Annotated in this window: 52 protein-coding genes (1 of these 52 only partly in view); 29 read left to right on the forward strand and 23 right to left on the reverse strand. The window is 63.3% G+C overall.

The window, feature by feature from the left end; all coding sequences use genetic code 11:
• Positions 1-203: 203 nt before the first annotated feature.
• The 15 genes from aceA to nuoN all read left to right on the forward strand — a co-directional run bounded on the left by aceA (position 204) and on the right by nuoN (position 17,819).
• A complete protein-coding gene (gene aceA, locus C4Q27_RS02075; RefSeq protein ID WP_010954897.1) occupies positions 204-1,529 on the forward strand; it encodes an isocitrate lyase in 1,326 nt (441 codons plus the stop codon).
• A gap of 290 nt (positions 1,530-1,819) precedes the next feature.
• Complete coding sequence (locus tag C4Q27_RS02085; RefSeq protein ID WP_177409987.1) at positions 1,820-2,482, forward strand: lysoplasmalogenase; 663 nt, start codon at positions 1,820-1,822, stop codon at positions 2,480-2,482.
• Positions 2,483-2,865: 383 nt separating this feature from the next.
• Positions 2,866-3,279 carry an NADH-quinone oxidoreductase subunit A gene (locus tag C4Q27_RS02090; protein WP_003251427.1) on the forward strand — a complete coding sequence of 138 codons (414 nt, stop codon included), beginning with the start codon at positions 2,866-2,868 and terminating at the stop codon, positions 3,277-3,279.
• 9 nt (positions 3,280-3,288) lie between these two features.
• Positions 3,289-3,966 (forward strand): NADH-quinone oxidoreductase subunit B family protein, encoded by a 678-nt coding sequence (locus tag C4Q27_RS02095; RefSeq protein ID WP_003251429.1) that lies wholly within the window; start codon positions 3,289-3,291, stop codon positions 3,964-3,966.
• A gap of 79 nt (positions 3,967-4,045) precedes the next feature.
• A complete protein-coding gene (gene nuoC, locus C4Q27_RS02100) occupies positions 4,046-5,827 on the forward strand; it encodes an NADH-quinone oxidoreductase subunit C/D (protein ID WP_003251431.1) in 1,782 nt (593 codons plus the stop codon).
• 2 nt (positions 5,828-5,829) lie between these two features.
• Entirely contained in the window at positions 5,830-6,327 is a 498-nt protein-coding gene (nuoE, locus tag C4Q27_RS02105) for an NADH-quinone oxidoreductase subunit NuoE (protein ID WP_104886394.1), read from the forward strand.
• Complete coding sequence (gene nuoF, locus C4Q27_RS02110) at positions 6,324-7,685, forward strand: NADH-quinone oxidoreductase subunit NuoF (RefSeq protein ID WP_020192000.1); 1,362 nt, start codon at positions 6,324-6,326, stop codon at positions 7,683-7,685. Before nuoE ends, nuoF begins: the two co-directional genes overlap by 4 nt.
• A 132-nt stretch (positions 7,686-7,817) precedes the next feature.
• Positions 7,818-10,532, forward strand: a complete 2,715-nt coding sequence (gene nuoG / locus C4Q27_RS02115; protein ID WP_020192001.1) for an NADH-quinone oxidoreductase subunit NuoG — start codon at positions 7,818-7,820, stop codon at positions 10,530-10,532.
• On the forward strand, positions 10,529-11,536 hold the full coding sequence (gene nuoH, locus C4Q27_RS02120; RefSeq protein WP_003251440.1) for an NADH-quinone oxidoreductase subunit NuoH: 1,008 nt from the start codon (positions 10,529-10,531) through the stop codon (positions 11,534-11,536). Before nuoG ends, nuoH begins: the two co-directional genes overlap by 4 nt.
• A gap of 11 nt (positions 11,537-11,547) precedes the next feature.
• Entirely contained in the window at positions 11,548-12,096 is a 549-nt protein-coding gene (nuoI, locus tag C4Q27_RS02125) for an NADH-quinone oxidoreductase subunit NuoI (protein ID WP_003251442.1), read from the forward strand.
• Between the two features lie 10 nt (positions 12,097-12,106).
• Entirely contained in the window at positions 12,107-12,607 is a 501-nt protein-coding gene (gene nuoJ / locus C4Q27_RS02130; protein ID WP_019438098.1) for an NADH-quinone oxidoreductase subunit J, read from the forward strand.
• 3 nt (positions 12,608-12,610) lie between these two features.
• Entirely contained in the window at positions 12,611-12,919 is a 309-nt protein-coding gene (gene nuoK, locus C4Q27_RS02135) for an NADH-quinone oxidoreductase subunit NuoK (RefSeq protein ID WP_003251446.1), read from the forward strand.
• Entirely contained in the window at positions 12,916-14,769 is a 1,854-nt protein-coding gene (gene nuoL / locus C4Q27_RS02140) for an NADH-quinone oxidoreductase subunit L (protein WP_064493165.1), read from the forward strand. The genes nuoK and nuoL overlap by 4 nt, the downstream gene beginning before the upstream one ends.
• A gap of 40 nt (positions 14,770-14,809) precedes the next feature.
• The gene (gene nuoM / locus C4Q27_RS02145) at positions 14,810-16,342 is read left to right on the forward strand and encodes an NADH-quinone oxidoreductase subunit M (protein ID WP_010954904.1); all 1,533 of its coding nucleotides are present in this window, start codon (positions 14,810-14,812) and stop codon (positions 16,340-16,342) included.
• 7 nt (positions 16,343-16,349) lie between these two features.
• Positions 16,350-17,819 (forward strand): NADH-quinone oxidoreductase subunit NuoN, encoded by a 1,470-nt coding sequence (nuoN, locus tag C4Q27_RS02150; protein WP_010954905.1) that lies wholly within the window; start codon positions 16,350-16,352, stop codon positions 17,817-17,819.
• Positions 17,820-17,909: 90 nt separating this feature from the next.
• Here the strand turns inward: nuoN and C4Q27_RS02155 are convergent, their stop codons facing one another.
• Entirely contained in the window at positions 17,910-18,173 is a 264-nt protein-coding gene (locus C4Q27_RS02155) for an ogr/Delta-like zinc finger family protein (RefSeq protein ID WP_004576942.1), read from the reverse strand.
• A 179-nt stretch (positions 18,174-18,352) separates the two neighbouring features.
• Here C4Q27_RS02155 and C4Q27_RS02160 point away from each other — a divergent pair, with 179 nt between their 5' ends.
• Positions 18,353-18,733 carry a helix-turn-helix domain-containing protein gene (locus tag C4Q27_RS02160; protein ID WP_014861245.1) on the forward strand — a complete coding sequence of 127 codons (381 nt, stop codon included), beginning with the start codon at positions 18,353-18,355 and terminating at the stop codon, positions 18,731-18,733.
• On the opposite strand, the gene C4Q27_RS02165 is transcribed toward C4Q27_RS02160, so the two are convergent.
• Genes C4Q27_RS02165 through C4Q27_RS02175 form a run of 3 tightly spaced genes read right to left on the reverse strand, consistent with a single transcriptional unit; the run spans position 18,730 to position 19,692 of the window.
• Positions 18,730-19,092: a hypothetical protein gene (locus C4Q27_RS02165; protein WP_014590308.1), complete on the reverse strand. Its 363-nt coding sequence runs from the start codon at positions 19,090-19,092 to the stop codon at positions 18,730-18,732. The two genes, C4Q27_RS02160 and C4Q27_RS02165, sit on opposite strands and share 4 nt — an antisense overlap.
• A complete protein-coding gene (locus C4Q27_RS02170; protein ID WP_064493164.1) occupies positions 19,085-19,432 on the reverse strand; it encodes a head completion/stabilization protein in 348 nt (115 codons plus the stop codon). Before C4Q27_RS02170 ends, C4Q27_RS02165 begins: the two co-directional genes overlap by 8 nt.
• An 11-nt stretch (positions 19,433-19,443) precedes the next feature.
• Positions 19,444-19,692, reverse strand: a complete 249-nt coding sequence (locus C4Q27_RS02175) for a helix-turn-helix domain-containing protein (protein ID WP_003251454.1) — start codon at positions 19,690-19,692, stop codon at positions 19,444-19,446.
• A gap of 220 nt (positions 19,693-19,912) precedes the next feature.
• On the opposite strand from C4Q27_RS02175, the gene C4Q27_RS02180 reads away from it, so the two are divergent.
• Complete coding sequence (locus tag C4Q27_RS02180; protein WP_064493163.1) at positions 19,913-21,985, forward strand: TonB-dependent receptor domain-containing protein; 2,073 nt, start codon at positions 19,913-19,915, stop codon at positions 21,983-21,985.
• Between the two features lie 103 nt (positions 21,986-22,088).
• Here the strand turns inward: C4Q27_RS02180 and chrR are convergent, their stop codons facing one another.
• On the reverse strand, positions 22,089-22,649 hold the full coding sequence (chrR, locus tag C4Q27_RS02185; RefSeq protein WP_003251456.1) for a class I chromate reductase ChrR: 561 nt from the start codon (positions 22,647-22,649) through the stop codon (positions 22,089-22,091).
• A gap of 157 nt (positions 22,650-22,806) precedes the next feature.
• On the opposite strand from chrR, the gene C4Q27_RS02190 reads away from it, so the two are divergent.
• Positions 22,807-23,025: a hypothetical protein gene (locus tag C4Q27_RS02190; protein ID WP_010954911.1), complete on the forward strand. Its 219-nt coding sequence runs from the start codon at positions 22,807-22,809 to the stop codon at positions 23,023-23,025.
• On the opposite strand, the gene C4Q27_RS02195 is transcribed toward C4Q27_RS02190, so the two are convergent.
• The 4 genes from C4Q27_RS02195 to C4Q27_RS02210 all read right to left on the reverse strand — a co-directional run bounded on the left by C4Q27_RS02195 (position 23,009) and on the right by C4Q27_RS02210 (position 27,568).
• A complete protein-coding gene (locus tag C4Q27_RS02195; protein ID WP_104887836.1) occupies positions 23,009-25,258 on the reverse strand; it encodes an Orn/Lys/Arg decarboxylase N-terminal domain-containing protein in 2,250 nt (749 codons plus the stop codon). The two genes, C4Q27_RS02190 and C4Q27_RS02195, sit on opposite strands and share 17 nt — an antisense overlap.
• Before the next feature lie 265 nt (positions 25,259-25,523).
• Entirely contained in the window at positions 25,524-26,282 is a 759-nt protein-coding gene (gene dnaQ / locus C4Q27_RS02200; protein ID WP_020190375.1) for a DNA polymerase III subunit epsilon, read from the reverse strand.
• A gap of 50 nt (positions 26,283-26,332) precedes the next feature.
• Entirely contained in the window at positions 26,333-26,779 is a 447-nt protein-coding gene (gene rnhA, locus C4Q27_RS02205) for a ribonuclease HI (protein WP_020190374.1), read from the reverse strand.
• 15 nt (positions 26,780-26,794) lie between these two features.
• Complete coding sequence (locus C4Q27_RS02210; protein WP_003251461.1) at positions 26,795-27,568, reverse strand: class I SAM-dependent methyltransferase; 774 nt, start codon at positions 27,566-27,568, stop codon at positions 26,795-26,797.
• Positions 27,569-27,653: 85 nt separating this feature from the next.
• On the opposite strand from C4Q27_RS02210, the gene gloB reads away from it, so the two are divergent.
• The 10 genes from gloB (at position 27,654) to C4Q27_RS02260 (ending at position 41,879) form a co-directional block, all read left to right on the forward strand.
• Positions 27,654-28,433, forward strand: a complete 780-nt coding sequence (gene gloB, locus C4Q27_RS02215; RefSeq protein ID WP_104886395.1) for a hydroxyacylglutathione hydrolase — start codon at positions 27,654-27,656, stop codon at positions 28,431-28,433.
• A gap of 100 nt (positions 28,434-28,533) precedes the next feature.
• A complete protein-coding gene (locus C4Q27_RS02220; RefSeq protein WP_020190372.1) occupies positions 28,534-29,964 on the forward strand; it encodes a lytic transglycosylase domain-containing protein in 1,431 nt (476 codons plus the stop codon).
• 220 nt (positions 29,965-30,184) lie between these two features.
• Positions 30,185-32,014: an extracellular solute-binding protein gene (locus tag C4Q27_RS02225; protein ID WP_010954916.1), complete on the forward strand. Its 1,830-nt coding sequence runs from the start codon at positions 30,185-30,187 to the stop codon at positions 32,012-32,014.
• On the forward strand, positions 32,011-33,846 hold the full coding sequence (locus C4Q27_RS02230; RefSeq protein WP_104886396.1) for an extracellular solute-binding protein: 1,836 nt from the start codon (positions 32,011-32,013) through the stop codon (positions 33,844-33,846). The genes C4Q27_RS02225 and C4Q27_RS02230 overlap by 4 nt, the downstream gene beginning before the upstream one ends.
• A gap of 1 nt (position 33,847) precedes the next feature.
• Positions 33,848-34,921 carry a microcin C ABC transporter permease YejB gene (locus C4Q27_RS02235; protein WP_010954918.1) on the forward strand — a complete coding sequence of 358 codons (1,074 nt, stop codon included), beginning with the start codon at positions 33,848-33,850 and terminating at the stop codon, positions 34,919-34,921.
• Position 34,922: 1 nt separating this feature from the next.
• Complete coding sequence (locus tag C4Q27_RS02240; protein ID WP_003251467.1) at positions 34,923-35,942, forward strand: ABC transporter permease; 1,020 nt, start codon at positions 34,923-34,925, stop codon at positions 35,940-35,942.
• A gap of 1 nt (position 35,943) precedes the next feature.
• Positions 35,944-37,548, forward strand: a complete 1,605-nt coding sequence (locus C4Q27_RS02245; protein ID WP_104886397.1) for an ABC transporter ATP-binding protein — start codon at positions 35,944-35,946, stop codon at positions 37,546-37,548.
• Positions 37,549-37,695: 147 nt separating this feature from the next.
• Complete coding sequence (locus C4Q27_RS02250) at positions 37,696-38,163, forward strand: helix-turn-helix domain-containing protein (protein WP_064493160.1); 468 nt, start codon at positions 37,696-37,698, stop codon at positions 38,161-38,163.
• A complete protein-coding gene (locus tag C4Q27_RS02255) occupies positions 38,160-38,735 on the forward strand; it encodes a PIN domain-containing protein (RefSeq protein WP_104886398.1) in 576 nt (191 codons plus the stop codon). Before C4Q27_RS02250 ends, C4Q27_RS02255 begins: the two co-directional genes overlap by 4 nt.
• 213 nt (positions 38,736-38,948) lie before the next feature.
• Positions 38,949-41,879: an aminotransferase gene (locus tag C4Q27_RS02260; protein WP_064493158.1), complete on the forward strand. Its 2,931-nt coding sequence runs from the start codon at positions 38,949-38,951 to the stop codon at positions 41,877-41,879.
• Between the two features lie 3 nt (positions 41,880-41,882).
• On the opposite strand, the gene C4Q27_RS02265 is transcribed toward C4Q27_RS02260, so the two are convergent.
• Positions 41,883-43,106, reverse strand: a complete 1,224-nt coding sequence (locus tag C4Q27_RS02265) for an NAD(P)/FAD-dependent oxidoreductase (protein ID WP_104886399.1) — start codon at positions 43,104-43,106, stop codon at positions 41,883-41,885.
• Positions 43,107-43,196: 90 nt separating this feature from the next.
• Here C4Q27_RS02265 and C4Q27_RS02270 point away from each other — a divergent pair, with 90 nt between their 5' ends.
• Positions 43,197-44,102, forward strand: a complete 906-nt coding sequence (locus C4Q27_RS02270; RefSeq protein ID WP_010954926.1) for a LysR family transcriptional regulator — start codon at positions 43,197-43,199, stop codon at positions 44,100-44,102.
• Between the two features lie 60 nt (positions 44,103-44,162).
• Here C4Q27_RS02270 and C4Q27_RS02275 read toward each other — a convergent pair whose 3' ends face one another.
• From C4Q27_RS02275 to C4Q27_RS02335, 13 genes are all read right to left on the reverse strand, one after another.
• Complete coding sequence (locus tag C4Q27_RS02275; RefSeq protein ID WP_104886400.1) at positions 44,163-44,858, reverse strand: response regulator; 696 nt, start codon at positions 44,856-44,858, stop codon at positions 44,163-44,165.
• Positions 44,855-47,509 carry a sensor histidine kinase KdpD gene (locus C4Q27_RS02280; RefSeq protein ID WP_064493156.1) on the reverse strand — a complete coding sequence of 885 codons (2,655 nt, stop codon included), beginning with the start codon at positions 47,507-47,509 and terminating at the stop codon, positions 44,855-44,857. Before C4Q27_RS02280 ends, C4Q27_RS02275 begins: the two co-directional genes overlap by 4 nt.
• A gap of 149 nt (positions 47,510-47,658) precedes the next feature.
• Positions 47,659-48,216, reverse strand: coding sequence for a potassium-transporting ATPase subunit KdpC (gene kdpC, locus C4Q27_RS02285; protein ID WP_003251480.1), 558 nt, complete (start codon positions 48,214-48,216; stop codon positions 47,659-47,661).
• A 10-nt stretch (positions 48,217-48,226) separates the two neighbouring features.
• Positions 48,227-50,281: a potassium-transporting ATPase subunit KdpB gene (gene kdpB / locus C4Q27_RS02290; RefSeq protein WP_064493155.1), complete on the reverse strand. Its 2,055-nt coding sequence runs from the start codon at positions 50,279-50,281 to the stop codon at positions 48,227-48,229.
• Between the two features lie 9 nt (positions 50,282-50,290).
• Positions 50,291-51,985: a potassium-transporting ATPase subunit KdpA gene (gene kdpA, locus C4Q27_RS02295; protein ID WP_020192635.1), complete on the reverse strand. Its 1,695-nt coding sequence runs from the start codon at positions 51,983-51,985 to the stop codon at positions 50,291-50,293.
• A 9-nt stretch (positions 51,986-51,994) separates the two neighbouring features.
• Positions 51,995-52,084, reverse strand: coding sequence for a K(+)-transporting ATPase subunit F (gene kdpF / locus C4Q27_RS02300; RefSeq protein WP_003251485.1), 90 nt, complete (start codon positions 52,082-52,084; stop codon positions 51,995-51,997).
• 238 nt (positions 52,085-52,322) lie between these two features.
• On the reverse strand, positions 52,323-53,375 hold the full coding sequence (locus C4Q27_RS02305; protein WP_019750854.1) for an AI-2E family transporter: 1,053 nt from the start codon (positions 53,373-53,375) through the stop codon (positions 52,323-52,325).
• Between the two features lie 12 nt (positions 53,376-53,387).
• On the reverse strand, positions 53,388-54,182 hold the full coding sequence (locus C4Q27_RS02310) for a DUF4892 domain-containing protein (protein WP_010954931.1): 795 nt from the start codon (positions 54,180-54,182) through the stop codon (positions 53,388-53,390).
• Between the two features lie 109 nt (positions 54,183-54,291).
• The gene (locus C4Q27_RS02315; RefSeq protein ID WP_104886401.1) at positions 54,292-55,146 is read right to left on the reverse strand and encodes an alpha/beta hydrolase; all 855 of its coding nucleotides are present in this window, start codon (positions 55,144-55,146) and stop codon (positions 54,292-54,294) included.
• On the reverse strand, positions 55,143-55,931 hold the full coding sequence (locus C4Q27_RS02320; protein WP_029615572.1) for an alpha/beta fold hydrolase: 789 nt from the start codon (positions 55,929-55,931) through the stop codon (positions 55,143-55,145). The genes C4Q27_RS02315 and C4Q27_RS02320 overlap by 4 nt, the downstream gene beginning before the upstream one ends.
• A 92-nt stretch (positions 55,932-56,023) precedes the next feature.
• Positions 56,024-56,398, reverse strand: coding sequence for a hypothetical protein (locus C4Q27_RS02325; RefSeq protein ID WP_064493146.1), 375 nt, complete (start codon positions 56,396-56,398; stop codon positions 56,024-56,026).
• A gap of 162 nt (positions 56,399-56,560) precedes the next feature.
• Positions 56,561-57,019, reverse strand: a complete 459-nt coding sequence (sixA, locus tag C4Q27_RS02330; protein WP_019437943.1) for a phosphohistidine phosphatase SixA — start codon at positions 57,017-57,019, stop codon at positions 56,561-56,563.
• Positions 57,016-57,072 carry the 3' portion of a DUF4389 domain-containing protein gene (locus C4Q27_RS02335; protein WP_003251499.1) on the reverse strand. Its footprint extends 291 nt past the window's final position, so only the last 57 of its 348 coding nucleotides appear in the window; the start codon falls outside the window, past its right edge; it ends in the stop codon at positions 57,016-57,018. Before C4Q27_RS02335 ends, sixA begins: the two co-directional genes overlap by 4 nt.

A 57,072-nucleotide genomic window follows, 5' to 3' on the forward strand; every position in this document is an offset into this window, starting at 1 on the left:
AGTACTGGCAATCGCGTCGCACCGCAGCAAGGCAACCACGAGCCGACCTGCCGGAGCACACCTTCGCCTGGTCTGCCCACCCTTCCCCTTCGAGCCTTCGCGTTCGCCGCCGCATTCCTGCGAACAGGACAGCCGCCAGGCACCTGATCTGCTCCGAGCATCAGCACAATTAACCCAAGATCGATGCGACGAGGTTTATTTCCATGGCACTGACACGCGAACAGCAAATTGCAGCCCTCGAGAAAGACTGGGCCGAAAACCCGCGCTGGAAAGGCGTGACCCGTACCTACACCGCCGCTGATGTCGTTCGCCTGCGTGGCTCCGTGCAACCTGAGCACACCTTTGCCCGTCAGGGTGCAGAAAAACTGTGGAAGCTGGTCACCGAAGGTGCTCACCCGTCCTTCCGCCCCGACAAAGATTTCGTCAACTGCATGGGCGCCCTGACCGGCGGCCAGGCTGTACAACAAGTCAAGGCCGGCATCCAGGCCATCTACCTGTCCGGCTGGCAGGTTGCCGCCGACAACAACTCGGCCGAGTCGATGTACCCTGACCAGTCGCTGTACCCGGTCGACTCGGTACCGACCGTGGTCAAACGCATCAACAACGCGTTCCGCCGCGCCGACCAGATCCAGTGGAAAGCCGGCAAGAACCCGGGCGACGACGGCTACATCGACTACTTCGCGCCCATCGTGGCCGACGCCGAAGCCGGTTTCGGTGGCGTACTGAACGCCTACGAGCTGATGAAGAACATGATCGAAGCAGGCGCCGCCGGCGTGCACTTCGAAGACCAGCTGGCCTCGGTTAAAAAATGCGGCCACATGGGCGGCAAGGTGCTGGTACCGACCCAGGAAGCCGTACAGAAGCTGGTAGCCGCGCGCCTGGCCGCTGACGTGTCGGGTGTACCGACCATCATCCTGGCCCGCACCGATGCCAACGCCGCCGACCTGCTGACCAGCGACTGCGACCCGTACGACCAGCCGTTCGTGGTTGGCGAGCGCACCCGCGAAGGCTTCTACAAGGTCCGCGCCGGCCTCGACCAGGCCATTGCCCGCGGCCTGGCCTACGCCCCGTACGCCGACCTGATCTGGTGCGAAACGGCCAAGCCGGACCTGGACGAAGCCCGCCGTTTCGCCGAGGCGATCAAGAAGGAATACCCGGACCAGATCCTGTCGTACAACTGCTCGCCTTCCTTCAACTGGAAGAAAAACCTGGACGACGCCACCATCGCCAAGTTCCAGCGCGAGCTGTCGGCCATGGGTTACAAGCATCAGTTCATCACCCTGGCCGGCATCCACAACATGTGGCACGGCATGTTCAACCTGGCGCACGACTACGCCCGTAACGACATGACCGCCTACGTGAAGCTGCAGGAGCAGGAATTCGCTGACGCCAGCAAGGGCTACACCTTCGTGGCGCACCAGCAGGAAGTGGGCACCGGCTACTTCGACGACATGACCACCGTGATCCAGGGTGGCGCTTCGTCGGTGACTGCACTGACCGGCTCGACCGAAGAAGAGCAGTTCCACTGATAGTGGGTTGCCGTTGAACAAAGGCCCGGGGCTTGTGAAAGCTCCGGGCCTTTGTTTTTACCCGAGAAAGGGCCGGGCCTGCTGGCCAATTTTCACCAGCCGTTCACCGTTGCCGCCGCTACCGTATTCGCGGGTAAACCCGCTCCTACACTGATCGGGAGGAGACACACATCGGCGATTGGGCGCAGGCCGCTGCAGGAACGGGTTTACCCGCGAAAGGGCCGGCACGGGCCACAGCAAAACCCTGGATCAGGTCTATGCTTGTGGCAGCCCAGCAGCAGGGACCGCCCATGCCTCGTCCAAGCCACCTGATGATTCTCGCCCTGACCGCCGCTGCCCTCTATATATATGCACTGGCCAGCGACAACACCCTGCTCGCCCTGATGGCCAAACCCATCCCGGTGCTGGCCTTGATTGCCTGGCTGCGCAGCACCCCGGTTTCGCCTTATCGCACATGGATCTCGATCGGCCTGGGCTTCTCGGTACTCGGTGACATCCTGCTGGCCATCCCCGCCGACCTGTTCGTGTTCGGCCTGGCCGCCTTCCTTTGCGCCCACCTTGCTTACCTGCGCGGCTATTGCGGCATTACCCTGCGCCCCGCCCTGCCCGCACTGATCTTCAGCGCAATCACTGGCATCGCGCTGCTCGGCGTACTGGCCAGCAACGGACTCGGCCCGCTGCTGATCCCGGTAGCGCTCTACGCCCTGGCTATCAGCGCCATGCTCTGGCGCGCACTGGCCTGCGGGGGATTGGCCGCGCTCGGTGCCGGCCTGTTCGTGTTCTCCGACAGCCTGATCGGCATCGACCGCTTCGTCAGCCCGTTCGCCGCCGCACCGTACCTGATCATCCTCGCCTACTGGCTCGGCCAATGGGCCATCGCTTCATCAGTCGGTCATCGCTCAACCGATAAAGTATTGACCCAGAGCGGTGCGCGCAGGACCGAGAGCTGCTAGAACAAGGGTTTTTTGCAATTGCAAGTAGGGGGAATCGCCAGATGAACTTTACAAGGCGCAGAACAGCGAAATTCGAACGCAGCAGTTCAAATGATATTAATTATCATTACAGGGTTTGCAATTCGTTACCCGCTGCAAGAAACATAATTAACAAAACCGCGCGTAATGCCCGAATCTCAAGGCTCTCAGCCAGTTACGAACGGTTTTTTTACTTAATCCTACGAATAAATTTGCGACAGAAATTTTACTTGCACCAGGTTTACCCATAAAATCAGCGCGATTGATTCGGCTGCGACATTTGGTCACTGCATGTGCGACGCCAAGTCGCCGCTCTACACTTATTTCAGACTGCAGAGCTGGGTCTCTGTATAAGGATCTCTAGCATGTCCGATTCGGCAGGACTCATCGCCCACAACTGGGGCTTTGCCATCTTCCTCCTGGGTGTCGTCGGCCTGTGCGCCTTCATGCTCGGCCTGTCCAGCCTGCTCGGTAGCAAGGCTTGGGGCCGCGCCAAGAACGAACCCTTCGAATCCGGCATGCTGCCCGTCGGCAGCGCTCGCCTGCGCCTGTCCGCCAAATTCTATCTGGTCGCGATGCTGTTCGTGATCTTCGATATCGAAGCCCTCTTTCTCTTTGCATGGTCTGTGTCCGTCCGCGAAAGCGGCTGGACCGGATTCGTCGAAGCACTCGTTTTCATAGCAATTCTGTTGGCAGGTCTTGTCTACCTATGGCGCGTCGGGGCACTTGATTGGGCTCCCGAAGGTCGCCGCAAGCGGCAAGCGAAGCTGAAACAATGAGGCTTTGGCATGCAATACAATCTCACCAGAATCGATCCGGATGCGCCCAACGAGCAGTACCCGGTCGGTGAACGGGAAACCGTCACCGATCAACTGCTGGAGGACCAGGTCCACAAGAACATCTTCATGGGCAAACTTGAAGATGTGCTGCGTGGCGCGGTCAATTGGGGCCGCAAGAACTCCCTCTGGCCGTACAACTTCGGCCTGTCCTGCTGCTACGTGGAAATGACCACGGCCTTCACGGCACCCCACGACATCGCCCGCTTCGGCGCCGAAGTCATCCGGGCCTCGCCGCGTCAGGCCGACTTCATGGTCATTGCCGGTACCTGCTTCGTGAAGATGGCGCCGATCATCCAGCGCCTGTACGAGCAGATGCTCGAACCAAAATGGGTCATTTCCATGGGTTCGTGCGCCAACTCCGGTGGCATGTACGACATCTACTCGGTCGTTCAGGGGGTCGACAAGTTCCTCCCCGTGGACGTCTATGTGCCTGGCTGCCCGCCACGCCCTGAGGCTTTCCTGCAAGGCTTGATGCTGTTGCAGGAGTCGATCGGCCAAGAACGACGCCCGCTTTCCTGGGTTGTTGGTGATCAAGGTATTTACCGTGCCGAGATGCCAGCCCAGAAAGACCTGCGTCGTGAGCAGCGCATTGCAGTAACCAACCTGCGCAGCCCCGACGAAGTCTGATCCAGCGACCTGCCGCCCGCTCCCGAAGGAGCCGGCGGCCTGGCTTCATTCTTAACGTTGACCCAAAGCGACCGAGACCATGACAGCGGACAACGCTATTTTCATTCCGCCCTACAAGGCTGACGACCAGGATGTGGTCGTCGAACTGAACAACCGTTTTGGCGCCGAAGCATTCGTCGCCCAGGAGACCCGCACCGGCATGCCCGTGCTGTGGGTAAAACGCGCCCAGCTCAAAGAGGTGCTCAGCTTCCTGCGCGGCGTCGCCAAGCCTTACAGCATGCTGTACGACCTGCATGGCGTCGACGAGCGCCTGCGCACCCAGCGCCGTGGTCTGCCAGCCGCCGATTTCAGCGTGTTCTACCACCTGTTGTCGATCGAGCGTAACAGCGATGTGATGATCAAGGTGTCGCTCAGCGAAGGCGACCTGAACCTGCCGACCGTGACGGGCATCTGGCCAAACGCCAACTGGTACGAGCGCGAAGTCTGGGACATGTTCGGCATCGACTTTGCCGGCCACCCGCACCTCAGCCGCATCATGATGCCGCCGACCTGGGAAGGTCACCCGCTGCGCAAGGACTACCCTGCCCGTGCGACCGAGTTCGACCCCTACAGCCTGACCCTGGCCAAGCAGCAGCTTGAAGAGGAATCGGCACGCTTCAACCCGGAAGCCTGGGGCATGAAACGTCAGGGCGCCAACGAGGACTACATGTTCCTCAACCTCGGCCCCAACCACCCTTCGGCGCACGGTGCGTTCCGTATCGTCCTGCAGCTGGACGGTGAAGAAATCGTCGACTGCGTACCGGACATCGGCTACCACCACCGTGGCGCCGAAAAAATGGCCGAGCGCCAGTCCTGGCACAGCTTCATCCCCTATACCGACCGTATCGATTACCTCGGCGGGGTGATGAACAACCTGCCGTACGTGCTTGCGGTAGAGAAGCTGGCCGGCATCAAGGTGCCGCAGAAGGTCGACGTGATTCGCATCATGCTGGCCGAGTTCTTCCGCATCACCAGCCACCTGCTGTTCCTGGGTACCTACATCCAGGACGTCGGCGCCATGACCCCGGTGTTCTTCACCTTCACCGACCGCCAGCGCGCCTACACCGTGATCGAAGCGATCACCGGTTTCCGCCTGCACCCGGCCTGGTACCGCATCGGTGGCGTCGCCCACGACCTGCCACGTGGCTGGGACAAGCTGGTCAAGGACTTCGTCGAATGGCTGCCCAAGCGCCTCGACGAATACACCAAGGCCGCCCTGCAAAACAGCATCCTCAAGGGCCGTACCATCGGCGTTGCCGCGTACAACACCAAGGAAGCGCTGGAATGGGGCACCACCGGTGCCGGCTTGCGTGCCACCGGTTGCAACTTCGACCTGCGTAAAGCCCGCCCTTACTCCGGCTACGAGAACTTCGAGTTCGAAGTACCGCTGGCCCACAACGGCGATGCCTACGATCGCTGCATGGTCCGTGTCGAGGAGATGCGTCAGAGTATCCGCATCATCGACCAGTGCCTGCGCAACATGCCGGAAGGCCCGTACAAGGCGGATCACCCGCTGACGACGCCGCCGCCGAAAGAGCGCACCCTGCAGCACATCGAGACCCTGATCACGCACTTCCTGCAAGTCTCGTGGGGCCCGGTCATGCCGGCCAACGAGTCGTTCCAGATGATCGAAGCGACCAAGGGCATCAACAGTTACTACCTGACGAGCGATGGCGGCACCATGAGCTACCGCACCCGGATCCGCACCCCGAGCTACCCGCACCTGCAGCAGATCCCTTCGGTGATCAAAGGCAGCATGGTCGCCGACCTCATTGCGTACCTGGGCAGTATCGACTTCGTTATGGCTGACGTGGACCGCTAAGCATGAACAGCACGCTTATCCAGACAGACCGTTTCGCCCTGAGCGAAACCGAGCGCTCGGCCATCGAGCACGAAATGCATCACTACGAGGACCCGCGCGCGGCGTCCATCGAAGCCCTGAAGATCGTCCAGAAGGAGCGTGGCTGGGTGCCAGACGGCGCCATTCACGCCATCGGCGAAGTGCTGGGCATTCCGGCCAGCGACGTCGAGGGTGTCGCCACCTTCTACAGCCAGATCTTCCGCCAACCGGTCGGCCGCCACATCATCCGCGTGTGCGACAGCATGGTCTGCTACATCGGCGGCCATGAGTCGGTGGTCAGCCAGATTGAGAGCGAGCTGGGCATCGGCCTCGGCCAGACCACCGCCGACGGCCGTTTCACCCTGCTGCCCGTGTGCTGCCTGGGCAACTGCGACAAGGCCCCGGCGCTGATGATCGACGACGACACCTTCGGTGACGTGCAGCCGGCTGGCGTTTCCAAACTGCTGGAGGGTTACGTATGACCATTACTTCCTTCGGCCCGGCCAACCGCATCGCGCGCTCGGCCGAAACCCACCCGCTGACCTGGCGCCTGCGTGACGACGGCGAGCCGGTCTGGCTGGCCGAGTACGAATCGAAGAACGGCTACGCCGCAGCCCGCAAGGCGCTGGCGCAAATGTCCGCCGACGACATCGTGCAAAGCGTCAAGGACTCCGGCCTCAAGGGCCGTGGCGGTGCAGGCTTCCCCACTGGCGTGAAGTGGGGCCTGATGCCCAAAGACGAATCCATGAACATCCGCTACCTGCTGTGCAACGCGGACGAAATGGAGCCGAACACCTGGAAGGACCGCATGCTGATGGAGCAACAGCCCCATCTGCTGGTCGAGGGCATGCTGATCAGCGCCCGCGCCCTCAAGGCCTACCGCGGCTACATCTTCCTGCGTGGCGAATACACCACCGCAGCGAAGAACCTCAACCGCGCCATCGATGAAGCCAAGGCCGCCGGCCTGCTGGGCAAGAACATCCTGGGCAGCGGTTTCGATTTCGAGCTGTTCGTGCACACCGGTGCCGGCCGCTACATCTGCGGTGAAGAAACCGCGCTGATCAACTCGCTGGAAGGCCGCCGCGCCAACCCGCGCTCCAAGCCGCCCTTCCCTGCCGCCGTTGGCGTGTGGGGCAAGCCGACGTGCGTGAACAACGTCGAAACCCTGTGCAACGTCCCGGCCATCGTCGCCAACGGCAACGACTGGTACAAGTCGCTGGCCCGCGAAGGCAGCGAAGACCATGGCACCAAGCTGATGGGCTTCTCCGGCAAGGTAAAGAACCCAGGCCTGTGGGAACTGCCATTCGGCGTTACCGCGCGCGAACTGTTCGAAGACTACGCCGGTGGCATGCGCGATGGCTTCAAGCTCAAGTGCTGGCAGCCAGGCGGCGCCGGTACCGGCTTCCTGCTGCCTGAGCACCTCGATGCGCAAATGTACGCCGGTGGCATCGCCAAGGTCGGCACCCGTATGGGTACTGGCCTGGCCATGGCGGTCGACGACAGCATCAACATGGTGTCGCTGCTGCGCAACATGGAAGAGTTCTTCGCCCGCGAGTCGTGCGGCTGGTGCACGCCATGCCGTGACGGCCTGCCGTGGAGCGTGAAGATGCTGCGTGCACTGGAAAGAGGCCAGGGCCGCGCCGAAGACATCGAGACGCTGCTGGGGCTGGTCAACTTCCTCGGCCCAGGCCGTACCTTCTGTGCTCACGCACCGGGTGCCGTCGAGCCGCTGGGCAGTGCCATCAAATACTTCCGCTCGGAGTTCGAGGCCGGTGTGGCGCCAGAAAGCGCTGCCACCCTGCGCCCCGACCTGGCGAAGCCGATCGTGGTCGGCGCATAACAAGATGATTAGGCGGGTGGTCCGTGCCACTCGCCAGCTTACCGGCAGGCCCGAGCAATCGAGGCGTGTCGCAAGCTCACCGATTTCCATTAGCCACGCCCGCTCACGCGGGCCAACGAAGAACTTTGAACAATGGCCACTATCCACGTAGACGGCAAAGCGCTCGAAGTCAACGGTGCAGACAACCTGTTACAGGCGTGTCTGTCGCTCGGCCTCGACATCCCTTATTTCTGCTGGCACCCGGCGCTTGGTAGCGTTGGCGCCTGCCGGCAGTGCGCAGTCAAGCAGTACACCGACGAGAACGACACCCGTGGTCGTATCGTCATGTCCTGCATGACCCCTGCTTCCGACGGCACCTGGATCTCCATCGACGACGAAGAGTCGAAGGCGTTCCGCGCCAGCGTCGTCGAATGGCTGATGACCAACCACCCGCACGACTGCCCGGTGTGCGAGGAAGGCGGTCACTGCCACCTGCAGGACATGACGGTAATGACCGGCCACAACGAGCGCCGCTACCGTTTCACCAAGCGTACCCACCAGAACCAGGACCTCGGCCCGTTCATCGCCCATGAGATGAACCGCTGCATCGCCTGCTACCGTTGCGTGCGCTACTACAAGGACTACGCCGGTGGTACCGACCTGGGCGTATACGGCGCCCACGACAACGTGTACTTCGGCCGCGTCGAAGACGGTGTGCTGGAAAGCGAGTTCTCCGGCAACCTGACCGAGGTCTGCCCGACCGGCGTATTCACCGACAAGACCCACTCCGAGCGCTACAACCGCAAGTGGGACATGCAGTTCGCCCCAAGCATCTGCCATGGCTGCTCCAGCGGCTGCAACATCAGCCCGGGTGAGCGCTACGGCGAACTGCGCCGTATCGAAAACCGCTTCAACGGTTCGGTCAACCAGTACTTCCTGTGCGACCGCGGCCGCTTCGGCTACGGCTACGTCAACCGCAAGGACCGCCCACGCCAGCCACAACTGGCCGACGGCACCAAGCTGGGCCTGGACGCCGCCCTGGACAAGGCCGCCGACCTGCTGCGCGGCCGTACCATCGTCGGTATCGGCTCGCCACGCGCCAGCCTCGAAAGCAACTACGGCCTGCGTGAGCTGGTCGGCGCCGAATACTTCTACTCGGGCATGGAAGCTGGCGAACTGGCCCGCGTACGCCTGGCCCTGAACGTGCTGAACAACAGCCCGCTGCCCGTGCCGACCCTGCGCGACATCGAAGACCACGACGCCGTGTTTGTGCTCGGTGAAGACCTGACCCAGACCGCTGCCCGCGTTGCCCTGGCCGTGCGCCAGGCCACCAAAGGCAAGGCCGAGGCCATGGCCGAAGCCATGAAAGTGCAGCCTTGGCTCGACGCTGCCGTGAAGAACATTGGCCAGCACGCGCTGTACCCGCTGTTCATCGCATCCCTGGCTGAAACCAAGCTGGACGACGTCGCCGAAGAGTGCGTACACGCCGCACCGGCCGACCTGGCCCGCATCGGTTTCGCCGTGGCCCACGCCATCGACCCGAGCGCCCCTGCCGTCGCCGGCCTGGACGACGAAGCCCAGGCCCTGGCCCAGCGCATCGCCGACGCCCTGGTCGCCGCCAAGCGCCCACTGGTCGTAGCCGGTACTTCGCTGGCCGACCCGGCGCTGATCGAAGCGGCTGCCAACATCGCCAAGGCCCTGAAGCTGCGCGAGAAAAACGGCTCGCTGAGCCTGGTGGTGCCTGAGGCCAACAGCCTCGGCCTGGCCATGCTCGGTGGCGAGTCGGTCGATGCCGCCCTGGACGCGGTCATCAGCGGCAAAGCCGATGCCATCGTGGTGCTGGAAAACGACCTGTACGCCCGCGTACCGGCCGCCAAGGTCGATGCTGCCCTGGCTGCGGCCAAGGTGGTGATCGTTGCCGATCACTCCAAAACCGCCACCGTCGACCGCGCCCACCTGGTGCTGCCGGCCGCCTCGTTCGCCGAAGGCGACGGTACCCTGGTCAGCCAGGAAGGCCGTGCCCAGCGCTTCTTCCAGGTGTTCGACCCGCAGTACCTGGACAGCAGCATCCAGATCCACGAAGGCTGGCGCTGGATGCACGCCCTGCGTGCCACCCTGCTGAACAAGCCGGTCGACTGGACCCAGCTGGACCACGTCACCAGCGCCTGCGCCGAAGCCGCTCCGCAACTGGCCGGCATCGTCAACGCCGCGCCGAGCGCTGCGTTCCGCATCAAGGGCATGAAGCTGGCCCGTGAGCCGCTGCGCTACTCCGGCCGTACCGCCATGCGTGCCAACATCAGTGTGCACGAGCCGCGCACCCCGCAAGACAAGGACACCGCGTTCGCCTTCTCCATGGAAGGCTACTCGGGTTCGGCCGAACCGCGCCAGCAGGTGCCGTTCGCCTGGTCGCCGGGCTGGAACTCCCCACAAGCCTGGAACAAGTTTCAGGACGAGGTCGGTGGCCACCTGCGTGCCGGTGACCCAGGCGTACGCCTGATCGAATCGCAAGGCGACCGCCTGAACTGGTTCAACGCCATTCCGGGGGCCTTCAACCCGGCCCGTGGCACCTGGACTGCCGTGCCGTTCTTCCACCTGTTCGGCAGCGAAGAAAGCTCCTCGCGCGCTGCTCCGGTCCAAGAACGCATCCCGGCTGCCTACGTGGCCCTGGCCAAGTCCGAAGCCGACCGCCTGGGCGTCAACGAAGGCGCCCTGCTGAGCCTGAACGTCGCCGGTGTGGCCCTGCGCCTGCCGCTGCGTATCAATGAAGAGCTGGGCGCTGGCCTGGTCGCGCTGCCGAAAGGCCTGGCTGGCATTCCGCCTGCCATCTTCGGTGCATCCGTCGAAGGTCTGCAGGAGGCAGCACAATGAGCTGGTTCACCCCCGAAGTGATCGATGTGATCCTCACCGTGCTGCGGGCCATCGTGGTCCTGCTGGCGGTGGTGGTCTGCGGTGCGCTGCTCAGCTTCGTCGAGCGCCGCCTGCTGGGCTGGTGGCAGGACCGTTACGGTCCGAACCGCGTCGGCCCGTTCGGCATGTTCCAGATCGCTGCCGACATGCTGAAGATGTTCTTCAAGGAAGACTGGAACCCACCCTTCGTCGATCGCGTGATCTTCACCCTGGCACCGGTAGTGGCCATGAGCGCCCTGCTGATCGCCTTCGTGGTCATCCCGATCACCCCGACCTGGGGCGTTGCCGACCTGAACATCGGCCTGCTGTTCTTCTTCGCCATGGCCGGCCTGTCGGTCTACGCGGTGCTGTTCGCCGGCTGGTCGTCGAACAACAAGTACGCCCTGCTGGGCAGCTTGCGTGCTTCGGCACAGACCGTGTCGTACGAAGTGTTCCTGGGCCTGGCGCTGATGGGCGTGGTGGTGCAGGTGGGTTCGTTCAACATGCGCGACATCGTTGAGTACCAGGCGCAGAACCTGTGGTTCATCATTCCGCAGTTCTTCGGCTTCTGCACCTTCTTCATCGCTGGCGTCGCCGTGACTCACCGTCACCCGTTCGACCAGCCGGAAGCAGAACAGGAACTGGCCGACGGCTACCACATCGAGTATGCCGGCATGAAGTGGGGCATGTTCTTCGTCGGTGAGTACATCGGCATCATCCTCATCTCGGCGCTGCTGGTAACCCTGTTCTTCGGCGGCTGGCACGGCCCGTTCGGCATCCTGCCGCAACTGTCGTTCCTGTGGTTCGCCCTGAAGACCGCGTTCTTCATCATGCTGTTCATCCTGCTGCGCGCCTCGATCCCGCGCCCACGCTATGACCAGGTGATGGACTTCAGCTGGAAGTTCTGCCTGCCGCTGACCCTGATCAATTTGCTGGTGACCGCTGCGATCGTGCTCTACAACACGCCAGCCGTCGCGGCCCAGTGAGGATTTGACCCATGTTCAAGTATATCGGCGACATCGTTAAGGGCACCGGCACCCAGCTGCGCAGCCTGGCAATGGTGTTCTCCCACGGGTTCCGCAAGCGCGACACCCTGCAGTACCCCGAAGAACCCGTGTACCTGCCGCCGCGCTACCGCGGCCGCATCGTCCTCACCCGCGACCCCGATGGCGAGGAGCGCTGCGTAGCGTGCAACCTCTGCGCGGTGGCCTGCCCGGTTGGCTGCATTTCGCTGCAGAAGGCCGAGACAGAGGACGGCCGCTGGTACCCGGAGTTCTTCCGCATCAACTTCTCGCGTTGCATTTTCTGCGGCCTGTGTGAAGAAGCGTGCCCGACCACCGCAATCCAGCTGACTCCGGATTTCGAAATGGCCGAGTTCAAGCGTCAGGACCTGGTGTACGAGAAAGAAGATCTGCTGATCTCCGGCCCCGGCAAGAACCCTGACTACAACTTCTACCGTGTTGCGGGTATGGCAATCGCTGGCAAGCCGAAGGGCTCTGCACAGAACGAAGCCGAGCCGATCAACGTGAAGAGCTTGCTCCCATAAGGACAGAAAGATGGAATTCGCTTTCTACTTCGCATCCGGGATCGCCGTGGTCTCCACCCTTCGGGTGGTAACTGGCACCAACCCCGTGCACGCCTTGCTTTACCTGATCATTTCGCTGATTTCCGTGGCCATGATCTTCTTCGCACTGGGTGCGCCGTTTGCCGGCGCCCTGGAAGTGATCGCCTACGCCGGCGCCATCATGGTGCTGTTCGTGTTCGTGGTGATGATGCTCAACCTCGGGCCGGCTTCGGTCGCCCAGGAACGGGGCTGGCTCAAGCCCGGCATCTGGGCCGGGCCGGTAATCCTCGGCGCCCTGCTGCTGGCGGAGCTGCTGTACGTGCTGTTCGTCACCCCGAGTGGCGCCGGCATCAGCGGTACCACCGTGGGCCCGAAAGCCGTGGGCATCAGCCTGTTCGGCCCTTACCTGCTGGTGGTCGAACTGGCGTCGATGCTGCTGCTGGCTGCAGCCGTCACCGCCTTCCACCTGGGCCGCAACGAGGCGAAGGAGTAAATCATGGGTGCTATCCCTCTCGAACATGGTCTGGCGGTCGCAGGCATCCTGTTCTGCTTAGGTCTGGTTGGCCTGATGGTCCGCCGCAACATCCTCTTCGTGCTCATGAGCCTGGAAGTCATGATGAACGCCTCTGCCCTGGCGTTCGTCGTCGCCGGTGCCCGTTGGGTCCAGCCCGACGGTCAGGTGATGTTCATTCTGGTGATCAGCCTGGCAGCCGCCGAGGCCAGCATTGGCCTGGCCATCCTGCTGCAGCTGTATCGCCGCTTCCACACTCTCGACATCGATGCTGCCAGTGAGATGCGCGGATGAACCTTCTCTTCCTGACTTTCGTCTTTCCCCTCATCGGCTTCCTGCTGCTGTCGTTCTCGCGTGGACGGTTCTCGGAGAACCTGTCCGCCCTGATCGGCGTCGGCTCGGTAGGCCTGTCGGCCGCCACGGCCGCTTACGTCATCTGGCAGTTCAACGTCGCCCCGCCTGAGGGCGGCGCGTACAGCCAGCTGCTGTGGCAGTGGATGTCGGTGGACGGCTTCGCGCCGAACTTCACCCTGTATCTGGACGGCCTGTCGGTCACCATGCTCGGTGTGGTGACCGGTGTCGGCTTCCTGATCCACCTGTTCGCATCCTGGTACATGCGTGGCGAAGCCGGCTACTCGCGCTTCTTCTCGTACACCAACCTGTTCATCGCCAGCATGCTGTTCCTGGTCCTCGGCGATAACCTGCTGTTCATCTACTTCGGCTGGGAAGGCGTGGGCCTGTGCTCGTACCTGTTGATCGGTTTCTACTACAGCAACCGCAACAACGGTAACGCAGCACTCAAGGCATTCATCGTCACCCGTATCGGCGACGTGTTCATGGCCATCGGCCTGTTCATCCTGTTCGCCCAGCTGGGCACCCTGAACGTGCAGGAACTGCTGGTGCTGGCACCGCAGAAGTTCCAGGCTGGCGACACCTGGATGGTGCTGGCCACGCTGATGCTGCTGGGTGGTGCGGTCGGTAAATCGGCACAGCTGCCATTGCAGACCTGGTTGGCCGACGCCATGGCGGGCCCGACTCCGGTTTCGGCACTGATCCACGCCGCAACCATGGTGACCGCGGGCGTGTACCTGATCGCCCGTACCAACGGCCTGTTCCTGCTTGCGCCGGACATCCTGCACCTTGTAGGTGTGGTCGGTGGCGTGACCCTGGTACTGGCAGGCTTCGCTGCGCTGGTACAGACCGATATCAAGCGTATCCTCGCCTACTCGACCATGAGCCAGATCGGCTACATGTTCCTGGCCCTGGGCGTGGGTGCCTGGGACGCGGCGATCTTCCACCTGATGACCCACGCCTTCTTCAAGGCCCTGCTGTTCCTTGCCTCCGGTGCGGTGATCGTTGCCTGCCACCACGAGCAGAACATCTTCAAGATGGGCGGCCTGTGGAAGAAACTGCCCCTGGCCTACGCCAGCTTCGTGGTCGGTGGTGCGGCACTGGCGGCCCTGCCGATCGTGACCGTAGGCTTCTACTCCAAGGACGAGATCCTCTGGGAAGCCTTCGCCAGCGGCAACACCGGCCTGCTGTATGCCGGCCTGGTAGGCGCGTTCATGACCTCGCTGTACACCTTCCGCCTGATCTTCATCGCCTTCCACGGCGAAGCCAAGACCGAAGCCCACGCTGGCCACGGCATCAGCCACTGGCTGCCGCTGGGCGTGCTGATCGTGCTGTCGACCTTCGTCGGCGCCTGGATCACCCCGCCGCTGGCCGGTGTGCTGCCGGAAAGCGCCGGCCATGCCGGTGGCGAAGCCAAGCACGCGCTGGAGATCACCTCGGGTGCCATCGCCATCGCCGGTATCCTGCTGGCCGCCCTGCTGTTCCTGGGCAAGCGCCGCTTCGTCAGCGCCGTCGCCAACAGTGGCATCGGTCGCGTCCTGTCGGCCTGGTGGTTCGCTGCCTGGGGCTTCGATTGGATCTACGACAAGCTTTTCGTCAAACCGTACCTGCTGATCAGCCACATCCTGCGCAAGGACCCGGTTGACCGCACCATCGGCCTGATTCCTCGGATGGCGCGTGGTGGCCACGTGGCCATGAGCAAGACCGAGACTGGCCAACTGCGCTGGTACACCGCCTCTATCGCCGTGGGTGCCGTGCTGGTGCTCGGTGCCGTGGTAGTGGCTGCGGTATGACTATGAATCTTGCGACTTTGCCAAAGGAAACCAACCCGTCATGATTTTGCCTTGGCTGATCCTGATCCCCTTCATCGGCGGCTTCCTCTGCTGGCTGGGTGAGCGCTTCGGCGCCACCCTGCCGCGCTGGATTGCGCTGCTTACCATGTCCCTGCTGCTTGGCATCGGCCTGTGGCTGTGGGGTACCGGCGACTACACCCTTGCTCCCGCCCCGGGCGCCGAACCGGCCTGGGCTCTCGAATACAAAGTCGAGTGGATCAAGCGTTTCGGCATCAGCATCCACCTGGCCCTGGACGGCCTGTCGCTGCTGATGATCCTGCTCACCGGCCTGCTCGGTGTGCTGTCGGTCCTGTGTTCCTGGAAAGAGATCCAGCGCCACGTCGGCTTCTTCCACCTCAACCTGATGTGGATCCTCGGCGGCGTGGTCGGTGTGTTCCTGGCCCTGGACCTGTTCCTGTTCTTCTTCTTCTGGGAAATGATGCTGGTGCCGATGTACTTCCTCATCGCGCTCTGGGGTCACAGCTCGGCAGACGGCAAGAAGACCCGGATCTACGCGGCGACCAAGTTCTTCATCTTCACCCAGGCCAGCGGCCTGATCATGCTGGTGGCGATCCTGGGCCTGGTGCTGGTCAACTACAACACCACTGGCGTGCTCACCTTCAACTACAGCGACCTGCTCAAGGCCGAGTTGCCAGCCGGTATCGAGTACGTGCTGATGCTGGGCTTCTTCATCGCCTTCGCGGTGAAGCTGCCGGTGGTGCCGTTCCACTCCTGGCTGCCTGACGCTCACGCCCAGGCACCGACCGCAGGCTCGGTGGACCTGGCGGGTATCTTGCTGAAGACCGCGGCCTACGGCCTGCTACGCTTCGCCCTGCCGCTGTTCCCGAACGCCTCGGCCGAGTTCGCGCCGATCGCCATGACCCTGGGCCTGATCGGTATCTTCTACGGTGCCTTCCTGGCCTTCGCACAAACCGACATCAAGCGCCTGATCGCCTTCTCCAGCGTCTCGCACATGGGCTTCGTGCTGATCGGTATCTACTCCGGCAGCCAGCAGGCCCTGCAAGGTGCGGTGATCCAGATGCTGGCCCACGGCCTGTCGGCTGCGGCGCTGTTCATCCTGTCCGGCCAGCTGTACGAGCGCCTGCACACCCGTGACATGCGTCAGATGGGTGGCCTGTGGCACCGCATCGCCTACCTGCCGGCCATCAGCCTGTTCTTCGCAGCGGCATCGTTGGGCCTGCCAGGCACCGGCAACTTCGTCGGCGAGTTCCTGATCCTGATCGGCAGCTTCGTGCACGTGCCGTGGATCACCGTGATCGCCACTACCGGCCTGGTGTTCGGTTCTGTTTACTCGCTGATCATGATCCACCGTGCCTACTTCGGCCCGGCCAAGACCGACACCGTGCTGGCCGGCATGGACGGTCGCGAACTGATCATGGTTCTGGGTCTGGCGGTATTGCTGATCCTGCTGGGCGTGTATCCGCAGCCGTTCCTCGACACCTCTGCCGCCACCATGAGTGGTGTGCAGCAGTGGCTCGGATCCGCTTTCACTCAACTCGCTTCGGCCCGGTAAGAGCGCTATGGAATTCACCACTCAACACTTCATCGCATTGGCGCCGATGCTGATCACCACCATCACCACGGTGGTGGTGATGCTGGCGATCGCCTGGAAGCGCAACCACTCGCAGACCTTCCTGCTGTCCACCGTGGGCCTGAACCTGGCCCTGCTGTCGCTCCTGCCGGCGCTGAAGGTCGCGCCGCTGGCGGTCACCTCGCTGATCACCATCGACAAGTTCGCCTGCCTGTACATGGCGATCATCCTCGTGGCGACGCTGGCCTGCGTCACCCTCGCCCACGCCTACCTCGGCGAGGGCGCCAAGGGTTTCCCGGGCAACCGTGAAGAACTGTACCTGTTGCTGCTGATGTCGGCCCTCGGTGGCCTGGTGCTGGTCAGCGCCAACCACCTGGCCGGCCTGTTCATCGGCCTGGAGCTGTTGTCGGTACCGGTCTATGGCCTGGTGGCGTATGCCTTCTTCAACAAGCGATCGCTGGAAGCCGGCATCAAGTACATGGTGCTGTCGGCCGCAGGCTCGGCTTTCCTGCTGTTCGGCATGGCCCTGCTGTACGCCGACGCCGGCAGCCTGAGCTTCGACCAGATCGGCAAGGCCCTGGCTACCACCAGCATGCCAAGCCTGGTGGCCCAGCTGGGCCTGGGCATGATGCTGGTTGGCCTGGCCTTCAAGCTGTCGCTGGTACCGTTCCATCTGTGGACTCCGGACGTGTACGAAGGCGCTCCGGCGCCGGTCGCCGCGTTCCTGGCAACCGCCAGCAAGGTGGCAGTATTCGCCGTTGTCGTACGCCTGTTCATGCTCTCCCCTGCTGCCAGCAGCGGCGTGCTCAGCACCGTACTGGCGGTGATTGCCGTAGCCTCGATCCTGATTGGTAACCTGCTGGCACTGACCCAGAGCAACCTCAAGCGTCTGCTGGGTTACTCGTCCATCGCCCACTTCGGTTACCTGGTCATCGCGTTGGTCGCCAGCAAGGGCCTGGCCCTGGAAGCCATGGGCGTTTACCTGGTCACCTACGTGATCACCAGCCTGGGCGCCTTCGGTGTCATCACCCTGATGTCCTCGCCGTACGGCGGCCGTGACGCCGATGCCCTGTACGAGTACCGCGGCCTGTTCTGGCGCCGCCCGTACCTGACAGCGGTACTGACCGTGATGATGCTGTCGCTGGCGGGTATCCCGCTGACCGCCGGCTTCATCGGCAAGTTCTACATCATCGCTACCGGCGTCGAATCGCACCTGTGGTGGTTGGTCGGTGCGCTGGTGATCGGTAGCGCCATCGGCGTGTACTATTACCTGCGCGTCATGGTTACCCTTTACCTGGTCGAGCCGAACCTGCGTCGTCACGACGCCCCGCTCAAGTGGGAACAGCGCACCGGCGGCGTCATGCTGCTGGCTATCGCCATTCTCGCTTTCGTACTGGGTGTGTACCCGCAGCCCCTGCTGGAAATGGTTCAGCAAGCGGGCCTGCAACTGATCGGTTGATCACCCCGGCAGCGCCGGTAACAGAAAACACCCCGCCTAGGCGGGGTGTTTTTTTATCTGCACGTTTTGCTACCTGCGCCCACGGGTGCCTCACTCACTCGGGCAGCCCTGACCTGCGCCCGGCAAGGCGGCCTTGCGCAAATCACCATTGGCCGAAGGCAGGTACACTTCCGGGTTGGGCATGCCGCTGGGGGAGAGTTCATGGGTCATTTCGAATTCGGCGCGCACTGACCAGCCACACGCCTCGGTAGTGCATTGCAAATAAGCGATTCGCAGGAAAATATGGCGCCCTTCGCTAGTACGTATGCGCATCCGGCTGTGGCAATGCGGGCAAACCAGCTTGTAAGTACTCACGGCAAGTACCTGCTAGCATTGCCCAGGCTAGTCTGTGTGTCAGTATTGGCTGCAACTGTGGGTGTATTCTTCAATTTGATGGTTCTCATTGCAGAAGTGCTCCTTAAAACGCAGGGCTGTATTCATAACGAGTAGTTTAAGCCCATGGAATATCATTAAACCAGTCATGGATATTTGTTATGAGTACTCACATACTTGCTGAGGTGCTCACGCGCCTTAAGCTTCTCACTGGCGCAAACACTGATGCCGAGCTGTCACGTGCACTGTCGGTCAGCCCGCAAACGCTGAGCAGCTGGAAGGTTCGCGAGAGCATTCCTTACTCACTTTGCATAGACATCGCCAAAAAGCATGCATGCTCACTGGACTGGCTATTGCTGGGTCAAGCCGAGCACATCGCCGCCGACCCAGGTGATGCGGGCTGGGAGTGCGAAATGCTCGAACGGCTGCGCACGCTCTCGCACAGCGATCGCCAGGCCATCCTGCTGTTCATCAAGGACAAACAGCGCATCCAGCAGTTGGAACAGCAACTGAGCGAGCTCGGCGGCGCAACCAATGGCTAACCCCGACGGCGCCAGCGCTGGATGAGCTCGCGCGGGTCGAGTGTATCCAGCCAGACCATGACCTTGAGGCTGATGGGGATCACCACCACAGCGGCCACGAATGCCGCCATGCCCCGGGTCAGCAAAGGCACCAATGACGAAACCAGTGGCTCGAACAGATGGCCCACGCCCACGGTCACGAATAGCAGCAGCAGTTTCTTGGCCAGCGTCAGGCGCCTGGCCTCACTGGTGATCAATCGATCGCGTGCCGCGCTCACCAACAATGCTCCCAGCAGCGCGGCGAACAGCACATCGCCATCCACCCCCAGGAACGTCACCAATGCCGGGGCCAGGTGGTCGAAAACAGATCGCTCAGGCATGCACTTGCCCTCCGCGCGGAACAGGCAGGCAGGCGGTTGAACCCAGGCTATACATGACCGCCGCTTCGACGAAACGGATGTAGCACACCCGCAAGGCACGCCCATGATCATGCCCGGCCACATCCTCGAGCCGCTTGTAGCCCCGCTCTCGCAGCACTGAACGCCAGCGGGCGAATTCCCGTGCTGCCTCGATGGCTGCGCAGCGCGCGGCCACTTCCAAAGCCGCGTCACTGACAGACCGCGGCAGTTGCAGGTGCTCACGCAACCTGCCCAGATCCACCCGCGGCCAGAACGGGTCATGGCAATCGGCAAAGCGCGGTAGCCGAGGATCGTTGCTCATGCGCTACCCCCTTACTGCTCGGCCAGCATGCCGTAGCGAATGGCCTTGATCACAGCAGCCACCCGGGTAGGCACTTCGAATTTGCGCAGGATGTTGGACACGTGAAAGTTCACCGTCGACTCCTTGCATTCAAGGATCTGGCCAATCTCCCACGAGCTCTTGCCATAAGCACACCACAACAGCACTTGCTGTTCACGTGGCGTCAGGCGAACCGGGGCGTCCGCCAAGGGTTGCTGCGAGTGTCGAGCGTTGTCAGTCATGTTTGAACTCCACGGGTGATTGAGCGAGGCATTGCTGCCTACTTGCAGTCACCTTACGAAGCACAGGCCACCCACCTCCACCGCCATGGTTTGTAAAGAACTTTCGTACAAGACCGCATGACGAAGGTGACGAACGATTTGCTGACTTTCTGCGTGCTCCAAGCCGCATTTCGCTCGTCTCAACGCCGTTGTCCATTCGCCTTTCGCCTGGAGTCGTACAATGCGTTCCGATTTACCCCTCTCGTCCTGCCTCGGTCTGCTGGCGGCCTTGGCTGCCACTCAGCCCGCCCTGGGGGCATCCTCGGTCGAATTGGGCCGGGTGCTGATCACCGATGAGGAGCAGAACGAGCTGACGGCAGCCAGCGAGCGCCTGCGTGAAATACCGGGGGCCAGCAACCTGGTGGACATGCAGCGCGTGGGGCAAGGCCGAGTGGCCAGCAACCAGGACGTACTGGCCTACCAGCCTGGGGTGTTCGCCCAATCGGCAGGCAACGACGGCGTCAAGCTGTCGATACGCGGCTCGGGCATCAACCGTGCGCCGGGGGCGCACGGTTCCGGTGTCTACACCATGTTCGACGGCCTGCCGTTGACCGGCCCGGGCGGTACGCCTTACGAACTGTTCGAACCGCTGTGGCTGAGCCGTGCCGAAGTGCTGCGTGGCGCCAATGGCTTTGACCAAGGCTCCCTGGCCTTGGGCGGTGCGATCAACTACGTCACCCACACCGGCTACGACGCGCCTGCACTGCAAGTACGCTACGAAGTCGGTAGCCGCGGCTACCAGCATCGGCACATCAGTTCGGGCAAGGTGCTGGGCAACCTCGACTATTACGTGGCCCTGACCGATTCGGAATATGACGGCTACCAGGCGCACAGCAGCGGCAGCGCCAAGGGCATTGCCGCCAATGCCGGTTACCGCTTCAACCCCAACCTGGAAACCCGCTTCTACCTGCGCTATCGGGAAACTGAAAACGAACTGCCCGGCCGCCTGACCAAGGACCAGATCAAGCACCACCCGCGCGCGGCCAACCCCAACTATCTGGCACGCGACGACAGCCGCCCGCAACCAGGCAGCACCTGGGTGGGCAACAAGACGACCTTCTACCTCGACGACGAGGCACGCCTGGAAGCCGGCCTGGTCTATCACGACTACCCGATGGACCTGCGCGAAGGCCCCATGCGCCTGAAGGTCGCCTACACCGATGTCAGCGGTACGCTGAACTATTTCCGCCGCGACACACTGTTCGGCCGCGAGAGCAAGACCACCGTCGGTTGGCGTACCACCAAGCACCTGCCCAACAGCGGCGCTTCGCAATTTACCCGCAATGGCGATGTGTTCGGCGAGCGCACCCGTGACTTCACCTACCAGGGCTCGGACACCGTGCTGCATGTTGGCAACGACCTGGAACTGGTCCCCAACCTGTGGCTGAGCACCGGCCTGGCCATGATCTACACGCGCCGCGAAAGTGACGTGACCTACCCCTCTGAAGGCGGCAAGGTGAGCATGCATGACTGGGACTATGCCCCCCGCTTGGGGCTACGCTACGACATTCGTCCGGACTTGCAGGTGTACGGCAACCTGAGCCGCTCGGTAGAGCCGCCACACCCGTGGTCGCTGATCTGGAGCGCGCCCAGCACCGGCGGCAAGCAGATCCAGCCGATCGAGATGCAGAACCAGACAGCCACCACCCTGGAACTGGGCGCCCGTGGCGACTCGGCCCTCGGCCGCTGGGACCTGGCCTGGTACTACTCGCAAGTACGCCACGAACTGCTGGCCGTTGAGGTAGTTCCGAACTTCACCTCGGAATTCAACGCCAGCGCTACCGTGCACCAAGGCGTGGAAGCCGGCCTCGACAGCACCCTGTGGGAGCGCGCGGGCACTGGCAAGCTGAGCTTGCGCCAGGCCTACACCTTCAGCGACTTCCACTACCGTGATGACGACACGTTTGGCGACAACCGTCTGCCCGGCATCCCCATGCACTACTACCAGGCCGAGCTGCGCTATGACTGGCCGAACGGCTTCTATGCCGGGGTCAATACACAAATGGCCTCGAAGGTGCAGGTGGACTATGCCAATAGCTACCACGCCGATGAATATGCCTTGCTCGGTGCGCGCGTTGGCTGGGACTCACCGAAACAGGACTGGCAGACCTGGCTGGACCTGCGCAACCTGACCAACCAGCGCTATGCAGCGACCGTGACGCCGGCCTACAACGACGCCGGCAAGGACAATGCCCGTTCGACACCGGGCGAAGGGTTTGGCGTATACGCGGGGGTTTCATACAGCTTCCGCTGACGGGTAGGAGCGGGTTTACCCGCGAATGCGTCGGCAAGTTCAATGACGCATTCGCGGGTAAACCCGCTCCTACGGGGGGGCGCTGCACAGCATGATTAGGGGTTCAGACCGCCCTGTTCAACTTCACCCATGAAGCAAACCTGTCGACAAACGCCTGCAAGAACGGTCGCGTCTTATCGTTGAGCTTGCCCGAATCCTCGAACAAGCTCGCCGCACCGCCAAGGTAAGCCTCGGGCATCTGCATGCAGGGCATGTCGAGAAACACCAGCGACTGGCGCACCGCATGGTTGGCGCCAAAGCCACCAATCGCCCCCGGCGACACACTCACCACCGCCGTCGGCTTGCCGCTCCAGGCACTTTGCCCGTAAGGACGCGAACCCACATCGATGGCATTTTTCAGGCAGCCTGGCACCGAGCGGTTGTATTCCGGGGTGACGAACAACACCGCATCACTGCGACGGATTTCATCGCGAAAACGCTTCCAGGTTTCCGGCGGTGCCTCGGCTTCGATATCTTCGTTGTACAGCGGCAGGTCGCCAATCTCGACGATCTTCAGCGCAAGGCTGGACGGCGCCAGCTCCGAAAGTGCGCGGGCGACCTTGCGGTTGTAGGACTCCTTGCGCAAGCTGCCCACGACGACTGCTACCGAATACACCTGACTCATGGCAATTCCAACCTTTGCGGGTTAAATAGACGTTGTAGTTATAGATGACCGTTCTCCGGCGCCTGAGTTTTTTTTTCCGCAGGGCGAAAACTTCCGAGTCAGTTTCACGGTCTATGCCTTCATACATTTCCTACGTAATTCAGAGGTTTCCACCCAAATGGCAGCAGTAATGGTCGGCCAATTCCACGCCCGTGACGCCGAAGGCCGCATCTACCCCGTGCACGAGTTTCAGGAATCCACCCTGCAACTCGACGGCAGCACGCTGGGCGCCCCCATCACCACCTACCGCCTGGCCATCGGCGACAAGGTCAACCACCTGGGTGAAAACCGTTTCGAACTGGCACGCTCCGGCGTCGAGATCACGCGCATTCCGTGATGCAATCCACCGTGTAGCGGCCCCCTTCGTGCTGCAGGCCGTGCACATCGGCGACAAACCCGGGAAAGCCCTGGTTGAATGCGCGGGCGAATGCCAAGTAGTCCAGGATCGAGCGGGTCGCCTCGGTGAACCGCTCACCCGGCATGATCAACGGGATGCCAGGCGGGTACGGCACCAGCATCACCGCCGCCACACGCCCCAGCAATGCCTCGATCGACACCGCCTCCACTTCGCCACGCACCATCTTGTCATAGGCCTGGGCCGGGCTGACGGCCACCTCCGGCAAACGGGTGAACAGCCGCTTCAGCTGCTTGGCCGTGGCATTGGCGCGGTAGCAGTCATGTAACTGGTCGCACAGGTCGCGCAGGCCCATGCCCTGGTAGCGCAAGGCGTCGGCAGCCCCCACACTGGGCAGGCAGCTGCTGAGTGGGGTGTTGCCGTCATAGTGGCGTTTGAACTCCAGCAGCTCGGTGAGCAGGGTGCTCCACTTGCCCTTGGTGATGCCCATGGAAAACAGTACCAGGAAGCTGTACAGGCCCGTTTTTTCCACCACCAGCCCGCGCTCCCAGAGAAACTTGCTGACTACCGCTGCCGGGATACCGCGCGCGCCCAGCACACCGTCTGCGCTCAGGCCCGGCATTACCAAGGTCACCTTCAGCGGGTCGAGCAGCACATAGTCGGTCACCACTTCACCAAACCCATGCCATTGCGCCCCCGGCTGCAGCAGCCAGTCCTGCGCGGCCAGACGGGGGATGCCCTCGGCACTTGGCGGCTGCCAGATGCTGAACCACCAGTCCGCTGTGGCAATGTGCTCACGCAGGTTGGCCAGGGCACGACGAAAACTCAACGCCTCGTCGAACATCTCCTGCAGCAGCGAGCGCCCGGCCGGCCCTTCCATCATGGTCGAAGCCACATCCAGCGAGGCGAGAATGCTGTACTGCGGCGAGGTAGAGATGTGCATCATGAACGCTTCGTTGAAACGGTCCCGGTCCAGCTGCCGCCTGGCACCGTCCTGCACATGAATCATCGAGGCCTGGCTGAACGCCGCCAGCAGCTTGTGGGTGGAGTGGGTACTGAACACCAGCGGGCTGTCTGCCGCGCAGGCGGTGCCCATGGCGTAGCGCCCGGTGAAAAAGTCGTGGAACGCGGCATAGGCAAACCAGGCCTCATCGAAGTGCAGCACCTCGACACTGGCACCCAGGGCCTGCTTGATCAGCCCGGCGTGGTAACACAGCCCGTCGTAGGTGGAGTTGGTCACTACCGCCAGCTTGATACGCTGCCCACGATCACGGGCAAGGGGGTTGGCCTGAATCTTCGCGGCGATCGCCTCGGGGCTGAACTCGCTGAGCGGGATCGGGCCAATGATGCCCAGTTCGTTGCGCTCCGGGCACAGGTACAACGGGATGGCACCCGTCATGATGATCGCGTGCACCACCGACTTGTGGCAGTTGCGGTCCACCAGCACCAGGTCGTCACGGCCGACCATGGCGTGCCAGACGATCTTGTTGGCCGTGGAGGTGCCATTGATGACAAAAAAGGTGTGGTCGGCGCCGAAGTTGCGCGCCGCCCTGGCCTCGGCTTCGGCCAGCGGGCCTGTGTGGTCGAGCAGCGAACCCAGCTCCGGCACGGAAACGGACAGGTCCGAGCGCAGGGTGTTTTCCCCGAAGAACTGGTGAAAGGCTTGGCCTACCGGGCTTTTATGATAGGCCACACCGCCACCATGGCCCGGGGTGTGCCAGGAATAGTTGGACTGCGCGGTGTGCTGTACCAGCGCCTTGAAGAACGGCGGCAGCAGGCCATCGAGGTAGGTGTGTGCGGCTCGCGCCACCTGGCGGGCGAGAAACGGCACGGTGTCTTCGAACAGGTAAAGGATGCCACGCAGCTGGTTGAGCTCGCTCATGGCTTCGGCGGGGGCATTTTCCAAGGTCACCTGCTCGCCCAGGGCGAAGATCGGCAGGTTGGGTGCGCGCAGACGGGCCAGGCGGATCAGCTCGGCCATGTTCTGCAGTAAATGGGTGTTCTCGCCAGCGCCTTCGGCGGCAATCAGCATGCAGGCCAGGCCATGGTGGGTGGCGGCGACCAGGCGCGCTTCGGCGTGGTCGGCTGCGGCGAGAATGGCAAAGCCATCCTGGCGCAGTTCCTCGGCGATACCCCGCACGCGTTCGCCGGCAACACTGTCGGCCTTGATGGCGCGGTGGACAATGAGGATCGGGAACTTGAGGTCCTTGTACATCAGGTGGCTACCTCCGAAGGACATGGCGTCCATTTCAGGGTAGTTGAGCCTTGTATTGCGTGTACTGGCCCTTTCGCGGGTAAACCCGCTCCTACGACGGCCTGTGTCCAATCACCGACCGGTGCCCAGCAGCAGCGGGTTTACCCGCGAAAGGGCCGGGCCTGCTGGCCAGTCTGCCCCCGCCATTCACCGCCGCAGCCGCCACCGTAGTCGGCGGGTAAACCCGCTCCTACAACGATCTCCACTTCTGTTGCAGGGCGAAAGATCAGCCGGCTGGTGTCTCAGTCAGGGCCTGCCACAGCGAAGGCCCACCTGCCGACTTGGCAATGGCCGCCAGCCGCTCGGCATGCGCCTCCAGCTCTTCAGCGCTGGCCATGATCACCCGCCCTGGCGCACGCCCGACAATCCGGCGGATCTCGCTGCCGCCAGCGCCCTGCCCGTCATCTTCGGCATCTGCGCCATTCCCAGCCAACGACAGGCTGGTCTGGCCACCGGTCATTGCCAGGTAAACGTCGGCCAGCAGTTCCGAGTCGAGCAGTGCGCCGTGCAACTCACGGCCCGAGTTGTCGATGTCGTAGCGTTTGCACAGCGCATCCAGGCTGTTGCGCTGCCCCGGGTGGCGCGAACGTGCCAGCAGCAGGGTGTCCAGAATGGTGCAGTGCTGCGAAATGTCAGCGCGGTCCTGCTGGCCCAGCAAGGCGAATTCGTTGTTGATGAAGCCAACGTCGAACGCCGCGTTGTGGATGACCAGCGTGGCGCCCTGGATGAACTGGAAGAACTCCTCGGCGACATCGCCAAAACGTGGCTTGCCGACCAGGAAGGCATCCGTGATGCCGTGAACGTTGATCGCGCCCTCGTCACTCTCGCGGTCGGGCTGCAGGTAGACGTGGAAGTGCCGCCCGGTCAGGCGCCGGCCGATGACCTCGACACAGCCGATCTCGATGATCCGGTGGCCTTCGCCAACCGGCATACCCGTGGTTTCGGTATCGAGAATGACGAACCGTTTATCTTGCTGCTGCTCCACGCGGGCGCTCCAACTTGCATCCGTTACAAAGGCCGCGATTGTACCCCAGCTCAACGCTGGGCGCGCACCTCATCGACCCCACGGTTGGCCAGCTGGTCGGCGCGTTCGTTGCCGGGGTGGCCAATATGGCCGCGCACCCACTTCCAGATCACCTTGTGGCGGTTGACCTGCTCATCGAGCTGCTGCCACAGGTCGGCGTTCTTCACCGGCTCCTTGGCGGCGGTCTTCCAGCCGCGCTTCTTCCAGTTGACCATCCATTCGTTGATGCCCTTCATCACGTACTGCGAGTCGGTGGTCAGCACCACCTCGCATTCACGCTTGAGCGACATCAGGCCCTGGATCGCGGCCATCAGCTCCATGCGGTTGTTGGTGGTCTCACGTTCGCCGCCCCACAGTTCCTTCTCGACGCCCTTGTAGATCATCAGCACGCCCCAGCCACCCGGGCCAGGGTTGCCCTTGCAGGCACCATCAGTAAACATCTCGACGCTATCGCTCATGTACCACTCTTGAATTCAGTGCTTGTCAGTTTCGGGGTTGGCTGCGGTGCGGTTGACCTTCGCCAGTGGCAGCGGCAGCAGCTTGCCCATTGGCTCGCGGCGTTCCGGCCGCAAAGGCCGCAGGCCTACCACCATCTTGCGCGCCACCAGCAGGTACACCCCGCCACCGGAGCCCTGCCAGCCGCCGGCCAGTCGTTCCCAGCCCTCCAGGCGTTGCTGCCAGGCTGGTGAGGCAAGCGGCGGACGATAGCACCCGAAGCGGCGTTTCTCCAGCGCGAAGCCCAGCAGGTTGAGCCAGTCGCCCACCCGTGACGGCGAGATGCAGCGCGCCTTGCGCAGAGCACCGTGACTGAAGAAATGGCGCATGCCCCAGCTGCTCCAGGGGTTGATCCCCACGATCAGCAGGTGCCCGCCCGGGCGTACGGCACTGGCGGCCTCGCGCAGCAGGCCATGGGGCGACAGGCAGAAGTCCAGGCCATGCTGCAGCACCACCACGTCGGCAGCGTGCTCGCTCAACGGCCAGGCTTGTTCTTCGCAGACAATCTCCACACCCGGCAAGGGCGCACCAAGGCGCACGTTACGCTGCACCTGGGGGGCTCTGGGCGGTGGCTCGGCGCAGGGCCCGTAATGCACGAGATAACCGCCAAAGAAGCGCCCGAGCTCTTCTTCCAGCAGTTTGTCCTCCTCCTTGAGCATCAGTTGCCCAAGTGGGCCGTTGAACCACTCACGGGCCAGGCTGATCAGCTCGACCCAGTCCGGGTCGGCCTGGGCAAAGGCTTGGTCGGTCATTGCGCTCTCCCTCGAAGGTTCTCCCACCGCGCCATCGCGGCTAAGATGCCCTCATGTGCCACGCTAGGCGAATCGGATCCGCACCATGATACAGATCGAAGCTCTCCCCGCTTTCTCCGACAACTACATCTGGTTGTTACAGGATACTGCCAAACGCCGTTGTGCGGTGGTCGACCCGGGCGATGCCGGCCCAGTGGAGCGCTGGCTGGCTGCCAACCCCGAATGGGTGCTGAGCGACATCCTCGTCACCCACCACCACAATGACCATGTCGGCGGGGTGGAACGGCTCAGGCAATTGACCGGCGCACGGGTCTGTGGCCCTGCCAACGAGCGCATTCCCGGCCGCGACCTGGCACTGGACGAAGGCGACAGGGTGGACGTGCTGGGTGTAACGTTCCAGGTAATGGCGGTACCCGGCCACACCCTGGGGCATATCGCCTTCTTCAGCGACCAGCCAGCAACGCCCATCCTGTTCAGTGGCGACACCCTGTTCGCCGCCGGTTGCGGGCGCATGTTCGAAGGTACACCCGAACAGATGCAGCCCGCCCTCGCCCGCCTGGCGTCCCTGCCAGAGCAGACACAAGTGTACTGCGCCCATGAATACACCCTCAGCAACCTGCGCTTCGCCAAGGCTGTGGAACCGACCAACCCGCACGTTCAGCAACGCTTCGAGGACGTTACCCGTTTGCGCGCCGAAAATCGCATCAGCTTGCCCTCAACGATCGGCCTGGAGCGCCTGACCAACCCCTTTCTGCGTACCGCTGAAACATTAGTTAAACAAAAAGCAGACGAATGGAAGGGACATTCAAACAACTCGCATGTCGCTGTTTTTGCTGCCTTGAGGTCTTGGAAGGACACCTTCTGATAACCGCAAGATATATCGCAAGTGAGGGCCGAAGGTTGACCCGGGCCGGAGCGGTTTCTAGAATCGCCGAAATTTTTCGCCCGGATACCTGTGTCAGCCGATGTCTTCCCGTAGCCGCAGAACCTCTCATTCCGCCGCCCTGACGCGCCTGGCCCAAATCAGCGCGCTGGCCCTGGCAGCCACGCTGGTGGGCTGCCAGAGCACCCGTCAGCTCGACGAATCCGATAGCGTTCGCGCGCACAACTACCAGGCACGGATCAAGCACAAACCTTCCCCGCTGCTGGTCAAGCCGGCCGAACAGGCGCCACAGGATGTCTGGGAGCGCATGCGGCAGGGCTTCGCCCTGCAGGACAGCATCGATGTCAACCCGCGCATCGAGCAGCAGCGCTTGTGGTTCGCCAGCAACCCGACCTTCATCGAAAGCGCCGGGGAACGTGGCAGCCTCTACCTGCACTACATCGTCGAGCGCCTTGAAGAACGCGACATGCCGCTGGAACTGGCCCTGCTGCCAGCAATCGAAAGTGCCTACAACCCCATGGCCTACTCACGCGCCAGCGCTGCCGGCATGTGGCAGTTCATGCCGGCTACCGGTCGCCACTTCAACCTGCGCCAGACCAACTTCTATGACGGCCGCCGCGATGTCACCGCGTCGACCAACGCCGCGCTGGACTACCTGACCCGCCTGCACGACATGTTCAACGGCGACTGGCTGTTGGCCCTGGCGGCCTACAATGCCGGCGAAGGCACCGTCAGCCGAGCCATCGAGCGCAACGAAAGGCTCGGCCTGCCGACCGACTACTGGAACCTGCCGCTGCCACAGGAAACCCGCGACTACGTGCCCAAGTTGCTGGCACTGTCGCAGGTGGTGTCCACGCCAGAAGCCTATGGTGTCAATCTCACCCCGATCGCCAACGAACCGTACTTCGAAGCGGTGGCGATCAATGACCGTCTGGACCTTTCCCGGGTCGCGGCCTTTGCCAACATCGACGAGGACGAGCTGATCCAGCTCAACCCGGCATTCAAGAAGCGCATGACCGTCGATGGCCCGAAGCAGCTGCTGGTGCCCACCGCCAAGGCACAGTTGCTCAGTGCCAGCCTGTCCAACCTCAACCCGGAGCAACTGGTCAGCCTGCAACCCCCGAAAGCAGCGTTTGCCCGGGCCGTGGCCGAAGCCAAGGCACCGGTGGGGGCACGCAGCTACCGGGTCAAGCGTGGCGATAACCTGAGCGCCATCGCCAAGGCCAACCGTGTATCGGTCAAGGACATCAAGCGCTGGAACCGCTTGTCCGGCAACAGTCTGCGCGCGGGCCAGGTTCTGGCCCTGCGTGGTGGCAATGCGCCAAGCGCCGCCGGCAACCGGGTTGCCGCCTCCGGGAAGCGCTCCACGCAATACAAGGTCCGCAAGGGCGACTCCCTGTACCTGGTAGCCAAGCGTTTCAATGTGGAAATGAAGCACCTCAAGCGCTGGAACCCACGCAGCGGCCACGCCCTCAAGCCAGGCCAGACCCTGACCGTATACCTCGGGCATTGAGTCGTTACAGGGGCTGCTTTGCAGCCCATTCGCGGGCACGCCCGCTCCCAGAGGTTTTTCACAGCCCCCAAAGCCGGTGCCGTACCTGTGGGAGCGGGCGTGCCCGCGAATGGGCCTGAAAAACCAGCCACTGGAAAACCCCAGCCCCTCTCTTTTTCCAACCCCACCAAGCTGTTACTGTACTCGATCAAAGCCCAACGCCTCTGGATCGGATGCCGATTTGATACGTCCCCTCCTGCTGTCACTCAGCCTGGCCTTGAGCTTTCCCGCAGCCGCGATCGTGAGCGAAAGCCACGGATACGCGCAGTTCGGCACGCTCAAGTACCCAGCCACCTTCACCCACTTCGACTGGGTCAACCCGCAAGCGCCCAAGGGCGGCACGTTGCGGGCCATGGCTTTTGGTACCTTCGACACGCTCAACCCCTACACCTTCAAAGGGTCGAGCCCGATTACCACGCCCAATTTCCAGCAGTACGGCATCAGCGAGCTGAACGAGCCACTGATGGTCGGCACGGGCCAGTACGACCCGTCCGGTGACGAGCCAACCTCCAGCTATGGCCTGATCGCCCGCTCGGTGGAGTACAGCGAGGACCGCAGCTGGGTGGTGTTCAACCTGCGCCCCGAAGCCCGCTGGCATGACGGCCAGCCCATCACCTCGGCTGACGTGGCCTTCTCGTACCGCACGCTGCTCAAGGATGGCCACCCGATCTACCGCACCAACCTGCAGGAAGTGCAGCGGGTAGACATCCTCGGCCCGCTACGCATCCGCTTCGTGTTCAAACGCGCCGGCAACCCGCTGCTGATACTGCGTCTGGGCGAAATGCCGGTGCTGCCCAAACACTACTGGCAGAAGCGCGACTTCAAGGCCACCACCTTCGAGCCCCCCTTGGGCAGCGGCCCCTACCGCATCACCCAGGTACAACCCGGACGACGCCTGGTGTTCGAACGGGTGAAGAACTACTGGGGCAAAGACCTGGCGGTCAACCGTGGCAAGTACAATTTCAATCGGGTCGAATACGAGTTCTATCGTGACGCGACGGTGGCCTTCGAAGCCTTCAAGGCCGGCGAGTTCGACATCTATATCGAGCACCAGGCAAAAAACTGGGCCAACGGTTACAACTTCCCTGCCGTGCGCCGGGGTGAAGTGATCAAGGCACAAATCCCGCACAGCATCCCCACGCAAACACAGGGCCTGTTCATGAACAGCCGCCGGGCCGCGTTCAGTGACCCGCGGGTACGCCAGGCGCTGGGGCTGATGCTGGACTTCGAGTGGACCAACCGCGCGCTGTTCAGCAGCGCCTACCGCCGCTCGACCAGCTACTACCCAAACAGCGAGTTCGCCGCCAGCGGCCTGCCCACCGGCAAGGAGTGGCTGCTGCTGGCGCCATTCCGTGACCAGTTGCCGGCCAAGCTGTTCAGCGAACCGTACAAGGTCAGCCACACCGATGGCCGGGGTATCAGCCGCCAGACCCTGCGCCAGGCCCTGGGCCTGCTCGCCGAGGCCGGCTGGAAGCTGCACGGCCAGCGCCTGGTCGACAGCAAGGGCCAGCAGTTGCGCATGGAACTGCTGCTGGTAAACCCCAACCTTGAACGCATCCTGCAACCTTATGTCGAAAACCTGTCCAGCATCGGCATCGATGCGCGCTTGCGCACCGTGGACCGTGCCCAGTACAAACAACGCCTGGACCAGTTCGATTTCGACATGATTCTGATGACCCTGAACCAGACCCTCAGCCCCGGCCTCGAACAGTGGCTGTACTTCCATTCCAGCCAGGCCGCGACAAAGGGCAGCAAGAACTATGCTGGGGTCAAGGACCCGGTGGTCGACCACCTGCTCGACACCCTGCTCGCCGCCCGCACCCGCGATGACCAGGTCGCCGCTGCCCGCGCCCTGGACCGCGTGCTCTCATGGCACTACTACATGATCCCCAACTGGTACCTCGACAACCATCGCCTGGCCTACCGCAACCGGTTCGCCTTCGTCACCACGCCGCCCTACACCCTTGGGCTGAACAGCTGGTGGATCAAGACTTCGGAGAAAGCCCAATGACGCCAACGCACCGTCTGCGCCGGCTGGCAGGCAGCCTGTTGCTCGCCTGCCTGAGCCTTCCCGCGCTGGCCGCACCGCAGCACGCGCTCACCCTTTACGATGAGCCACCCAAGTACCCCGCCGACTTCAAGCACTTCGACTACGTCAACCCGGACGCGCCCAAGGGCGGCACCTTCCGCCAGTCCAGCTTCGGCGGCTTCGACAGCCTCAACCCGTTCATCAACAAAGGCGTGGCGGCCGAGAACATCGGCATTATCTACGACACCCTGATGCGCCAGAGCCAGGATGAACCGTTCACCGAATACGGCCTGGTTGCCGGCAAGATCGAAAAGGCCCCGGACAACAGCTGGGTGCGCTTCTACCTGCGCCCCGAAGCGCGCTTCCATGACGGCCATCCGATGCGCGCCGACGACGTGGTGTTCACGTTCAACGCCCTGATCAAGGACGGCGCCCCACTGTACCGCCAGTACTACGCCGACGTCGCCGAAGTGGTCGCCGAAGACCCGCTGAAGGTGCTGTTCAAGTTCAAGCACAAGAACAACCGCGAGCTGCCACTGATTCTCGGCCAGCTGCCGGTACTGCCCAAGCACTGGTACGAAAACCGCGAGTTCAACCGCGGCAACCTGGAAATCCCGTTGGGCAGCGGCCCGTACAAGGTCGCCGAGGTCAAGGCCGGGCGCTCGGTGCGCTACGAACGGGTCAAGGACTACTGGGCCAAGGACCTGCCCATCAACCGCGGCTTCTACAACTTCGATGCCATGACGTTCGACTCCTACCGCGATACCACCGTCGCCCTGGAGGCCCTCAAGGCCGGGGCATTCGACTATGGCCTGGAAGTCAGTGCCAAGAACTGGGCCACCGCTTACAACGTGCCCGCCGTGCGCGAAGGTCGCCTGATCAAGGAAGAGCTGCCCAACGGCAACCCCACCGGTATGCAGGGCTTCATTTTCAACATCCGCCGCCCGGTGTTCCAGGATGTGCGTGTGCGCCAGGCCCTGAGCCTGCTGCTGGACTACGAGTGGACCAACAAACAGCTGTTCAACGGCGCCTACACCCGTACCGGCAGCTACTTCGAGAACTCGGAAATGGCCGCCCGCGGCCTGCCCAGTCCCAACGAGCTGAAAATCCTCGAACCACTGCGCGGCAAAGTGCCCGAGCAAGTATTTACCGAGGTCTTCCACAACCCGGTCAGTGACGGCAGCGGCATGATCCGCGAGCAACAGCGCCAGGCCTACAAACTGTTGCAGGAAGCTGGCTGGAAAATCGTCGACGACAAGATGGTCGACGCCCAAGGCAAGCCGGCAAGCATCGAGTTCCTGCTGGCGCAGACCGAGTTCGAACGCATTCTGCTGCCGTTCAAGCGCAACCTTGCCGACCTCGGTATCGAGCTGAACATTCGCCGCGTCGACGTTTCGCAGTACATAACCCGCCTGCGCTCGCGTGACTACGACATGATCGTTGGCGGCTACCCGCAATCCAACTCGCCAGGCAACGAACAGCGCGAGTTCTGGTCCAGCGCCGCCGCCGACAACCCCGGCAGCCGCAACTTCATCGGCCTGCGCGACCCGGCCATCGACCAACTGGTGGACCAGCTGATCAACGCCGACTCTCGGCAGAGCCTGATCGACCACTGCCGCGCCCTCGACCGCGTGTTGCTGTGGGGCTACTACGTGATCCCCAACTGGCACATCAAGACCTGGCGTGTGGCCTACTGGAACCACATCGGCCACCCGAACGTGTCGCCCAAGTACGACATCGGCATCGACACCTGGTGGATCAAGCCCGATGTAACCCCGGCGGTCAGCGAAGCGCCTGCGGACGAGGCCAACTAAGATGCTGGCTTACATCCTGCGCCGCCTGCTGCTGATCATCCCGACCCTGTTCGGCATCCTCATCATCAACTTCATCATCGTCCAGGCCGCCCCCGGTGGCCCGGTCGAGCAAATGATCGCCAAGCTCGAAGGCTTCGAAGGCGCCACCAGCCGCATTGCCGGTGGCGGTGCCGAGGTTTCCGTGGCCGGCTCCAGCTACCGCGGCGCCCAGGGCCTGGACCCGGCGCTGATCGCTGAAATCGAGCGCATGTACGGCTTCGACAAGTCGCCGCCCGAGCGCCTGTGGATCATGGTCAAGAACTACGCCCAGCTGGACTTCGGCGACAGCTTCTTCCGCGACGCCAAGGTGATCGACCTGATCGCCGAGAAGATGCCGGTTTCGATCTCGCTGGGGCTGTGGAGCACGCTGATCATGTACCTGGTGTCGATCCCGCTGGGGATCGCCAAGGCCGTGCGCCACGGCAGCCACTTCGACGTGTGGACCAGCTCGGCAATCATCGTCGGCTACGCCATCCCGGCGTTCCTGTTCGCCATCCTGCTGATCGTGCTGTTCGCCGGTGGCAGCTACTTCGACTGGTTCCCGCTGCGTGGCCTCACCTCCAACAACTTCGACGAACTGAGCACCACCGGCAAGGTGCTGGACTACTTCTGGCACCTGGTGCTGCCGATCACCGCGCTGGTCATCGGCAACTTCGCCACCATGACCCTGCTGACCAAGAACAGCTTCCTCGACGAGATAAACAAACAGTACGTGGTCACCGCCAAGGCCAAGGGCCTGAGCCGATCACGGGTGCTGTACGGCCACGTGTTCCGCAACGCCATGCTGCTGGTGATCGCCGGCTTCCCTTCGGCGTTCATCGGCATCTTCTTCACAGGCTCCTTGCTGATCGAGGTGATCTTCAGCCTCGACGGCCTGGGCCTGATGAGTTTCGAAGCGGCCATCAACCGCGACTACCCGGTGGTCTTCGGCACCCTGTTCATCTTCACCCTGCTAGGGCTGGTGGTGAAACTGATCGGCGACCTGACCTACACCTTGGTCGATCCGCGCATCGACTTTGCCAGCCGGGAGCACTGACATGGCCTTGTCCCCCCTCAACCGCCGGCGCTTCGAGCGTTTCAAGGCCAACCGCCGTGGCTGGTGGTCGCTGTGGCTGTTCCTGATTCTGTTCGGGCTGAGCCTGGGCGCCGAACTGATCGCCAACGACAAACCGATCGCCGTACGTTACGACGGCCAATGGTACTTCCCGGCGTTCAAGCGTTACCCGGAAACCACCTTCGGCGGGGAATTCCCGCTGGAAGCCAACTACAAGAGCCCCTACATCCGCGAACTGCTGGCGAAGAAAGACAGCTTCGTGCTGTGGGCGCCCATCCCGTTCAGCTACCAGAGCATCAACTATGACCTGCGTGTCCCCGCCCCCGCCCCACCTTCGGCGGACAACTGGCTGGGCACCGACGACCAGGGCCGCGACGTGCTGGCACGGGTGATCTACGGCTTCCGCATTTCGGTTCTGTTCGCCCTCACCTTGACCGTGGCCAGCTCCATTATCGGCGTCATCGCAGGCGCCCTGCAGGGGTTCTACGGTGGCTGGGTCGACCTGGCCGGGCAACGCTTTCTGGAAATCTGGTCCGGCCTGCCTGTGCTGTACCTGCTGATCATCCTGGCCAGCTTCGTGCAACCCAACTTCTGGTGGCTGCTGGGCATCATGTTGCTGTTCTCGTGGATGAGCCTGGTGGATGTGGTCCGCGCCGAGTTCCTGCGCGGGCGCAACCTGGAATACGTGCGCGCCGCACGCGCCCTTGGCATGCGCAACGGCGCAATCATGTACCGGCACATCCTGCCCAACGCGATGATCTCGACGATGACCTTCATGCCGTTCATCCTCACCGGCGCCATCGGCACCCTCACCGCCCTGGACTTCCTCGGCTTCGGCCTGCCCGCCGGTTCGCCCTCGCTGGGCGAACTGGTGGCGCAGGGCAAGTCCAATCTGCAAGCGCCATGGCTGGGCATCAGCGCCTTTGCCGTGCTGGCACTGATGCTGAGCCTGCTGGTGTTCATCGGCGAATCCGCCCGCGACGCCTTCGACCCGAGGAAGTGACATGAGTGAACAGAACCTGATCGAAGTGCGGGACCTGGCCGTGGAGTTCGTGACCGGGGACCAGGTCAACCGGGTGGTTGACGGCGTCAGCTTCGATATTCGCAAAGGCGAGACACTGGCCCTGGTGGGCGAAAGTGGCTCGGGCAAATCGGTCACCGCGCACTCGATCCTGCGCCTGCTGCCCTATCCCCTGGCCCGGCACCCCAGCGGCAGCATCCGCTACGAAGGCAAGGACCTGCTGCAGCAGAACGAGAAGACCCTGCAGCGCATTCGCGGTAACCGCATCGCCATGATCTTCCAGGAGCCGATGACCTCGCTCAACCCGCTGCATTGCATCGAGAAGCAGATCAACGAAATCCTCCTGCTGCACAAGGGCCTGACCGGCAAGGAAGCGACTGCGCGCACCCTGGAGTTGCTGGATATGGTCGGCATTCCCGAGCCGCGCAAGCGCCTCAAGGCCCTGCCCCACGAGTTGTCGGGCGGGCAGCGCCAGCGGGTAATGATCGCCATGGCGCTGGCCAACGAGCCCGAGCTGCTGATTGCCGACGAGCCGACCACGGCGCTGGATGTGACCGTGCAGCTGAAGATCCTCGAGCTGCTCAAGGAATTGCAGGCGCGTATGGGCATGGCCCTGTTGCTGATCAGCCATGACCTGAACCTGGTGCGCCGCATCGCTCACCGCGTGTGCGTGATGCAGCGTGGGCAAATTGTCGAGCAAGCCGAATGCGCCACGCTGTTCAGCTCGCCACAGCACCACTACACACAGATGCTGATCAATGCCGAACCCAGCGGGCTGCCGGCACACAACCCGGTGGGTGCGCCATTGCTGGAGGTGGATGAACTCAAGGTGTGGTTCCCGATCAAGAAGGGCTTTCTGCAGCGCACGGTCGACCATGTGAAGGCGGTGGACGGGGTCAACTTCAGCTTGCCCCAGGGCCAGACGCTGGGCATTGTTGGCGAATCCGGGTCGGGCAAGTCCACATTGGGCCTGGCCATCTTGCGGCTGATTTCCAGCCAGGGCGGCATTCGCTTTCATGGGCAGAACCTCGAAGGGCTGAACCAGAAAGCCGTGCGCCCCCTGCGGCGGGAAATGCAGGTGGTGTTCCAGGACCCGTTTGGCAGCCTGAGCCCGCGCATGTGCGTGGCGGACATTGTCGGTGAAGGGCTGCGCATTCACCGCATTGGCACCGCGCAGGAACAGGAAGCGGCGATTATCGCGGCTCTGGAGGAAGTAGGCCTGGACCCGCGCACGCGCCATCGCTACCCCCATGAGTTTTCCGGCGGGCAGCGCCAGCGCATTGCCATTGCCCGGGCGCTGGTGTTGAAGCCAGCACTGATTCTGCTGGATGAACCCACGTCCGCACTGGACCGCACCGTACAGCGCCAGGTGGTGGAATTGCTGCGTAACCTGCAGCAAAAGTACAACCTGACCTACCTGTTCATCAGCCATGACCTGGCGGTGGTGAAGGCGTTGAGTCACCAGTTGATGGTGATCAAGCATGGGCATGTGGTGGAGCAAGGGGACGCGCAGGCGATCTTCCATGCGCCGCAGCATCCGTATACCCGACAGTTGCTGGAGGCGGCGTTTCTGGAGGTTGGGGGTTAGTAGGGAAAGGGTGCGTGTTCGCCAAGCAATCATCCTTTGATCGGTCGTTTCGTTTATTGCGATTTTCGAATATTTCGAATATAACTCGAACTCAGGCTGTTGCATCGTCGCCACAGCCCCGCAATCGATACCGCTCTGGAGATGCCCATGACCACCGCCAACCTCTCTAGCCATGTGCTTCCTGACGAGAAAGAAATTGCCGTGGCAGTCGAGTCAAGCCGCACGCTGGCAGCGTTCCTCTCGACAAAATCAGATACCCAACGGATCGAACTGCTCAACGAGGAAAATCAGCGCCAGGTTGTTGAAGTACCTACTTTCGCCCTACGCCTATTCGGCGAGATTCTCAGCGAACTGGCCCTGGGTAACTCAGTCAAAGTCGTTCCAATCCACGCCGAACTGACTACCCAGGAAGCAGCAGACCTGCTTAACGTCTCCCGGCCGCACTTGGTAAAGCTGCTCGACGAAGCGGTGATTCCGCACACCAAGACAGGCCGCCATCGTCGTGTCAAATTCTCCGACCTGGTTGCCTACAAGGACAAACGTGATGGGGTGAGCCGCGCTGCGATGGATGCGCTGGCAGCCCAAGCTCAGGAATTGAAGATGGGGTACGAATGAAGCACTCGCCCTTCACGGCCATATACGACGCGAATGTACTTTACCCTGCTCCACTGCGTGATTTCCTGATGAACCTAGCGCTGACGGGCATCTACCGGGCACGTTGGTCAGCGAGCATTCATGACGAGTGGAAGCGCAATCTGCTACTCAACCGGCCTGACCTCACGCCTGAACATTTGGATCGCACGTCATCGCTGATGGATGCTGCGGTGCCTGATGCACTCGTCACTGACTACGATTCACTGGTCGAAGGGCTGGACTTGCCAGATAGGGATGATCGACATGTTCTCGCAGCTGCAATCAAGTGCAACGCTTCGGTTATCGTCACCTTCAATTTGAAGGATTTTCCCAAGGCGGTTCTCGGTGCCTTCGATATTGAACCCTTGCATCCGGACGACTTCATCGCTGACCTTTGGGACCTGGACAAGGCAGCAGTCCTCGAAGCTGCCCAGCGGCAGCGAATATCGCTGAAGAACCCACCGCACAGCGTACAGCAGTATCTCGACAGGCTGCTTCAGCAGAAGCTTCCCGAGACAGTGAAACTGCTTTCGGCATTCAAGTTCCTCCTCTGAGTATGCCCAGCAGACTTTCTTGGGCAGCAAGGGGATCATCCGGGATTGATCAGCCATGCACGTAAAACCAAGCCTATGAAAAGCCCCGCTCGTTACCACGCAAACAGAATCAAGCAGCGGTGATCAATTTTTCTGACAATAATCGTCTTCCATCATCAGCCGAATCGGGCATAAATTCTTCGCCGTCAACTCCCAGTACCCACGGTAGAGCCCATGTCCAGTCCACAACACCAGCCTGCTTCCCCTGCCCTGGCCACCCTGATCCAGCGCTCCGGCCTGCCCAGCCCAACGCTGAGCGAAGCCCAGGCACACGCCGTGCTGCAGGCCCACTATGGCCTTGCCGGCAACCTTTCGGTACTGGGCAGCCAGCAAGACTTGAACTTTCGCGTGGTCACACCGCAGGGTGGCTATGTGCTGAAGGCCTGCCACGGCAGCTACGCCCAGCTGGAGCTTGAAGCCCAGCACGCCGCCCTGGCCTTCCTGCGCGATCAAGGTTTGCCGGTACCCGCCGTGCGCTCAGCCCACAACGGCATGGGGTTGCTGGAACTGGACATCGACGCGCAACCACTGCGCCTGCGCCTGCTCGATTACATCGAAGGCCAACCGCTGACCCGCCTCAAGCACATGGAGCCGCGCCTGATGGCTGAACTGGGCGGGCTCTGTGCAAAGCTGGACAAGGCGCTTGCCCATTTCGATCACCCGGGCCTTGCGCGCACCTTGCAATGGGACCCGCAGCATGCCGGGGCACTGATCGATCACCTGCTACCGGTGCTGCAGGACAGCGGGCAGCGCGCCCGCATCGAACACGCCACGCGACAGGCCAACGAGCGCCTGATGCCGCTGATCGATCAACTGCCCAGTCAGGCCGTGCACCTGGACATCACCGACGACAACACCGTGTGGGCCCGTGATGCCCAGCGTCAGTGGCAACTGCAAGGCGTGATCGATTTCGGCGACCTGCTGCGCACCTGGCGTATCGCCGACCTGTCGGTGACCTGCGCTGCGCTGTTGCACCACGCCGAGGGCGACCCCCTGCGCATCCTGCCAGCCGTGCAGGCCTACCAGGCGCTCAACCCGCTGACCGAGGCCGAACTGCGCGCCCTGTGGCCGCTGGTGCTGAACCGCGCTGCCGTGCTGGTGCTGAGCAGCGAACAACAGCTAACCGTCGACCCGGGCAACCAGTACACCCGCGACAACATTGCCCACGAATGGGAAATTTTCGACACGGCCACCGCCGTGCCTTTCGCCCTGATGGAGGCGGCCATTCTGCAGGCTGCGGGCCTGCAACCCGCGGCGCCGGACTGGAACGACTGTGCCCCCCTGCTCCCCGAGCTGGCCGGGCAGGCTGTCACACGGGTGGACCTGGGAGTACTCAGCAAACACTTCGAGGCCGGCAACTGGGAGCAACCCGGTTACGACCAGCATCTGCTGACTTCGCAAGCCGCCCCGGCCTGCAGCCTGCACGGGCAGTATCGCCTGTCGCAAACCCATATCGATCGCCCCGAGGAGCCCGCCACCTGCGCCCTTTTCGTCGAGCTGCATGTGCCCAACGGCAGCCCGGTGCAAGCGCCGGCAGCCGGCACCTGGCAGCACAGCGGCGACGGCCGGGGCTGCCTGCGCACCCCGCATTGGGCTTTGTGGCTGCAAGGCCTGGAAGACGCACCGGCAGACGGCCAGGCCGTGGAAAAAGGCCAGTCCCTGGGCAGCAGCTGCGGCTTCCTTAGCGTGCAGGTATGCCTCGACAATGGCAGCCAGCCGCCGCGCTTCGCCACGCCGTCACAAGCCGCCGCCTGGCTGGCCCTGTGCCCGTCACCAGCCGCACTGCTGGGCTTCGATTGCGATGCCGAGCCGCTACCTGATCCGCAAGCCCTGCTGGCCCGCCGCGATGCCAGCTTCGCCCGCTCGCAGAAGCACTACTACGCGCAACCGCCGCACATTGAGCGTGGCTGGCGCAACTACCTGATCGACATGCAGGGCCGTTCCTACCTGGACATGCTCAACAACGTCGCAGTGCTGGGCCATGGCCATCCACGCATGGTTGCCGAGTCGGCGCGGCAGTGGTCGCTGCTGAACACCAACTCGCGCTTCCATTACGCAGCAATCACCGAATTCTCCGAGCGCCTGCTGGACCTGGCCCCCGAAGGTTTCGACCGGGTGTTCATGGTCAACAGCGGCACCGAGGCCAACGACCTGGCGATTCGCCTGGCCTGGGCCTACAGTGGCGGGCGCGATCTGCTCAGTGTGCTGGAGGCCTACCACGGCTGGTCGGTGGCCACCGATGCCATCTCCACGTCGATCGCCGACAACCCGCAAGCCCTGGAAACCCGCCCGGACTGGGTTCACCCGGTCGAAGCACCGAACACCTTCCGCGGCCGCTTCCGCGGGGCCGACAGCGCCGCCGACTACCTGCAAGACGTCGACGCCAAGCTGGCTGACCTCGACGCCCGTGGCCGTCAGCTGGCGGGCATCATCTGCGAACCGGTGTACGGCAATGCCGGCGGTATCTCGCTACCCGCAGGCTACCTGCGCGCAGCCTATGCCAAGGTCCGCGCCCGCGGCGGGGTGTGCATCGCCGACGAAGTGCAGGTGGGCTATGGCCGCCTGGGCGAGTACTTCTGGGGCTTCGAGGAACAGGGCGTGGTGCCGGACATCATTACCATGGCCAAGGGCATGGGTAACGGCCAGCCGCTGGGCGTGGTCATCACCCGTCGCGAAATCGCCGAGGCGCTGGAGGCCGAGGGCTACTTCTTCTCCTCGGCCGGTGGCAGCCCGGTCAGTTGCCGCATCGGTATGGCGGTGCTGGATGTCATGCAGGAGGAAGGCCTGTGGGACAACGCCCGTGACACCGGGCGCTACTTCAAGGCACGCCTGCAGGCGCTGGTCGACAAGCACCCGCTGGCCGGCGCGGCACATGGCTCGGGCTTCTACCTGGGGCTGGAACTGGTGCGCGACCGCACCACCCTGGAGCCGGCCACCGAAGAAACCATGATGCTGTGCGATCGCCTGCGTGACCTGGGCATCTTCATGCAGCCGACCGGCGACTACCTGAACATCCTCAAGATCAAGCCGCCGATGTGCACCAGCCGTGCGAGCGTGGACTACTTTGTCGACAGCATTGACCGGGTACTGGGCGAAGGCCTGTAAGTGTCAAGGCGTGGGCCCGACGGCTGCGGCCCACGCCTGTAATGCCTCACACGCGGCCATGGCCACCTGCTCATCGGTGCGCCCGGTGAACTGCCGCTCGATCGCATCGGCGGCGATCAGCCCGGCAATGGTGGGCTTGCCGACAGCATCGGTCAGGTCCAGCCATTCCCCCCAACTGGCAGGTACGTCGTACCAGCGTAGGTAGCCTGAGGGTGAACACGGCCACCATCGCTCATTGAACTGCAGAATCACTTTCTCCAGCTTGCCCATCCCCAGATGCGCCAACGCTCCCTGCTGTGTTTCAGGTAACGCAGGGGTAAAGTGCAACGTTTTCAGAACCCCCACCGGGACTGTGCAAATGCAGAAGTCGCACACCTCTTCATTCACCTTGACGCGCGCGCTCGACCAGTCGATGTGGGTGACAGGACTGTTCAGGCGGATATCCAGGTGCTTCGACAGCAAGTCGACAAGCTCGCTGTAGCCGCCTGGCAGCATACGATCACCATGCCCGACCCCCTCTTCATCCAAGGCACAGGCCGACAGTTCCTCGACGGGCAAACACGCTTCCAGTACCAGGTTGGCGTCGATGGCGAACTGCGTGGCACGCGCGAGCGCGGGGTCGAGTGTGGCCATGTAGCCATCGATCGCGTCAGACAAAGGTTGTTGCCGATCGAGACGCCTGGTCAAGGCATCCCAGGCGGCGTCGATATCCGGCAACGCCCCGCCGCGTGCCGCTGCAAGCGGGCAACTGAAATCGGTCTCGACGCAAGCCAAGCCATGTTGAAGTGCAACAGCGGCCAATGGGTTCTCGGCGAAATGCTGAAGCCATGCCGCACCTTCATCTGCTTTCACGCCGCCCAACTCGACAGTGTGCGTGCGCCCACCCGTTCGCCCACGCGCCTCCAGCACAGTGCAATCGACACCCCTTTCCCGCAAGCGTTGAGCGGCAGCCAAGCCTGCACACCCCGCACCGATCACGATCACCTTGCTCGCACCGGCACTCACGGCTGCCTCGGCGGCACGCAGCCCATCATTCCACGCACCATGAGTCATTGCCGGAGCGCTGGCATTACAAGCTTCTCCAGCGATGACCAAGCGCCCATGCAGCACTTGGCCCAGGGCGCTTCGATGCAACGGCGATCCGCCAGCCAGCAAGGCACTGTAGGCACCGAGGCTGAACGGGTCGCTACTCCAGTGGGTGACATGCCACGCGGTTGGTCTGTGCACGCTTTTCTCCGTTGAGGGGACTGTCCTGCAGGTGCATTAATGTTCATAATTTTTAGCAATAAAAGATGATCATCATCAGGTTTACTGACAATGGCCTTTACCAGCGACTCCCTGGCGATTTTCCTCGCGGTGCTCGATGCCGGCTCGTTCTCCGCCGCCGCCCGCAAGCTGGGCCGTGTGCCTTCAGCCGTGAGCATGGCAATCGCCCAACTGGAAGCGGAACTGGACCTGCCCCTGTTCGACCGGGCCACGCGCAAAGCCTTGCCCACCAACGCCGCCTTGGCGCTGGAGCCCCAGGCCAGGCAGGTCATCTGCCAACTCAACCTGCTGGATGCCCAGGCCCTGCAATTGCACAAAGGCCTGGAAAAGCGCCTGACCATCGCCATGGCGCCCGAGTTGCAGACCGGCCGCTGGAGCCAGCCGCTGGAAATCCTCGCCCAGGCATTTCCCAGCCTGGAAGTCGAGGTACGTTCGGCCACCCAGACCGAAGCCATTCGCCTGCTGCATGACGGCAGTGTGCAATTGGCCCTGGTGTTCGAACGGCCCGGCATCGATGAGCGCGAGTCATTCCTCGAGGCCGGCAGCCAACTGCTGGTGGCCGTTGCCTCACCGCGCCATCCAGCCGGGCAGAACAGCGGTTCGCCATTGCCTGAAGAGGCCTTTGCCGAACAACGGCAGATCATCGTGGCTTCGGGCAAGGCTACCGGATCGGACCCGCGCATGGTGCTGTCCCGGCGCATCTGGCTGACCGACAGCTACCTCGCCACGCTGGACCTGGTGCAGTCCGGGCTGGGCTGGGCCTACCTGCCGCAGCCATTGGTCGAACCGCTGATTGCCTCGGGCGCACTGGCCGAGGTGCGCTTCGACAACATGGCCAACCGCCTGCGCTTGTGGGTAGACATCATCTGGATCAAGTCGCGCCCGTTGGGCCTGGGCGCGCGACGCTACCTGGAAGTCATGCGCCAGCTGTTCGAGAAGGAGCCACCCAGGGCCTGACTCCCTTGCGCGCGTCCAGGCCCTGCAGGCGTTCGCCCAGCCCTTTGGGCTGTGTGCGGGTTATGCTGTCGGGGCCACCAACCTGTAGCCAACCCCCGCCTCGGTAATGATGAACCGCGGCGCCGTGGGGTCATCGCCCAGCTTCTGTCGCAGATGCCCGACCACGATGCGCAGGTAGTGGGTATCCTCCGCATGGGTCGGCCCCCAGATATCCTTGAGCAACTGCTGCTGGGTAATCACCCGCCCGGGGTGCCCGGCCAATATCGCCAGCAAAGCATACTCCTTGCGTGTCAATGCCACCTCCACACCGTCGAGCGTCACCCGGCGGAAGGCAAAATCCACCGTCAGCGGACCAAAGCTGGCTGCCACTTCCGAGCCGCCGGCTTGTGGCACCTGACGCAGCAACGCCCGCACGCGCGCGAGAAACTCCTGAATACCGAACGGCTTGGTCACATAGTCATTGGCACCACCATCCAGCGCATCGACCTTCTGCACTTCACTGGCACGCACCGACAACACCATCACCGGCACTGCACTCCATTCGCGCAACTCACGCAGCACCTGCTGGCCGTCCATGTCCGGCAGCCCCAGGTCGAGCACCACCAGGTCCGGCTTGCCCAGTGCCGCCTGGGCCAACCCTTCGGCACCGGTGGCGGCCTCCAGCACCTTGTAGCCTTGCGAGGCCAGGCTGATACGCAGGAACTTGCGGATCTGCGGTTCATCGTCGATGACCAACAGGGTAACGAACTGGCTCATGGGGTTTCGCTTTCGGCTTCAGGTTGAGGAGGCAGCGGCAAGCATAGAGTGATGCTGGTGCCTTGGCCATCAATGCCTTCGCCCACCAGAATCTGCCCGCCATGAGCACCGATCATGCCCTGGCAGATAGCCAGGCCCAGCCCGGTACCCTGCCCGCCGCGGTCGCCACGGGCGGCGGTGTAGAACATGTCGAAGATTTTCTCGCGGTCGGCTTCGGGAATGCCGGGGCCCTGGTCGCTGACGGTCAAGCGCAGTTGGTCGTCATGCACCGCCACCTGCAGCTCAAGCCGACCATTGGCCGGCGAAAAGCGTGCGGCGTTTTCCAGCACGTTGACCAGTGCCTGCTCGATCAACGCCGCATGCACGAACAGCAATGGCAGCTCGGCCGGCACGTCCGTGTGCACACGCAGCGGTGCCAGCACCACCCGCAGGCGGTTGAGCGCACTTCCGACGATATCCGCCGGGGCCACCCAGTCGCGGGCCAGCTTGAGGCCGCCATGGCCCAGGCGGGTCATGTCCAGCAGGTTCTGGATGTAGCGATCGAGGCGTTCGGCCTCGTTGCGGGTGCCCTCCAGCAGCTCGCGGCGGTCTTCAGCCGGGATTGCATCGCCCAACGCCAGCAGGCTGTCGATGCTGCCACGCATGGCGGTCAACGGCGTGCGCAAGTCATGGGATACGGAAGCCAGCAGGGCGCTGCGCAGTTGCTCGGTTTCGCCGTGCAGGCGTGCCGCTTCCAGCTGTTCGGCCAGGCGTGCGCGGGCTAGGGCCTGGGCCAGGGGCTGGCCTAGGGCGGTGAGCAGGCGCCGGCGTGGGTCGCTGAGCGGCTGCCCGTTGCGCGGGCGCACACCCAGCAGCGCCAGCGGCTGATCGTCCACCGCCAATGGCCACCACCACCAGCGGCCATTAGGCAGTGTATCGCTGCCGTGGCCGGCGGCCTGCCCATGCTGCCAGGCCCAATCGGCAGCCGCCCGTTCGGTGTCGCTGAAGGTGCAGGCTTCCCCGCTGGCCACTTGCAACTGGCCCTCGGCGTTGCGCTCCAGCAAGCACACCTGGGCGTCCTGCCAGCCGTCCAGGTGCTGGCCGGCAGCCTTGAATATGGCTTGGCGGTCGGTGGCTACCGTCAACCGGCGAGACAGGTCGAGCAACTGGCTGGTCTGCGCCTGGGTCTCGCGCAGCGCCTGCAACTGGCGACGCTGGCGCGCGGCCAGGTTGCCGGTGAGCGCAGCCATCAACAGAAAGAACACCAGTGTCAGCACGTCTTCTTCGCGCTGGATGGTGAACGAGAAGTTGGGCGGTATGAACAGAAAGTCATAGACCAGGAACGACAGCGCAGCGCAAGCCAGCGCAGGTCCCAGGCTACTGCGCACCGCGACCAGCAACACCGCCGCCAGGAACACCAGCGAGATATTGGGCAACGCGAGCACACTGGACACCGCCCAGGCCAGACCCGCAGCCATCACGGTGGCCAGCAGCGCCAGCAGGTAATGACGCCACACCCACACCCGCCGCACGGCTGAACGCGGCGCTGGCGGCTGCACGTCGCGGTCCAGCACGTTGATTTCCAGGCCACGGCTTTCGCGCAGCAGCCGCGCCGCCACACCAGCGCCGAACAAACGCCGACGCAGGCGGTTGCGGGACTGCCCGACCAGCACCAGGCTGGCCCGCCGCTCGACAGCATGCTGGATCAGCGTACGGGCCACTTCGCCAGCACGCAGCAGCACCACCTCCCCGCCCAGTCGCTCGGCCAGTTGCTGCGCGGCTTGCAAACGATGCCGTGCGGTTTCGTCACGCAGGCGGCCGTTGTCCACATGCACCAGGCTCCAGGGCAGGTGGCGGCGCTGGGCCACGCGGCTGGCATGGCGCACCAGGCGTTCGGCCTGGTCGTCACCGTCTATGCCCACCAGCAACCGGCCGCGCAAGGCCGGCGCCTCCTGGCCGCGCTGACGATAGCCGTGGGCCAGGTCGGCATCGACCTGAGCAGCGGCGGTCTGCATGGCCAGCTCGCGCAGGGCGGTGAGGTTGGTTTGCGAAAAATACGCATCGATGGCCGCCCGAGCCTGCTCGGGCACGTACACCTTGCCTTCACGCAGGCGTTCGAGCAGCTCTCGCGGAGGCAGGTCGATCAGCACCAGCTCGAACGCTTCCTGCAGCACCCAGTCCGGCAGGGTCTCGCGCACTTGCACGCCGGTGATATCGCGGACCTTGTCGTTGAGGCTTTCCAGGTGCTGGACGTTGACCGTGGTGTACACGTCGATGCCTGCGGCCAAGAGTTCCTGCACGTCCTGCCAGCGTTTGGCGTGGCGGCTGCCGGGGGCGTTCGTGTGGGCCAGTTCGTCCACCAGGGCCAAGGCCGGCGCGGCACGCAGCAGGCCGTCAAGGTCCATTTCCTCGAGGGTGACGCCACGGTACTGGCTACGCAACAAGGGCTGCTGATGCAGCCCTCCGAGCAACGCTTCGGTTTCGGCGCGGCCATGGGTTTCGACCACCCCGGCCAACACCTGTACGCCCTGGCGTTGCTGGGCGTGTGCGGCCTGGAGCATGGCGAAGGTCTTGCCGACGCCCGGGGCAGCGCCAAGGAACACCTTCAGCCGGCCCCGGCCGGTACGTGGGAGGTTGGCCAACAGCGCATCGGCGCGGGCGGAGTCACTCATGTTTCATCCTTTACTTTTTCCAACAGTCCGCCACTTCAGGGAAAGCCCCCTTAACTTGTAGGAGCGGGTTTACCCGCGAATACGTCAGTGGCACCACCACCGCATTCGCGGGTGAACCCGCTCCTACAGGCTTCCTGCCAGCGCTTCGATTACCTGACAATGGCGAGCTTTTCCAAGGCCTGGTTCAACGCCAGCACATTGACCACCGGCGGGCCGATCAATGGGTGGAGGGTGGCCTGTTCCAGCAAGGCTTGCAAGCGCTCGACCGGCAGCTGCCGTGCCGCCGCCACCCGCGGGATCTGATAGGCCAAGGCCTCCGGTGGCAAGTGCGGGTCCAGGCCGCTGCCCGAGGTGGTCAGCAGCGCCTGCGGCACTGGCCCCTGCTGCGCCTGATACAACGTGGCCGCATCGCCCTTTACCCGCTCAGCCAGCGCCGGGTTGCTCGGCGACAGGTTGCTGGCGCCGCTGGCCACAGTCGCGTAGGCACCTGCCGAGGGCCGCGAGTGGAACCAGCCATCGCCCTGGAAGTCCTGGGCGATCAATGCCGAACCCCGCACCTGGCCTTGCGCATCGCGTACCAGGCTACCGTTGGCCTGGTTCGGGAAAGCGACTTGGGCAATACCGGTCACCGCCAGCGGATACAGGGCGCCCGTCACCAGGGTCATCAACAAAGCCAGGCTCAATGCCGGGCGTAGATAAGCAGTCATGGCGGCCTCCTCAGACCAGGTTCAGGGCGTTGAGCAGCAGGTCGATCAGCTTGATCCCGGCAAACGGCACCACAATGCCACCCAGCCCGTAGATCAGCAGGTTGCGCCGCAACAGGTGCGCCGCACTGGCCGCCTGCACGCGCACCCCACGCAGCGCCAGCGGGATCAGCACGATGATGATCAGCGCGTTGAACACGATCGCCGACAGGATCGCGCTCTGCGGGCTGGCCAGTTGCATCAGGTTGAGCACACCCAGTTGCGGGTAGATGGCAGCGAACAGCGCCGGCAGGATGGCGAAGTATTTGGCCACGTCGTTGGCAATGGAGAACGTTGTCAACGCACCGCGAGTGACCAGCAGCTCCTTGCCGACCTGGACTACGTCCAGCAGCTTGGTCGGGTCGCTGTCCAGGTCGACCATGTTGGCGGCCTCCCGCGCAGCCTGAGTGCCGTCGTTCATGGCCATGCCTACGTCAGCCTGGGCCAGTGCCGGGGCGTCGTTGGCACCGTCGCCACACATGGCAACCAGGCGGCCTTCATTCTGCTCCTGGCGAATGCGCGCCAGCTTCTTCTCGGGCGTGGCCTCGGCCAGCACGTCATCGACCCCCGCTTCGGCGGCGATGGCGGCCGCAGTCAACGGGTTGTCGCCGGTTACCATCACCGTGCGAATGCCCAGCTTGCGCAGCTCGGCGAAGCGCTCGCGGATACCAGGCTTGACCACGTCCTTGAGGTGGATCACGCCCAGCAAACGCTTGTCGACGCACACCAGCAACGGTGTGCCGCCACTCTGCGCGATGCGTTCGACTTCACGGGCCAGTGCCGCCGGCATTTCCAGGCGTTGCATACCGACGAATGCCAGCACCGCATCGACGGCGCCCTTGCGGTAGCGGTGCTGCTCGAAGTCGATGCCCGACAGGCGTGTCTCGGCACTGAAAGCCACCGCTTCGAACTGCCCGGCAGGCGGGTCGACGAAGTCGTGCAACTGGCGCAGGTATTCGACAATCGACTTGCCTTCGGCGGTGTCGTCGGCCAGCGAGGCCAGCAAGGCGCCCTCCCCCAGTTCCTTGGCGGTAATGCCCGGTGCAGCATGCAGTGCGCTGCAGCGGCGGTTACCGAAGGTGATGGTGCCGGTCTTGTCGAGCATCAGCGTATGCACGTCCCCGGCCGCCTCGACGGCGCGGCCCGAGCGGGCAATGACATTCAGCCGTACCAGTCTGTCCATGCCGGCGATACCGATGGCCGACAGCAGGCCGCCGATGGTGGTCGGGATCAGCGTCACCAGCAGCGCGGCCAGGAAGATCAGCGGCAGGCTGCCACCCACGAAGTGGGCGAACGGCTGCAAGGTCACCACCACGATCAGGAAAATCAGGGTCAGGCCGATCAGCAGGATGTCGAGAGCGATTTCGTTCGGGGTCTTCTGCCGCTTGGCACCCTCGACCAGGGCGATCATCCGGTCCAGGGTCGACTCGCCCGGGTTGCTGGTGATGCGGACAAGCAGCCAGTCGGAGACCAGCCGCGTATTGCCGGTCACCGCCGAGCGGTCGCCACCTGATTCGCGTATTACCGGTGCGGATTCGCCGGTAATGGCGGCCTCGTTGACGGCCGCGATGCCTTCAATCACCTCACCGTCGCCGGGGATCACTTCGCCGGCGACCACGCGTACCACGTCGTCCTTGCGCAGCGCGCTGGCAGCCACCGTCTCGTAGCTGCCATCACGCAGACGACGCTGGGCGGTCAGGCCCTGGCTGCCGGCCTTGAGGCTGTCGGCGCGGGCCTTGCCACGGCCTTCGGCCAACGCCTCGGCGAAGTTGGCGAACAACACGGTGAACCACAGCCACAGGGCAATCTGCACCGCAACACCGGTGCTCACGCCGCCGCCGGGGGCAAAACACAGCACTGTGGTCAGCACCGCGGTCAGGGCCACCACCAGCATTACCGGGGAGCGCTTGAGCTGACGCGGGTCGAGCTTGACGAACGCCTGCACCAGCGCCGGGCGCCACAGCGCGGCGAAGCGGGTCTGGTCCTTGGCACTGTGCCGGCTATTCACTTCAGGAATGGGCATGTTCATGATCGGTCCTCAAAAACCCAGGCTAAGGTGTTCGGCGATTGGCCCAAGGGCCAGGGTCGGCAGGAAGGTCAGGCCACCGACCAGCAGGATGGTCACCAGCAGCAGGCCGGTGAACAGCGGGCCGTGGGTCGGGAAGCTGTTCTGCCCCAGCGGCGCGCTTTTTTTCGCCGCCAGGCTGCCGGCCAACGCCAGTATCGGCAGGATGTAGCCGAAGCGGCCGATGAGCATGGCCAGGCCGATCATCAGGTTGTGATACACGGTGTTGGCGCCAAACCCGGCAAAGGCCGAGCCGTTGTTGGCCGAGCCCGAGGTATAGGCGTACAGCAACTGGCTGAAACCATGCGCCCCCGGGTTGGTGACCGCCCCGGCCGGGCCGGGCAGGCTGGCGGCGATGGCGCCAAGTACCAGCACGCCGACCGGCATCACCAGCAGGGTTGCCACCAGAAGCTGCACTTCACGGGCCTGCAGTTTCTTGCCCAGGTATTCCGGGGTACGGCCAATCATCAGCCCGGCCAGGAACACCGCGATAAGGACGAACAGCAGCATGCCGTAGAGGCCCGCACCGACGCCGCCGAATATCACCTCGCCGACCATCATGTTGACCATCGCCACCATACCGGTCAGCGGGTTCAGGCTGTCGTGCATGGCATTGACCGAACCGTTGGAGGCGGCGGTGGTGGTGACCGCCCACAGCACCGAACCGGTGGTGCCGAAGCGGCTTTCCTTGCCCTCCAGGGGGGCGGTCTGCTGCACCTGCGTGCTTTCCAGGGCCGGGTTCGGCTGATACTCGGACCACAGCGCCGTGCTGCCACCGATCAGGAACAGGGCAAGCATGCAGGCGAGGATGGCGCGGCTCTGACGCAGGTCCTTCACGTAGTGACCGAAGGTGAACACCAATGCCACCGGAATGAGGATGATCGATGCCACCTCGAACAGGTTGCTCCAGGCCGTTGGGTTTTCGAACGGGTGCGCCGAGTTGACGCCGAAGAAGCCACCGCCATTGGTACCCAGCTGCTTGATGGCGATCTGGCTGGCGGCCGGCCCCAGCGGAATGGTCTGGTCGGCCCCTTGCAAGGTCAGCGCGTGGGCGTAGTCGGCAAAGGTCTGCGGTACGCCCTGCCATACCAGCAGCAGCGCCAGCAGCAAGCACAGCGGCAGCAGGCCGTAGAGGGTGGCACGGGTCATGTCGACCCAGAAGTTGCCCAGCGTCGTCGCGCTGCGCCGGGCGATACCGCGGCACAGGACAACCAGTACGGCCAGGCCGGTGGCAGGGCTGACAAAGTTCTGCACGGTCAGGCCAAGCATCTGGCTCAGGTAGCTGACCGACGCCTCACCGCTGTAGGCCTGCCAGTTGGTGTTGGTAACGAAACTGACGGCGGTGTTGAACGCCAGTGACCATTCCTGGCCAGGCAGGTTCTGAGGGTTGAGTGGCAGGTAGCCCTGCAACAGCAGCACGGCGAACAGCAGCAGGAAGCCGACCAGGTTGAACGCCAACAGGGCCAGGGTGTATTGCCGCCAGTTCTGCTCCTGGCTGGCGTTCACACCCGCCAGCCGGTAACAGCCCTGCTCGACCGGCCCCAGCACAGGGGTCAGCCAGGTACGCTGGCCTTCCATGACCTTGTAGTAGAACCGCCCGAGCCAGGGTGCCGGTAGCAGCACGATGACAAAGAATGCCAAGAGCAAGGCGAAATCGTAACTGTGCATGGCCGCTCCCTAGCTGCGATCGGCGCGCAGCAGCGCCACCAGCAGATAAAACGCCAATGCCACTGCCAGCAGCAGTGACAGCCCGTCGAGCATGTTCATGTGTGGATCTCCCCGTGTTACGGCTTGGGCCGCTTTGGGGAAATTGTCCGAGGGAGAGGCGTAAAGGGGCGAGATCGGGGGGTGGGGGTGGGTATAAAGAATGCGTAAAAATCAGCGTGGTGGTCTGCCTGTAACGGCCTCTTCGCGGGCTTGCCCGCTCCCACAGATACCACACATGCCTTGAAGGCTGTGCAGTACCTGTGGGAGCGGGCAAGCCCGCGAAAGGGCCGTTACAGGCTTATTGTTGTGGCGGCTGCTGTGCCGCGTTACGGCTCCAGTCCAGCAGCAGGCTGTAGCCTACCGCCAGCAAGGTCGGCCCGATGAACAGGCCAATGAAGCCAAAGGCAAGCAAGCCGCCGAACACGCCCAGCAGCACGATCACCAGCGGCAGGTTGCCGCCACGGCTGATCAGGTACGGTTTGAGCACGTTGTCCACGCCGCTGATGACGAACGTGCCCCACACACCCAGGAACACCGCCATGCCGTATTCGCCCTTCCACACCAGCCAAGCGGTGGCCGGGATCCAGGCCAGTGGCGGCCCCATGGGGATCAGGCTGAGCATGAAGGTGACCAACCCCAGCACGATCGCCCCGGGCACCCCGGCGATCAGGAAGCCGATCAGTGCCAGCAGGGCCTGCGCGGCCGCCGTGCCGATCACCCCGTTGACCACCCGCTGCACGGTAGCGGCTACCAGGTCCAGGTAATACTCGGCGCGCTCGCCCACCAGCCGGTGCAGCAAGCGCAGCACGAATGCCGCCAAGCGTGGCCCGTCGCGGTAGAAGAAGAACACGAACACCAGGCTCAGGGTCAGTTCCAGCACGCCGCTGCCGATCTGCGCGCTGCGCGCCAGCAACCAGTTGCCCACCTGCCCAAAGTAAGGCTTGATCGAGGTAAGCAAGGCTGCGCCTTGCTGGTCCAGCGATTGCCAGCCGTTGACCAGACGCTCGCCAACGAAAGGAATGCCACCCAGCCAGGCCGGTGCATCGGGCAGGCCGTCGACCTGCACGTCACGCACGAATGCCGTAGCGTCGCGAATGTGATCGGCCAGGTTGAACCCCAGCCACACCAAAGGCAGTGCCACGATCAGGATCCAGGCCATGGTCAGCAGGCCGGCGGCCAGCGTCTCGCGACCGCCCAGCAGGCGCGTAAGAAAGCGCATCAACGGCCAGCTGGCAAAGGCCAGGATGGCCCCCCACAGCAATGCCGATATGAAGGGTGCCATCACCCACAGGCCGGCCCCCAGCAATGCCACCAGCAGAATCTGGACCAGCAGGCGATCATTGTTAACCATGAGGGTGCTCGTTCAAGGGATCAGTTCAAGGTGCAGGCCGTCTGTAGGCGCACTGCCGACTTCAAGACGGCGATTGCGCACCCCGGCCTTGACCAGCGCCTCGCGCCAGGCCTCAGCCTGGGCGCCACTGAGGCTGACGCGCAAGGTGCTGTCAAGGTTCAGGCTGCGGGCCAGCAGGTTTACCCAGGCGTCTTGCGGTGCAGCAAGGTCAGGGTAGTCGAGCTTGCCGGTGTCACGCATTTCGCGCAGCACCGTAGCGGCGGTTGGCAGCAGCTCGCCCAGCGGGCTGCCTGAGATGAACTCTTCCACATGCAGATAGGCACGGCGGTTGCCACGGGTAACGCTGTACAACGCGACCAGGGTGTCGGCCTCGTCTGCCGAGCGGCGCAGCAGGATGAACGCCTGCTGCTCGTCGCCTCCGTTGAGGCGGGCATTGGCGAACACATCATTGGCCCACAGGCTGGCCTCACCGCAATCACGCCCCTGACACCAGAACAACGGGTAGCCACCCTCGCGTACAAGTGCTTCGCGGGCACTGGTGAAGGCCTCGCGTGCAGTCCGCTCGACGGGCAATTCGTAGGTCACCGAGCTGACCTGACCGCGGCTCTCGACTTTGTCATCGACCCGCAGGCGGCCACTGATCTTGCGTAGCGGGCCCATCGGGTAGACCCGCTCCTGCTCCGTCGCCGGGCGTTGATCGACCACCTTGGCGTCCTGCGGGACCGGCAGGCTGCCGGCCCACGACACGGGGGTGGCGAGCACCAGGCAGGCAGCCAAGGCAGTGCGAATGGAAACAGGCACGCTCATTGGCGAACCAGGCGGCGCTCAGCGCCGAATTGAAGCTCCAGGATGTCTGGCAGTTGCATGGTTGTCTCCCTGTTCAACCCGCCAAGCCTCGACACTTGTCCGGTGCAAGTCAAGAAAAGCCAAAGAAGCGATTGATACAGTCTGCAACAAGGGCTGCGCCCTGCGCATCGTTCAGGTGCAGGTGATGGCCGCCGGGCAGCGTCACCTGTTCAAAGGGTAGCTGCTCCAGCAACCCGGTGTGGCGCGCCAGCATGCCGTCGGCGGCCACCACCAACAGCGCCGGGCAACTCACCCGCCGCACATAGGCCATGGCCTGGGCCTCGCTCAGGCGCACCGGCGAGGGCAGGGTCAGCCGGCTGTCGCTGCGCCAGCTGTAGCCACCGGGCACTGGAATCAGACCACGCTGGGCCAGCAGCTCGGCCGCTTCACGGCTGACCGCGACCATGCCTTTCATCCGGGCTTGCCCCCCTGCTTCCAATGTCGCATACACCGACTTGCGTTTGCCATCCAGCCGCAACTGGGCTTGCAGCGCCATCCCCAAACGCTCGCCTGCATCCTGCTCGGCGCCGGTCGGCGGGATGACGCCGTCGATGAGCGCCAGGTGACTGACCCGATCGGGCAATGCACCGGCCAGTTGCACCGAAATGATCGCGCCCAGCGAATGCCCCAACAGGGCGAAACGCGGCCAACCCAGTTGCTCGGCCACGCGCAGCACGTCATGGGCATAGTCGGCCAGGGCATACCCGGCGCCGAGCGGGCGGTGCTCCGAATAGCCATGGCCAGCCAGGTCCAGGGCGACGAGGCGTAGACCTTTCAGCTGCGGTGCCAGGCGGGCAAAGCTGTTGGCGTTGTCCAGCCAGCCATGCAGGGCAATCACCGGCAGCCCGTCTTCGGGGCCGAACAGGTGTGCAGCCAGTTCGATATGGCCAAGGCTCAGACGAATTTCCTCAACGTGTGCGCTCATGCCTGGCTCCAGCGGTCGAACAGGCCCTTGATCAGGCTGGCAGTGTCGGCCGGGCGCTCCAGCGGGAACATGTGCCCACCCGGTACACTGTGGTATTCACCTTTGGGCATACTGCGCACAGCCAAGGTGTGGTGGCGACGAATGACGTTGCTGCGGTTGCCGCGCACCATGGCCAGCGGCACCTGCAACTGGCGCGCGGGGGCGGGGCTGGTATGCGGGATGCTGCGGTAGATGCTGATTTCAGTAGCAGGGTCGAAGCGCAACTGTAGCCCTTGCCCCACCACCTGCAGGCCATGTTCCACATAAGCGTCGAGGCAATCGGGATCGAAATGGCGGAACAGTGATTTGCCAGCGAAATAGTCCCGGGCGCTGTCGCGGTCATTGAACGTTTCGCGACGCCCCAGGGTGCGCCCGGCCGGTGTGATGCGGTCGATGAAACCAAAGCGCTTGGCTGTGCGCAGCAGCCATTGATCAGCGCGGGTGAGCACCGGAGAGTCGAGCATCACCAGCCCCCGGTAGTACTCGGGGCAGCGCAATGCCGCGTGCAGGTGCAACACGCCACCCAGCGAATGGCCAACGCCCCAGACCGGCTGGTCCTGCTGCGCCAGGTGATGCAACAATTCATCGACCAGGCTTTGCCAGTTTTCGTCCACGGGAAAGCGCGGGTCATGCGCATGCTGGGCCAGGTGCTGCACCTGATAGTCCGGCGCCAGCGCGGCAAACAGCTTGCCGTAGGTGGCCGATGGGAAACCGTTGGCATGGGCGAAGAAGATCTGCTGCGACATGGCGCCTGGTCCGGACCGGAATGATGGCCCATTGTCGGCATCGCGGGGCAGTTCGGCAATGTCCATAAAGGTCATCGGCGAGGGGGATCAGGTCATGCCGAGCGGTCGAAACTGCTCAGCGACCGACGCAGGCAGGCCTGCATGTAGGCCACTTGGCTCTCCAGCGCCTCGCGGGCCAGACGCTGGTCCTGGTAGTCCAGTTGCAGGCGGCGCAAGGCCAGACAACTGGTTTGCAGCAAGTGCGAGACCCGCAGGCAGGCATCCTGCAGCGTACGCAGGTCCTGCTCGCATTGTTGCCTCGCAGCAGGGTCCAGCCCGGGGTTGTCGGTCACCTTGCGCATCAGGTGGTAAAGCTTGGCATCGGCCGATTCACGCAGCAGGCTGTATTGGGCGAAATCCAGCGAAGTACCTTGGTCAACCTGTTCCAGGGTGGGTTGCAGGTCCAGGGAGCGCAACAGTTCCAGCATTTCACCCCTCATTCGCCGTTCCCTGATATTTGCCATGTGGCAACGCTAGCAAGCGGTGGTGAAGCGCGACAACTGACAAAAATGCCAGTTGCCTTATCGATCTTTACCCATGCCAGCATGCAGACGCGAGCGAAACAGTGGCCTGCACAAGCCATGGGAAGTTCAAGCGGGTGAGTGGATGGCCTGCAGCGTCATCAACCCGGCCAGCGGCCACTCCCCTTCCAGCTCCGCCAGGCTGGCAGTGCTCATGGCTGCCGGCTGTTGCCTGTGGCCGTGCTCCAGCGCACCGACCAAGGTACCTACCAGCGGCTGGTGGCTGACCAGCAGCACATGCTCAAGTCCCAGGCGCTCGATTTCGCCGATGACCTGCTGCACATCACCCTCGGGCGTCAGCCAGGGCACGGTGCGCACCGGTTCGGCGAAGCCCAGGGTGTCATGCACCAGCGCGGCGGTCTGCTGGGCGCGTACGTAAGGGCTGGCAACAATCGCCTGCAATGGCTGCCCGATCAGGTAAGCCGCACTGTGCAGCACCTGCTCGCGACCATGGGCAGTCAACCGGCGCTCGGCATCCGTCTTGGCCCGCGGCTCAGCTTCACCGTGGCGCAGCACCCACAGCTTCACAGCTTGGGTTCCTCGTCACGCACCGGATGCGCGGCCGGTGCCACGGCGTGCGC

This window comes from Pseudomonas sp. SWI36, from assembly GCF_002948105.1.
Classification (GTDB): domain Bacteria; phylum Pseudomonadota; class Gammaproteobacteria; order Pseudomonadales; family Pseudomonadaceae; genus Aquipseudomonas; species Aquipseudomonas alloputida.

What these genes read in the sequence shown, in the direction of transcription:
- nuoK (WP_003251446.1), top strand. Translation starts at nt 12,611, where the DNA reads ATGGGTGCTATCCCTCTCGAACATGGTCTGGCGGTCGCAGGCATCCTG.
- kdpF (WP_003251485.1), bottom strand. Translation starts at nt 52,084, where the DNA reads ATGAACATGCTCGACGGGCTGTCACTGCTGCTGGCAGTGGCATTGGCG.
- C4Q27_RS02270 (WP_010954926.1), top strand. Translation starts at nt 43,197, where the DNA reads ATGGCCTTTACCAGCGACTCCCTGGCGATTTTCCTCGCGGTGCTCGAT.
- C4Q27_RS02275 (WP_104886400.1), bottom strand. Translation starts at nt 44,858, where the DNA reads ATGAGCCAGTTCGTTACCCTGTTGGTCATCGACGATGAACCGCAGATC.
- C4Q27_RS02240 (WP_003251467.1), top strand. Translation starts at nt 34,923, where the DNA reads ATGGCCTTGTCCCCCCTCAACCGCCGGCGCTTCGAGCGTTTCAAGGCC.
- C4Q27_RS02220 (WP_020190372.1), top strand. Translation starts at nt 28,534, where the DNA reads ATGTCTTCCCGTAGCCGCAGAACCTCTCATTCCGCCGCCCTGACGCGC.
- C4Q27_RS02250 (WP_064493160.1), top strand. Translation starts at nt 37,696, where the DNA reads ATGACCACCGCCAACCTCTCTAGCCATGTGCTTCCTGACGAGAAAGAA.
- C4Q27_RS02085 (WP_177409987.1), top strand. Translation starts at nt 1,820, where the DNA reads ATGCCTCGTCCAAGCCACCTGATGATTCTCGCCCTGACCGCCGCTGCC.
- nuoH (WP_003251440.1), top strand. Translation starts at nt 10,529, where the DNA reads ATGAGCTGGTTCACCCCCGAAGTGATCGATGTGATCCTCACCGTGCTG.
- C4Q27_RS02320 (WP_029615572.1), bottom strand. Translation starts at nt 55,931, where the DNA reads ATGTCGCAGCAGATCTTCTTCGCCCATGCCAACGGTTTCCCATCGGCC.
- C4Q27_RS02255 (WP_104886398.1), top strand. Translation starts at nt 38,160, where the DNA reads ATGAAGCACTCGCCCTTCACGGCCATATACGACGCGAATGTACTTTAC.
- nuoG (WP_020192001.1), top strand. Translation starts at nt 7,818, where the DNA reads ATGGCCACTATCCACGTAGACGGCAAAGCGCTCGAAGTCAACGGTGCA.
- C4Q27_RS02315 (WP_104886401.1), bottom strand. Translation starts at nt 55,146, where the DNA reads ATGAGCGCACACGTTGAGGAAATTCGTCTGAGCCTTGGCCATATCGAA.
- nuoL (WP_064493165.1), top strand. Translation starts at nt 12,916, where the DNA reads ATGAACCTTCTCTTCCTGACTTTCGTCTTTCCCCTCATCGGCTTCCTG.
- nuoN (WP_010954905.1), top strand. Translation starts at nt 16,350, where the DNA reads ATGGAATTCACCACTCAACACTTCATCGCATTGGCGCCGATGCTGATC.
- aceA (WP_010954897.1), top strand. Translation starts at nt 204, where the DNA reads ATGGCACTGACACGCGAACAGCAAATTGCAGCCCTCGAGAAAGACTGG.
- nuoI (WP_003251442.1), top strand. Translation starts at nt 11,548, where the DNA reads ATGTTCAAGTATATCGGCGACATCGTTAAGGGCACCGGCACCCAGCTG.
- C4Q27_RS02325 (WP_064493146.1), bottom strand. Translation starts at nt 56,398, where the DNA reads ATGCTGGAACTGTTGCGCTCCCTGGACCTGCAACCCACCCTGGAACAG.
- C4Q27_RS02305 (WP_019750854.1), bottom strand. Translation starts at nt 53,375, where the DNA reads ATGGTTAACAATGATCGCCTGCTGGTCCAGATTCTGCTGGTGGCATTG.
- C4Q27_RS02235 (WP_010954918.1), top strand. Translation starts at nt 33,848, where the DNA reads ATGCTGGCTTACATCCTGCGCCGCCTGCTGCTGATCATCCCGACCCTG.
- C4Q27_RS02180 (WP_064493163.1), top strand. Translation starts at nt 19,913, where the DNA reads ATGCGTTCCGATTTACCCCTCTCGTCCTGCCTCGGTCTGCTGGCGGCC.
- C4Q27_RS02170 (WP_064493164.1), bottom strand. Translation starts at nt 19,432, where the DNA reads ATGAGCAACGATCCTCGGCTACCGCGCTTTGCCGATTGCCATGACCCG.
- chrR (WP_003251456.1), bottom strand. Translation starts at nt 22,649, where the DNA reads ATGAGTCAGGTGTATTCGGTAGCAGTCGTCGTGGGCAGCTTGCGCAAG.
- C4Q27_RS02095 (WP_003251429.1), top strand. Translation starts at nt 3,289, where the DNA reads ATGCAATACAATCTCACCAGAATCGATCCGGATGCGCCCAACGAGCAG.
- C4Q27_RS02195 (WP_104887836.1), bottom strand. Translation starts at nt 25,258, where the DNA reads ATGTACAAGGACCTCAAGTTCCCGATCCTCATTGTCCACCGCGCCATC.
- C4Q27_RS02245 (WP_104886397.1), top strand. Translation starts at nt 35,944, where the DNA reads ATGAGTGAACAGAACCTGATCGAAGTGCGGGACCTGGCCGTGGAGTTC.
- C4Q27_RS02165 (WP_014590308.1), bottom strand. Translation starts at nt 19,092, where the DNA reads ATGCCTGAGCGATCTGTTTTCGACCACCTGGCCCCGGCATTGGTGACG.
- C4Q27_RS02190 (WP_010954911.1), top strand. Translation starts at nt 22,807, where the DNA reads ATGGCAGCAGTAATGGTCGGCCAATTCCACGCCCGTGACGCCGAAGGC.
- gloB (WP_104886395.1), top strand. Translation starts at nt 27,654, where the DNA reads ATGATACAGATCGAAGCTCTCCCCGCTTTCTCCGACAACTACATCTGG.
- C4Q27_RS02310 (WP_010954931.1), bottom strand. Translation starts at nt 54,182, where the DNA reads ATGAGCGTGCCTGTTTCCATTCGCACTGCCTTGGCTGCCTGCCTGGTG.
- C4Q27_RS02160 (WP_014861245.1), top strand. Translation starts at nt 18,353, where the DNA reads ATGAGTACTCACATACTTGCTGAGGTGCTCACGCGCCTTAAGCTTCTC.
- C4Q27_RS02280 (WP_064493156.1), bottom strand. Translation starts at nt 47,509, where the DNA reads ATGAGTGACTCCGCCCGCGCCGATGCGCTGTTGGCCAACCTCCCACGT.
- kdpC (WP_003251480.1), bottom strand. Translation starts at nt 48,216, where the DNA reads ATGACTGCTTATCTACGCCCGGCATTGAGCCTGGCTTTGTTGATGACC.
- nuoE (WP_104886394.1), top strand. Translation starts at nt 5,830, where the DNA reads ATGAACAGCACGCTTATCCAGACAGACCGTTTCGCCCTGAGCGAAACC.
- C4Q27_RS02175 (WP_003251454.1), bottom strand. Translation starts at nt 19,692, where the DNA reads ATGACTGACAACGCTCGACACTCGCAGCAACCCTTGGCGGACGCCCCG.
- C4Q27_RS02090 (WP_003251427.1), top strand. Translation starts at nt 2,866, where the DNA reads ATGTCCGATTCGGCAGGACTCATCGCCCACAACTGGGGCTTTGCCATC.
- C4Q27_RS02260 (WP_064493158.1), top strand. Translation starts at nt 38,949, where the DNA reads ATGTCCAGTCCACAACACCAGCCTGCTTCCCCTGCCCTGGCCACCCTG.
- nuoJ (WP_019438098.1), top strand. Translation starts at nt 12,107, where the DNA reads ATGGAATTCGCTTTCTACTTCGCATCCGGGATCGCCGTGGTCTCCACC.
- C4Q27_RS02230 (WP_104886396.1), top strand. Translation starts at nt 32,011, where the DNA reads ATGACGCCAACGCACCGTCTGCGCCGGCTGGCAGGCAGCCTGTTGCTC.
- rnhA (WP_020190374.1), bottom strand. Translation starts at nt 26,779, where the DNA reads ATGAGCGATAGCGTCGAGATGTTTACTGATGGTGCCTGCAAGGGCAAC.
- nuoM (WP_010954904.1), top strand. Translation starts at nt 14,810, where the DNA reads ATGATTTTGCCTTGGCTGATCCTGATCCCCTTCATCGGCGGCTTCCTC.
- nuoC (WP_003251431.1), top strand. Translation starts at nt 4,046, where the DNA reads ATGACAGCGGACAACGCTATTTTCATTCCGCCCTACAAGGCTGACGAC.
- C4Q27_RS02210 (WP_003251461.1), bottom strand. Translation starts at nt 27,568, where the DNA reads ATGACCGACCAAGCCTTTGCCCAGGCCGACCCGGACTGGGTCGAGCTG.
- kdpA (WP_020192635.1), bottom strand. Translation starts at nt 51,985, where the DNA reads ATGCACAGTTACGATTTCGCCTTGCTCTTGGCATTCTTTGTCATCGTG.
- nuoF (WP_020192000.1), top strand. Translation starts at nt 6,324, where the DNA reads ATGACCATTACTTCCTTCGGCCCGGCCAACCGCATCGCGCGCTCGGCC.
- kdpB (WP_064493155.1), bottom strand. Translation starts at nt 50,281, where the DNA reads ATGAACATGCCCATTCCTGAAGTGAATAGCCGGCACAGTGCCAAGGAC.